At 66.4% G+C, this 55174-nt stretch carries 52 protein-coding genes and 1 tRNA gene (2 of these 53 running past the window's edge); 29 read left to right on the forward strand and 24 right to left on the reverse strand.

Features of this window, described 5'->3' with window-relative positions; all coding sequences use genetic code 11:
* Both ACSQ22_RS19960 and ACSQ22_RS19965 read left to right on the forward strand, forming a co-directional pair.
* Positions 1-629 carry the 3' portion of a lysophospholipid acyltransferase family protein gene (locus ACSQ22_RS19960; protein WP_436131330.1) on the forward strand. Its footprint begins 109 nt before the window's first position, so only the last 629 of its 738 coding nucleotides appear in the window; its start codon lies beyond the left edge, outside the window; its stop codon occupies positions 627-629.
* A gap of 181 nt (positions 630-810) precedes the next feature.
* Positions 811-2043: a Yip1 family protein gene (locus ACSQ22_RS19965; protein ID WP_436131331.1), complete on the forward strand. Its 1233-nt coding sequence runs from the start codon at positions 811-813 to the stop codon at positions 2041-2043.
* Positions 2044-2128: 85 nt separating this feature from the next.
* Here ACSQ22_RS19965 and ACSQ22_RS19970 read toward each other — a convergent pair whose 3' ends face one another.
* Positions 2129-3208, reverse strand: a complete 1080-nt coding sequence (locus ACSQ22_RS19970; protein WP_218301749.1) for an ABC transporter ATP-binding protein — start codon at positions 3206-3208, stop codon at positions 2129-2131.
* A gap of 118 nt (positions 3209-3326) precedes the next feature.
* Here ACSQ22_RS19970 and ACSQ22_RS19975 point away from each other — a divergent pair, with 118 nt between their 5' ends.
* Positions 3327-4955, forward strand: coding sequence for an ABC transporter permease (locus tag ACSQ22_RS19975; protein ID WP_436131332.1), 1629 nt, complete (start codon positions 3327-3329; stop codon positions 4953-4955).
* A gap of 82 nt (positions 4956-5037) precedes the next feature.
* On the opposite strand, the gene ACSQ22_RS19980 is transcribed toward ACSQ22_RS19975, so the two are convergent.
* The 6 genes from ACSQ22_RS19980 to ACSQ22_RS20005 all read right to left on the reverse strand — a co-directional run bounded on the left by ACSQ22_RS19980 (position 5038) and on the right by ACSQ22_RS20005 (position 12468).
* Entirely contained in the window at positions 5038-5355 is a 318-nt protein-coding gene (locus tag ACSQ22_RS19980; protein WP_055402051.1) for a hypothetical protein, read from the reverse strand.
* 111 nt (positions 5356-5466) lie between these two features.
* Entirely contained in the window at positions 5467-7077 is a 1611-nt protein-coding gene (locus tag ACSQ22_RS19985; protein ID WP_436131333.1) for a PepSY domain-containing protein, read from the reverse strand.
* A 19-nt stretch (positions 7078-7096) separates the two neighbouring features.
* Entirely contained in the window at positions 7097-9313 is a 2217-nt protein-coding gene (locus ACSQ22_RS19990) for a TonB-dependent receptor (protein ID WP_436131334.1), read from the reverse strand.
* Between the two features lie 130 nt (positions 9314-9443).
* Positions 9444-9806, reverse strand: a complete 363-nt coding sequence (locus ACSQ22_RS19995; RefSeq protein ID WP_436131335.1) for a DUF2946 family protein — start codon at positions 9804-9806, stop codon at positions 9444-9446.
* A 165-nt stretch (positions 9807-9971) separates the two neighbouring features.
* Entirely contained in the window at positions 9972-11411 is a 1440-nt protein-coding gene (locus ACSQ22_RS20000; protein ID WP_436131336.1) for an aldehyde dehydrogenase family protein, read from the reverse strand.
* Between the two features lie 328 nt (positions 11412-11739).
* Positions 11740-12468 (reverse strand): FadR/GntR family transcriptional regulator, encoded by a 729-nt coding sequence (locus ACSQ22_RS20005; protein WP_121505524.1) that lies wholly within the window; start codon positions 12466-12468, stop codon positions 11740-11742.
* A 127-nt stretch (positions 12469-12595) separates the two neighbouring features.
* Between ACSQ22_RS20005 and ACSQ22_RS20010 the strand changes: the two genes are divergently transcribed.
* The 8 genes from ACSQ22_RS20010 (at position 12596) to ACSQ22_RS20045 (ending at position 21588) form a co-directional block, all read left to right on the forward strand.
* Entirely contained in the window at positions 12596-13414 is an 819-nt protein-coding gene (locus ACSQ22_RS20010; protein WP_436131337.1) for an NAD-dependent epimerase/dehydratase family protein, read from the forward strand.
* Between the two features lie 64 nt (positions 13415-13478).
* The gene (locus tag ACSQ22_RS20015; RefSeq protein WP_436131338.1) at positions 13479-14468 is read left to right on the forward strand and encodes a TRAP transporter substrate-binding protein; all 990 of its coding nucleotides are present in this window, start codon (positions 13479-13481) and stop codon (positions 14466-14468) included.
* 80 nt (positions 14469-14548) lie between these two features.
* Entirely contained in the window at positions 14549-15067 is a 519-nt protein-coding gene (locus tag ACSQ22_RS20020; RefSeq protein ID WP_176886896.1) for a TRAP transporter small permease, read from the forward strand.
* Positions 15068-15069: 2 nt separating this feature from the next.
* Positions 15070-16353: a TRAP transporter large permease gene (locus tag ACSQ22_RS20025; protein ID WP_176886894.1), complete on the forward strand. Its 1284-nt coding sequence runs from the start codon at positions 15070-15072 to the stop codon at positions 16351-16353.
* Positions 16354-16520: 167 nt separating this feature from the next.
* A complete protein-coding gene (locus ACSQ22_RS20030; RefSeq protein ID WP_436131339.1) occupies positions 16521-17552 on the forward strand; it encodes a lactonase family protein in 1032 nt (343 codons plus the stop codon).
* Positions 17553-17593: 41 nt separating this feature from the next.
* On the forward strand, positions 17594-19171 hold the full coding sequence (gene garD, locus ACSQ22_RS20035; RefSeq protein WP_436131340.1) for a galactarate dehydratase: 1578 nt from the start codon (positions 17594-17596) through the stop codon (positions 19169-19171).
* Between the two features lie 286 nt (positions 19172-19457).
* Positions 19458-20393, forward strand: coding sequence for a DMT family transporter (locus ACSQ22_RS20040; protein WP_436131341.1), 936 nt, complete (start codon positions 19458-19460; stop codon positions 20391-20393).
* 10 nt (positions 20394-20403) lie between these two features.
* The gene (locus ACSQ22_RS20045) at positions 20404-21588 is read left to right on the forward strand and encodes an aldose epimerase family protein (protein ID WP_436131342.1); all 1185 of its coding nucleotides are present in this window, start codon (positions 20404-20406) and stop codon (positions 21586-21588) included.
* A 119-nt stretch (positions 21589-21707) separates the two neighbouring features.
* Here ACSQ22_RS20045 and ACSQ22_RS20050 read toward each other — a convergent pair whose 3' ends face one another.
* Entirely contained in the window at positions 21708-22643 is a 936-nt protein-coding gene (locus tag ACSQ22_RS20050) for a LysR family transcriptional regulator (protein WP_436131343.1), read from the reverse strand.
* A gap of 128 nt (positions 22644-22771) precedes the next feature.
* Here ACSQ22_RS20050 and ACSQ22_RS20055 point away from each other — a divergent pair, with 128 nt between their 5' ends.
* The 6 genes from ACSQ22_RS20055 (at position 22772) to ACSQ22_RS20080 (ending at position 29365) form a co-directional block, all read left to right on the forward strand.
* Entirely contained in the window at positions 22772-23557 is a 786-nt protein-coding gene (locus tag ACSQ22_RS20055; RefSeq protein ID WP_436131344.1) for an SDR family NAD(P)-dependent oxidoreductase, read from the forward strand.
* 285 nt (positions 23558-23842) lie between these two features.
* On the forward strand, positions 23843-25363 hold the full coding sequence (locus ACSQ22_RS20060) for a DegQ family serine endoprotease (RefSeq protein WP_436131345.1): 1521 nt from the start codon (positions 23843-23845) through the stop codon (positions 25361-25363).
* A gap of 339 nt (positions 25364-25702) precedes the next feature.
* The gene (locus tag ACSQ22_RS20065; protein ID WP_436131346.1) at positions 25703-26362 is read left to right on the forward strand and encodes a response regulator transcription factor; all 660 of its coding nucleotides are present in this window, start codon (positions 25703-25705) and stop codon (positions 26360-26362) included.
* Positions 26359-27711, forward strand: coding sequence for an ATP-binding protein (locus ACSQ22_RS20070; protein ID WP_436131347.1), 1353 nt, complete (start codon positions 26359-26361; stop codon positions 27709-27711). Before ACSQ22_RS20065 ends, ACSQ22_RS20070 begins: the two co-directional genes overlap by 4 nt.
* A 241-nt stretch (positions 27712-27952) precedes the next feature.
* Positions 27953-28945: a 2-dehydropantoate 2-reductase gene (locus tag ACSQ22_RS20075; protein WP_436131348.1), complete on the forward strand. Its 993-nt coding sequence runs from the start codon at positions 27953-27955 to the stop codon at positions 28943-28945.
* 117 nt (positions 28946-29062) lie between these two features.
* Positions 29063-29365, forward strand: coding sequence for a hypothetical protein (locus ACSQ22_RS20080; protein WP_436131349.1), 303 nt, complete (start codon positions 29063-29065; stop codon positions 29363-29365).
* A 32-nt stretch (positions 29366-29397) separates the two neighbouring features.
* Here ACSQ22_RS20080 and ACSQ22_RS20085 read toward each other — a convergent pair whose 3' ends face one another.
* Positions 29398-29931, reverse strand: coding sequence for an Lrp/AsnC family transcriptional regulator (locus ACSQ22_RS20085; RefSeq protein WP_436131350.1), 534 nt, complete (start codon positions 29929-29931; stop codon positions 29398-29400).
* A gap of 89 nt (positions 29932-30020) precedes the next feature.
* Here ACSQ22_RS20085 and ACSQ22_RS20090 point away from each other — a divergent pair, with 89 nt between their 5' ends.
* Together ACSQ22_RS20090 and ACSQ22_RS20095 are read left to right on the forward strand one after the other, a co-directional pair.
* Positions 30021-30911: an EamA family transporter gene (locus ACSQ22_RS20090; protein ID WP_436131351.1), complete on the forward strand. Its 891-nt coding sequence runs from the start codon at positions 30021-30023 to the stop codon at positions 30909-30911.
* Positions 30912-31054: 143 nt separating this feature from the next.
* Positions 31055-31276, forward strand: coding sequence for a hypothetical protein (locus ACSQ22_RS20095; protein ID WP_431150536.1), 222 nt, complete (start codon positions 31055-31057; stop codon positions 31274-31276).
* Between the two features lie 38 nt (positions 31277-31314).
* Here ACSQ22_RS20095 and ACSQ22_RS20100 read toward each other — a convergent pair whose 3' ends face one another.
* A complete protein-coding gene (locus tag ACSQ22_RS20100) occupies positions 31315-32136 on the reverse strand; it encodes a hypothetical protein (protein ID WP_436131352.1) in 822 nt (273 codons plus the stop codon).
* A gap of 180 nt (positions 32137-32316) precedes the next feature.
* Here ACSQ22_RS20100 and ACSQ22_RS20105 point away from each other — a divergent pair, with 180 nt between their 5' ends.
* Entirely contained in the window at positions 32317-32694 is a 378-nt protein-coding gene (locus tag ACSQ22_RS20105; RefSeq protein ID WP_121420981.1) for a hypothetical protein, read from the forward strand.
* A 130-nt stretch (positions 32695-32824) separates the two neighbouring features.
* On the opposite strand, the gene ACSQ22_RS20110 is transcribed toward ACSQ22_RS20105, so the two are convergent.
* The 7 genes from ACSQ22_RS20110 to ACSQ22_RS20140 form a co-directional block, all read right to left on the reverse strand.
* Positions 32825-32899 (reverse strand) — tRNA-Arg (locus ACSQ22_RS20110).
* Positions 32900-32954: 55 nt separating this feature from the next.
* Positions 32955-37388, reverse strand: a complete 4434-nt coding sequence (locus tag ACSQ22_RS20115; protein ID WP_436131353.1) for a translocation/assembly module TamB domain-containing protein — start codon at positions 37386-37388, stop codon at positions 32955-32957.
* Positions 37389-37402: 14 nt separating this feature from the next.
* Complete coding sequence (locus ACSQ22_RS20120) at positions 37403-39358, reverse strand: autotransporter assembly complex protein TamA (RefSeq protein WP_436131354.1); 1956 nt, start codon at positions 39356-39358, stop codon at positions 37403-37405.
* 133 nt (positions 39359-39491) lie between these two features.
* Complete coding sequence (locus ACSQ22_RS20125; RefSeq protein WP_121420979.1) at positions 39492-40679, reverse strand: vWA domain-containing protein; 1188 nt, start codon at positions 40677-40679, stop codon at positions 39492-39494.
* A gap of 18 nt (positions 40680-40697) precedes the next feature.
* A complete protein-coding gene (locus tag ACSQ22_RS20130; protein ID WP_436131355.1) occupies positions 40698-41300 on the reverse strand; it encodes a GNAT family N-acetyltransferase in 603 nt (200 codons plus the stop codon).
* Between the two features lie 16 nt (positions 41301-41316).
* A complete protein-coding gene (locus tag ACSQ22_RS20135; protein ID WP_436131356.1) occupies positions 41317-41553 on the reverse strand; it encodes a hypothetical protein in 237 nt (78 codons plus the stop codon).
* Between the two features lie 10 nt (positions 41554-41563).
* On the reverse strand, positions 41564-42418 hold the full coding sequence (locus ACSQ22_RS20140) for an AAA family ATPase (RefSeq protein ID WP_055401588.1): 855 nt from the start codon (positions 42416-42418) through the stop codon (positions 41564-41566).
* Between the two features lie 106 nt (positions 42419-42524).
* Here ACSQ22_RS20140 and ACSQ22_RS20145 point away from each other — a divergent pair, with 106 nt between their 5' ends.
* Positions 42525-43187, forward strand: coding sequence for a c-type cytochrome (locus tag ACSQ22_RS20145; protein ID WP_218301864.1), 663 nt, complete (start codon positions 42525-42527; stop codon positions 43185-43187).
* 60 nt (positions 43188-43247) lie between these two features.
* Here the strand turns inward: ACSQ22_RS20145 and ACSQ22_RS20150 are convergent, their stop codons facing one another.
* Positions 43248-43703 carry a DUF3429 domain-containing protein gene (locus ACSQ22_RS20150; protein WP_252635808.1) on the reverse strand — a complete coding sequence of 152 codons (456 nt, stop codon included), beginning with the start codon at positions 43701-43703 and terminating at the stop codon, positions 43248-43250.
* 240 nt (positions 43704-43943) lie between these two features.
* Between ACSQ22_RS20150 and ACSQ22_RS20155 the strand changes: the two genes are divergently transcribed.
* Positions 43944-45206, forward strand: a complete 1263-nt coding sequence (locus ACSQ22_RS20155) for a putative Na+/H+ antiporter (protein ID WP_055398597.1) — start codon at positions 43944-43946, stop codon at positions 45204-45206.
* 26 nt (positions 45207-45232) lie between these two features.
* Here the strand turns inward: ACSQ22_RS20155 and ACSQ22_RS20160 are convergent, their stop codons facing one another.
* Positions 45233-45667 carry a DUF1841 family protein gene (locus ACSQ22_RS20160; protein WP_010459392.1) on the reverse strand — a complete coding sequence of 145 codons (435 nt, stop codon included), beginning with the start codon at positions 45665-45667 and terminating at the stop codon, positions 45233-45235.
* Positions 45668-45867: 200 nt separating this feature from the next.
* Here ACSQ22_RS20160 and ACSQ22_RS20165 point away from each other — a divergent pair, with 200 nt between their 5' ends.
* Complete coding sequence (locus ACSQ22_RS20165) at positions 45868-46089, forward strand: hypothetical protein (protein ID WP_176886849.1); 222 nt, start codon at positions 45868-45870, stop codon at positions 46087-46089.
* A gap of 139 nt (positions 46090-46228) precedes the next feature.
* On the opposite strand, the gene ACSQ22_RS20170 is transcribed toward ACSQ22_RS20165, so the two are convergent.
* Positions 46229-47029 carry an IclR family transcriptional regulator domain-containing protein gene (locus ACSQ22_RS20170; protein ID WP_426305005.1) on the reverse strand — a complete coding sequence of 267 codons (801 nt, stop codon included), beginning with the start codon at positions 47027-47029 and terminating at the stop codon, positions 46229-46231.
* A gap of 91 nt (positions 47030-47120) precedes the next feature.
* Between ACSQ22_RS20170 and ACSQ22_RS20175 the strand changes: the two genes are divergently transcribed.
* The 5 genes from ACSQ22_RS20175 (at position 47121) to ACSQ22_RS20195 (ending at position 51657) form a co-directional block, all read left to right on the forward strand.
* Entirely contained in the window at positions 47121-47822 is a 702-nt protein-coding gene (locus tag ACSQ22_RS20175) for a 3-oxoacid CoA-transferase subunit A (RefSeq protein WP_436131357.1), read from the forward strand.
* A 29-nt stretch (positions 47823-47851) separates the two neighbouring features.
* On the forward strand, positions 47852-48502 hold the full coding sequence (locus ACSQ22_RS20180) for a 3-oxoacid CoA-transferase subunit B (RefSeq protein WP_121420973.1): 651 nt from the start codon (positions 47852-47854) through the stop codon (positions 48500-48502).
* Between the two features lie 35 nt (positions 48503-48537).
* A complete protein-coding gene (pcaF, locus tag ACSQ22_RS20185) occupies positions 48538-49752 on the forward strand; it encodes a 3-oxoadipyl-CoA thiolase (protein ID WP_121420972.1) in 1215 nt (404 codons plus the stop codon).
* Positions 49753-49757: 5 nt separating this feature from the next.
* Complete coding sequence (locus ACSQ22_RS20190) at positions 49758-50489, forward strand: SDR family NAD(P)-dependent oxidoreductase (protein WP_436131364.1); 732 nt, start codon at positions 49758-49760, stop codon at positions 50487-50489.
* 163 nt (positions 50490-50652) lie between these two features.
* Positions 50653-51657 (forward strand): Bug family tripartite tricarboxylate transporter substrate binding protein, encoded by a 1005-nt coding sequence (locus ACSQ22_RS20195; RefSeq protein WP_055398564.1) that lies wholly within the window; start codon positions 50653-50655, stop codon positions 51655-51657.
* 99 nt (positions 51658-51756) lie between these two features.
* On the opposite strand, the gene ACSQ22_RS20200 is transcribed toward ACSQ22_RS20195, so the two are convergent.
* Complete coding sequence (locus ACSQ22_RS20200; protein ID WP_436131358.1) at positions 51757-52359, reverse strand: short chain dehydrogenase; 603 nt, start codon at positions 52357-52359, stop codon at positions 51757-51759.
* A gap of 132 nt (positions 52360-52491) precedes the next feature.
* Between ACSQ22_RS20200 and ACSQ22_RS20205 the strand changes: the two genes are divergently transcribed.
* Complete coding sequence (locus tag ACSQ22_RS20205) at positions 52492-53379, forward strand: LysR substrate-binding domain-containing protein (RefSeq protein ID WP_436131359.1); 888 nt, start codon at positions 52492-52494, stop codon at positions 53377-53379.
* 46 nt (positions 53380-53425) lie between these two features.
* Here ACSQ22_RS20205 and ACSQ22_RS20210 read toward each other — a convergent pair whose 3' ends face one another.
* The 3 genes from ACSQ22_RS20210 to ACSQ22_RS20220 all read right to left on the reverse strand — a co-directional run.
* Entirely contained in the window at positions 53426-53869 is a 444-nt protein-coding gene (locus ACSQ22_RS20210) for a PaaI family thioesterase (protein ID WP_055398567.1), read from the reverse strand.
* The gene (locus tag ACSQ22_RS20215) at positions 53866-54558 is read right to left on the reverse strand and encodes a transglutaminase-like domain-containing protein (protein ID WP_228896420.1); all 693 of its coding nucleotides are present in this window, start codon (positions 54556-54558) and stop codon (positions 53866-53868) included. Before ACSQ22_RS20215 ends, ACSQ22_RS20210 begins: the two co-directional genes overlap by 4 nt.
* Before the next feature lie 105 nt (positions 54559-54663).
* Positions 54664-55174 carry the 3' portion of a trimeric intracellular cation channel family protein gene (locus ACSQ22_RS20220; RefSeq protein ID WP_055398569.1) on the reverse strand. The gene runs 134 nt beyond the window's last position, so the window shows 511 of its 645 coding nt (coding positions 135-645); its start codon lies beyond the right edge, outside the window — the gene reads right to left on this strand; it ends in the stop codon at positions 54664-54666.

Genomic DNA, 55174 nt, shown 5'->3' on the forward strand with positions numbered 1-55174 from the left:
ATGCCCGGGTGCAGGTGTGGTCGCTGCAACTGCTGGCGCACCTTGGCATCAGCCTGCGCATCTTGGGTCAGCCCCCGCTCACCGGCCCGGTGATGCTGGTGGCCAACCACATCTCGTGGCTTGATATCCCGGTGATGCACGCGGCGCGGCATTGCCGCTTTGTCTCCAAGTCCGACGTACAGGGCTGGCCGCTGATCGGTACCCTGGCCACGGCCGCAGGCACGCTCTACATCGAGCGCAGCTCGCGCCGTGATGCGCTGCGCATGGTCCGGTCGATGCAGGAGGCGCTGGAGCGGGGTGAGGTGCTGGCCGTGTTCCCTGAGGGAACCACGGGCGATGGGCGCGAGATGCTGCCTTTTCACGCCAATTTGCTGCAAGCCGCTGTGGTGGCGCAGGCTCCGGTGCAGCCCGTGGGCCTGCGTTTTGCCGACAAGGCCACGGGTGTCACCAGTTTTGCGCCCAGCTACATCGGCGACGAAACCCTGGTGGGCTCCATCTGGCGCACGCTGTGCGCCCCGCCCATCGAGGCTGTGGTGCATTACGGCCCCCCCGAGCTGGCGGGCGAGCGCGACCGCCGTACCTGGACGCAGCACCTGCACGATACGGTTGATCAGTTGCGCAAAGCCTGAGCTGGCGCTCTGGGGGCAGGGGTGGTTTCCGTGGGCAAAAGCGTGCATATTCCACGTTTGCAGCCGCGCGGTCTGCACATCCGATCTCTATTGCACGCAATTTCTCGTATCGTCCGCGTCTTTCGCCTGCAAGCGCTTGCAAATGCGTGGGCAGGCTCACCCACACTGCCGGGAGGGCACCATGAACCTGATTGAGCGCGCCAAGAGCATTCTTCTGCAACCCAAGGACACCTGGGTCACCATTGAGGCCGAGAGCACCGACGCCGCCACTCTGTACACCCGCTACGCCATGATTTTGGCCGCCATTCCGGCAGTCTGCGGTTTCATTGGCATGTCGCTGATCGGTTTTGGGGGCTTTGGCGTCACCATCCGCGTGCCCTTTGTCTCGGGGCTGGTGAACATGGTGGTGTCGTATGTGCTCAGCCTCGTGGGCATCTTCGTGCTCGGGCTCATCATCGATGCGCTGGCCTCCACCTTTGGCGGCCAGAAAAACTCCATCCAGGCCCTGAAGGTGGCGGTGTATGCCAGCACGGCGGCCATGCTGGGCGGGGTGTTCAGCCTGCTGCCTGCACTATCCATGCTGGGCCTGCTGGCGGCTTTGTACTCCATCTACCTGCTCTACACCGGCCTGCCGGTGCTCATGAAAAACGCCCCCGACAAGTCGGTGGTCTACACCGTGGTGGTCATCATCGCGGCCATTGTGATGGGGGTGGTCATCGGCGCCGTCAGTGCGCTCTTTCTGCCCCGTGGCGGAGCGATGTTTGGCGGGGCCGACGCGCCCGCCATCACGATGAATACGCCGGGCGGCAAGGTGTCCATCGACACCGCCGGCCTGGAGGCCGCAGGCAAGAAGATGGAAGAGGCCGCCCACAAGATGGAAGAAGCGCAAAAGAGCCAGGACCCCGCCGCCATTGCCGCTGCTGCTGGTGATGCCGCCAAGGCCGCCGCAGGTGCGCTGGGGGGTGGCCAGGCCATTGCGGCGCAGTCGCTCAAGGCGGCACTGCCCGAGAAGCTCGCTGGCCTGCCGCGCACGGGCTTTGATGTGCAGGACGGTGCCGCCCTGGGCCTGCCCATCAGCCAGGCCAGTGCGCAGTACGGCAGCGATGACAAGCAGGTGCGCCTGGAGATCGTGGACATCGGCGGCCTGGGGCAGATGGCGGTCATGGCCATGGGCATGGCCCAGGGCGAAAAAGAAGACCAAACTAGCGCCGAGAAGACCTGGCAGGAGGGTGGCCGCACCCTGCACCAGCGCTATGAAAAGGACGGCAGCCATGCCGAGTTCAAGACCATCCTGAAAAATGGCCTGGTGGTCAGCATTGAGGGCGACAACATGGGCGTGAAGGATCTGCGGGGCTTCATGTCGCAGGTGGATCTCAATGCCCTGGAAAGCCTGCAGCGCAAGGGCAAATCCTGAAGGCTGCAGTGCGCCGTGGCGCAATGTGGCATCAAAAATAATAGCAACCAGCGCTTTATGGATAAGCGCTAGAGCCTATTTGGGCTTAGATGGTGGTTCCCCGTTCGCGGGGGAACGTCACCACATGGTCCACCTGGGCGCGGATGCCTATCCACTCGCCCAAGGCGTGGTCATGGTGGCTGGGCACATGCGCCAGCACCGTGTGGCCGCTGGCCAGGCGCAGCGTGTACAGAAACTCCGAACCCCGGAACGACTTGCGCACGATCTGCGCCTGCACGGGGGCATGGTCGTCGTGCACGATGTCATCCGCACGCAGCAGCACATCACATTCGCCACCGGGGTAGCTGCTGGGCAGGGGGCATTCTTCCAGGTCGGTCAGCTCGCCCAGCGGCGTCTGCGCCACCACGTTGTTGCCGCGCTGCAGCAGCGTGGCCGGGGCGAACACGCCGTGGCCAATGAAGTCGGCCACAAACCGTGTGGCGGGGCGGTGGTACAGCGTGTACGCATCGTCCCACTGGTGCAGATGGCCTTCGTGCATCACGCCGATCACGTCGCCAATGGCAAAGGCCTCGAACTGGTCATGCGTCACAAACAGGGCCGTGGCGCCAGCGGCTTTCAGAATGCCGCGCACCTCGTGGGCCAGGCGCTCGCGCAGGTCCACGTCCAGGTTCGAAAAAGGCTCGTCCAGCAGCATAAGCTGCGGGCGTGGTGCCAAAGCCCGAGCCAGGGCCACGCGCTGCTGCTGCCCGCCAGAAAGCTCGTGCGGAAAGCGGTTCTCGCTGCCCTCCAGCCCCACCAGCTGCAGCACCTCGGCCACGCGCGCGGCCTGCTCGGCACGGGGCAACTGGTGGATGCCAAACGCCACGTTGCGGCCTACCGACAGGTGCGGGAACAGCGCGTAGTCCTGGAACACCATGCCAATGCGCCGCAGCTCAGGCGGCACGCTGAGCGTGGCGCTGCTGACCACACTTTTGGTCAGGCGGATCTCGCCGCCCGTCACGGGCTCCAGCCCTGCCACAGCGCGCAGCAGTGTCGTTTTGCCGCAGCCAGAGGGGCCGATCAGCACACCGATATCGCCTGCATGCAGGCCCAGCGTGACGCCTTCCACCGCCGCGTTGGGGCGGCCTGCGTAGCGCACTTCGAGTTGGGAGACCTCTAGAAACATCGCTTGATTCTAGGCGGGCAGGGACGAATGCTTAAAATTCGCATTTGCATTCCTGATCGTTGCCCGGCCTGAGCCTGCCAGCGGGTGTGCGCTTTCTTACTTTGCCGAGCCACTCGCCTTGCGCCGCACGCCTTTTTCTGCCCTTCGCACCATCCCTTTGATCCTGTTCGCGGGGTTTCTGGCGCTGCCCGTGCTGGCCGTGCTCGCATCGTGGTTGCCCGTGGGGCAGGGCGATGCGCAGGCAGGCGCCATCCTGCGCGAGATGGCGGCCACCGTGTTGCCCGGCTATGTGTGGACGACCTTGTGGCTGAGCGTGCTGGTGGCCCTGGGCGCGGCCATTGTGGGCACAGGCACGGCAGCAGCGGTGACGCTGTTTGATTTCCCGGGCCGCCGCACCTTCGAGTGGCTGCTGCTGCTGCCCCTGGCCATGCCTGCGTATGTCACTGCGTATGCCTACACCGACTTTCTGCAGTTCAGCGGCCCGCTGCAGGTGGGCCTGCGCAACACCTTTGGCCTGGAAGGCCGCCTGCTGCCCGAGGTGCGCAGCCTGGGCGGCGCGGTGTGGGTGTTCATCTTTTCGCTGTACCCGTATGTGTACCTGCTGGCGCGCACGGCGCTGGGCGAGCGTGCCGCGCACCTCATGGAGGCCGCGCGCCTGCTGGGCGCTCCGCTGTCGCGCCGCATCCGCGCCGTGGCGCTGCCTCTGGCACGCCCGGCAGTCGCTGCAGGCGTTGCGCTGGTGCTGATGGAAACGCTGGCTGACTTTGGCGTGGCCAGCTACTTCGGCATCCAGACCTTCACCACCGGCATCTACAAGGCCTGGCTGTCGATGGACAACCGCCTGGCCGCCGCGCAGCTGGCCACCATGCTGCTGGTGGTGGTGACGGCGCTGCTGCACCTGGAACATCGCGCGCAAAAGCGCATGCGTTTCGCCACGGGCGGCGGGCGCGCAGGCTCGGCCGAGGCACAGCCCCTGGCGCTGCGCGGCGCACGCCGCTTGGCCGCCTGGGTGGTGTGCGCGGTGCCGGTGGTGATGGGCTTTGTCGCCCCGGTCCTCTTCATGCTGCGCCCGCTGGCGGCCGACTGGTCGGTGCTGCCGTGGGAGCGTTTCATGGAATGGGCCTGGCACAGCGTGCGCTTGGGATGCATCACCGCTGCGCTGGCCGTGATGATTGCGCTGGCCCTGGCGTTTGCCGTGCGCCGCCAGCCTGATGCGATCACGCGCGGCGTGGTGCAACTGGCCAGCGTGGGCTACGCCGTGCCAGGTGCCGTCATCGTGGTGGGCCTGCTGCTGCCCGTGGGCTGGCTGCAGGCGGCCATGCCGCAGTGGGGGGTGGGTGCGCTGGTCACGGCCACGGCGTTGGGCATCGTATGGGCGTACCTGGTGCGGTTCTGCGCGGTGGCGCTGCAGTCCATTCAGAGCGGTTACGCGCGAATTCCCCCCAGTCTGGATGACTCTGCCCGCATGCTGGGCATGGGCAGCGTGGGCCTGATGGCGCGCGTGCATGGGCCGCTGCTCAAGCGGTCTACCGCTGCTGCCGCGCTGCTGGTGTTTGTGGACGTGATGAAGGAGCTGCCCGCCACCATGGTGCTGCGCCCCTTCAACAGCGACACCCTGGCCGTGGTGGCCTACCAGCTGGCGCGCGATGAGCGGCTGGGTGAGGCGGCGTTGCCGTCCCTGGCGCTGGTGGCCGTGGGGTTGGTGCCGGTGATCTTGCTGAGCCGGACGCTACGCAGCCGGGGGTGACCTGCGCTGAGGCAACCCGCTCCCGTCCAACAAAAAGCCGCCCGAGGGCGGCTGGCAGTGCGCTGCGGTGAGCGGACTCTTTTCATTCGCTCCAGTCCGAGTGCTTTTCGCACAGCTTGTTGGTTTCCTTGCCCTTGCGGGTTTCAGCGAACTTCACGAGGTTGCCCTTGAAATCTTCGGGCGTTTCGTTCCACATGCAGGTGCACCAGGCCTGGGCCTTGGTTTGGCCCTTGATGGGGCTGGGCTCGTTGCCACCCTCGTAAACGGTGGCAGAGTAGCTCAGGCACTGCCGGTATTGCGCGTCGCCTGCAGGTGGGCGGTTGTAGTCGGTGGCGGCCCAGGCCGAAGTGCCAGCGGCCAGCAGGAGGGCGGCGCCAGTGATGGTGCGGATCAGTTGCATGGGGAAAATCTCTGCGAGGGATGGAGCCCCCGCACGCCCGGGATGGACGTGCGGTGGGTGAAGCCCAGTGTAGTTGTTTGAAACAAAAGGTATCAAGCAAAAAATGACTGCTCAGCCACCTGTCGTAGGCAAGACACGGGCGCGCCTGCGGCGGCCCTGTCCGGCAAGCTGCGACGCTGGGCCCGCTACGAATGCGAACTTGGTGCCCAGCCGCCGCAATCCAATGACAACCCCCGTTGCGCTCAGCACCGCACCACCCAGGCTCAGCACAATGAGAACGATGTCCCACAGCGGGCGCCGCTCCAGCAGCGGCAGCCAGTCCCAGCTGTGCAGCATGGAGAACAGCCAGCGGCTGGTACGGCGATAGCTGTCGGTGCGGCCGAGTACGGCGCCGGTGTGGGGGTCGATGTGGATCCAGGTGGCATGGGGGTCGTCAAACACCAGGCGCAGCGCGGGCAGGGGCTTGTCGCCTCCGCCCGTCATGGTGTGGGTGGCGCGATCGTAGTAGTGCAGGTCGTAGGCGGTCAGCGTTTCGGTGCGCACCACGGCGTGGGGCAGCAGGCGCGCTGCGGCCTCGGCCACCGCGCCTGGGGGCCACTGGTGGGGTGCGGCAGTGGTCGCGTCGAGCAGCGCGGGGGCGCCGGTCGGGCTGTACGCAAGTACCAGCGGGTGGCCCGCGCTTTGCACCCAGCGCAGCTCCCGCGTGTTCGGTGAACCGCCTGACAGCAAAGCCTGCACGGTGGCGGCTTGCGGGGGCAACACCAGCGGGCCGCCGTTCATGGCCTGCTGGCGCAGTGGCGCGGCGCCGCTGTCAAAAATCTTCCACGGGTTCATGGACATGAGGCCGCTGAAGATCCAGGTGAATGTGATCAGCGCAAACACCAGCCCGAACACATGGTGCCAGCGCATCATGAAGCCCCGGTACGGCGTGCGCGAACCGGTCTTGTACCGGCCCTGGAAGCGCCAGCGCAGCACGCCCACCACGGTGCCCGTCAGCGTGAGCACGATGCCCGCAATAGAAAGCCAGTTGACGATGTCTGTCCAGTAGCCGTTGAAGACATTGCCCCGGAAGGGGTAGAGCCAGTGGATCCAGGCGCCTGCGTAGTTCCAGGCGCGCTCCTGCAGCGGCGCATCGCGCACCACCTCGCCCGTGGTGCCTGACACATAGACCACGGTGCTCGCGCTGTCGCCCAGGTGCAGGCGGTGCAGGGGGCGGTGCGCGTCGAGCGCACGCGAGTGGGTGAAGGCGTCTTCGTCGATCGTGCCCAGGTGTGCGATCCGTGCGCCGGGCTCCTGCGCGAAGGCGCGAGCCGAAGCGAGGGCGTGCTCGGCGTCTACGCGCTGCAACCGTTCGCCTGTGAGGGCGTCGATGACCGCAGGCGCTGGCGCCCTGCCCGGGCGTGGTACGGCGTCTCCGGCAGGGGCGGCGGGAACCACCATGTACACCGCGCGCGCGCCGCTGGCCACGGCGAGCCTCAGGTCCTGCAGCGGGCCTGTCAGGCCTGCGTGCGCCAAGGCGTCAGCGGGCTCCAGCAGAGGCTCTGTGCCCAGCGTTGCGCTGCGCAGCGGCGGCAGGTGAGCCAGGCGCTCGGCCTGTGTGAGCTTGGGGTAGCCCACGTACATCATCACCACGCCCGAGATGAACCACATGGCGAAGAAGGCGCACAGCAGCACGCCCAGCCAACGGTGGACGAGGTAGAGCCAGCGTTTGGCGTGTGGCATGTCTGGTGCTCCGCCTGCGTCAGAACGCGGTGTGCAGCGTCACGTCCAGCGTGCGCGGTGCGCCCAGGTAGACCTGGTCGCGCGTCTCTGCCGCGTAGATGCGGTCGGTGGCGTTGCGCACCCGACCGGTGAGGGTGGTCGTCTTGTTGACCTTCCAGGCCAGGCCCAGGTCCAGCAGCGTGTACGACGGCCAGAACTTGGTGTTGGCTGCGTTGCCGTACACCTTGCCCACATGGCGCACGCCAACGCTGGCCGTGACGGTGGGCGTGATCGCGTACGAGGCCCACAGGTTGGCCACCTGCTGCGGCACCAGTTGCGGCACGTTGCCCGCGCGCGAGACACCGCCCTGCACAAAGGTTTCGTACCGCGCGCGGGTCAGCGCCAGGTTGCCCTGCAACTGCCATTGCGGCGTGGGCCGAATGCCAGCCGACAGTTCGATGCCCTTGGACGACTGCTCGCCCACCAGCACTGTGAAGTTGGGGTTGGATGGGTCTTGCGATGCGATGTTCTTGCGGCGGATGTCAAACGCCGCCACCGTGGCGCTGCCCTTGCCGTCCCAGAAGTCGAACTTGCTGCCCACCTCGACCTGGCGGCCCGTGGTCAGCTCGCTGTTGTTGCGCACATCGGCGAACGAGGCCGAGGCCAGCGAGCCCGAGGGTGGGTCGGCCGCGTTGGAGGCCTGCGCATACAGGTTGGCGCCGGGCGCAATGTCCCACACCACGCCCAGGCGGCCGGTGGTGGGGCTGTAGCTGCGGCTGAAAGTGGCGGGCGATGTGGCCGTCACCGCACGGCGGTTCACCAGGTTGAGGTCGATGCGCTCGTGCCGCAGTGCGGTGATGAGGTTCACCCCGGATGCCACCAGGGTGCGGTTTTCCAGGTACAGCGCCGTGTTGGTGATCTTGTTGTCCTTGTCAGGGTTCAGGACGGGCGACATGCCGGGAATGTCGAAGAAATTCTCGGTGGAAAAGTTGTAGGGATTGACTGTGCTCACGGTGACCGAGGGGCCGAACGGGAAGCGCGTCTGCTTGTTCACGCTCACATCGAGGCCAAAAGCCCAGTCGCTCTTACGGCCTGCGAGCTGGCCCTGGTAGGTGCCCTCCAGCCGGTCGCCCACCAGCGTCTGGTCATGGCGCTGCAGGTAGGGTGCCGTGCGCGTGACGGCCGTGTTGCTCGCGTTGAAGGTGTAGATCTCGACATTGCGGTAGTCGCGCAGGGCGTCGTACACGTAGAACGTGTTCTTGAGCTGCAGAGCGTCCGACACGCGCCACTGCGCCACCGAGCGCAGCCACTGCACGCGGTGCTCGTACATGCCGTCGGCGCTGTTGTAGTTCTTGAAGCGCGTGGCAGGGTCGATGGTCAGCGCGCCCACGGCGGGGTTGAGCACCGGCGTGCCCCAGTAGGGGCGGTCCACATGGTCCTTCTGGTATTCGTAGGCCAGCATGTGGCTGAAGCCGCCGCCCAGGTCCGACAGCAGCGAGGTCGCGAGCTGGGTGGACTGGGTCTTGGTGCCCTCGGTCCAGCTGCCCGCGTTGCGGTGGTTGAGGTCGATGCGCGCGTAGTGCGCTGGGCCTGCGCCGCCATTGCCGCCCGCGATGCGGCGGTTCAGGCCGACGGACGCTTCCTTCATGTCGTAGGAGCCCAGACGCAACTGGCCTTCGGCGAAGTCGCTGCGCTCGGCCGTCTTGGTGATGTAGTTGATGGAGCCACCCACACCGCCCGAGCCGTACAGAAAACTCGACGCGCCGCCGATGGCCTCGACGCGGTCGTAGATCCAGCTATCGACCGCGCGCGTGGCGCTGCCGTATTGCGGGTTGATGCCGTTGTAGAGCTGCGCCACCGAGTTGCTGGTGAAGCCCCGGTAGTGCGCGGACATGGAGCCCGGCGCGTTGTGCGCCACCACGCCCGGCACGGCGCGCAGGATTTCCTGCGTGTCCTGTGCGCCGCGTGCGTCGATTGTGGTGCGGTCCACCACGGTGACGGAGGCCGGGTTCTCGCGCGCCGTCAGGCCCAGGCGGCTGGCGGTGTCCACGGGGGTGTCCAGACTCAGTTTGCCGTTGGGGGATGCGGCGGCATCGACCACATCCACGGCCTTCAATGTGGGTGCGGTGGTGGTCTGTGCGTGGGCTGCCATCGAGGCCAGCGCGCAGGTGGCGAGCACACCCATGCACAGAGGGGAAAGCGGGAAGAAGGCTGCGCGTGCACCGGGCACAGCGCGGCGCGAAAAAGAACGGGACATGAAAATGCTCTCGAAGCGACAGTGCAGCCGGGCAAGCTCCAAAGCCCAGGCTGGCGCCGTCTTGAAACCAACGAAGAAAGGCTGCGCAGCACCCGCCCACCAGGTGCCGGGCGCTGCGAGGGGCGTCAGTTCAAGAGCGTGTGGGCGGCCCGCGCGCCGGCAGCGGGGCGGCGGTGGCGGCCGCAATGCGGGCAGCCTCGACGGGCTGCAGCGCATGGGCCAGGGGGTGGGGTGGCAGCACGGCGGCTACCGGGGTGGGGGGCGGCGCGCTGGGAGTGGCGCACAAGGGACAGTCCATGCCCATGGCGCCCATCTCCACCGTGCCATCGTCGGTCTGCACCAGCAGCTTGATGGCGCCGGTGCCCGAGCAGATCACTTCGAAGGATTGCGGGTTCACCAGCGGCGATGCAATCGCCACCCCCATCGACGCCACGAACCATGCCAGCACCCACAGGCGCAGCGCGGCAAAGGTTGTTCGTGGGAGGGCGGTCATGGGGCGCGATGATACTGCGGCCACACAGCGGTGCGGGGCGGTTTGCTATAAATGTTATAGCGTTACTCGCTTTCTGCATCGGCGCCAGGGCCGGATTTTTTGGCAATTTGACGCAGGGCAAGCACCGTGGCTGCTGGCGCCGCCGCGTCGGCGGCGGCGCCAGGTTCAGGCCTGGGTGTAGGCCGTCTTGACCGTGGTGTAGAACTCGGCCGCATACCGGCCTTGCTCGCGCGGGCCGTAGCTGCTGCTCTTGCGGCCGCCAAACGGCACGTGGTAGTCCACGCCCGCCGTGGGCAGGTTCACCATCACCATGCCGGCTTGCGCATGGCGCTTGAAGTGCGTGGCGTGCTTGAGGCTGGTGGTGGCGATGCCGCTGGCCAGGCCAAAGGGCGTGTCGTTGGCCAGGGCCAGCGCTTCCTCGTAGTTCTTGGCGCGCAACACGCTGACCACGGGGCCGAAGATCTCTTCGCGGTTGATGCGCATGCCGGGCGTGGTCTCGGTGAACAGGGCGGGGCGCAGGTAGTAGCCGGGCGCGCCGTCGGCGTTCTTCTCCAGGGCTTCGCCGCCGTAGGTGAGCTTGGCGCCTTCCTGCTGGCCGATGCCGATGTATTCCAGGTCTTGTGCGAGTTGGCGGTCGTCCACCACGGGGCCGATGTCGGTGCCGGCCTTGCGGGCGTCATCCACCTTCAGGGTCTTCATCTTTTCGACCATGGTGGCCACGAAGCGGTCATGGATGCCTTCGGTCACGATCACGCGGCTGCTGGCGGTGCAGCGTTGGCCGGTGGAGAAAAAGCCGCTGTTGATGGCCGCGCCCACGGCCACATTCAGGTCGGCGTCGTCTAGCACCACAAACGGGTTCTTGCCGCCCATCTCCAGCTGCACCTTGGCACCGCGCGGCACGCAGGCGGCGGCCACACGCTGGCCCGTGCCGACGGAGCCGGTAAAGCTCACGCCCGCAATGCGCTCGTCTTCCAGCAGCACGGCGCCCACCTCCGAGCCCCGGCCCATCACCAGGTTGAACACACCGGCAGGCAGCCCTGCGCGGTGCAGGATGTCTGCCAGCGCCCAGGCGGAGCCGGGCACCACCTCGGCGGGCTTGAACACCACGCAGTTGCCGTAGGCCAATGCGGGCGCGATCTTCCAGGCGGGGATGGCGATGGGGAAGTTCCACGGCGTGATGATGCCGATGGTGCCCAGAGGCTCGCGCGTGATCTCGATGCCCACGCCGGGGCGTACGGAGGGGATCAGCTCGCCGCCGGGGCGCAGGGCCTCGCCAGCAAAGAACTTGAAGATGGCCGCGGCGCGGCCGACTTCGCCAATGGCTTCGGGCAGGGTCTTGCCTTCCTCGCGGGCCAGCAGGTCGCCCAGCTCGGCCTTGCGCGCGATGATTTCGTTGCCCACGGCGTCCAGGATGTCAAAGCGCTGCTGGGGCGTGGACACGCTCCATGCGGGGAACGCCGCGTGGGCTGCCGACACGGCCTCCAGCGCCTGCTCGCGGCTCGCCACGGCGTAGTCGCCGATCACATCGCGCGTGTCGGACGGGTTGGTGTTCTGGTAGGTGCGAACGCCGTCAGTCCAGGCGCCGCCAATCAGGTTTGCATGCATGGTGGTGGTGTGGTGGTGAAGAAGAGGGTGTTGAGAAAAAAAGGGGCGGTTGCATGCCGAGTGCGCAGCTTGCGCAGCGCAAACTGACGCTGCACCCAGGAAGGATGTCTTTCAATGTGCGCTGAGGGCTTTACGGCAGACAACTCCTGGTGGTTTGAAAGGCGCCGCAGTCCCGACCGCGCGAAAGCATTGCAACATTTTGTTGTATGTCATCGTACAACATAAGAAGTCCTCTCGGTTGTCGGGTAACTACTGATGGGACAACCGGGCGTCTCACCTTGGCCATGATTCCCCAGGGTTCATGAAGGAGTGACTCGGCTGGGGTGATTCAGCCCGCTTCGGCCTGCGCGCGCCGCCGACGTTCGCGGCTGTTGGCCAGGTGGGTGCGCATGGCGGCCCGTGCACCGTCGGGATCCTGGCCCACGATGGCGTCGTAGATGCTTTCATGTTCGCCGTTGACACGGCGCAGGTACTGGCGCCGCTCGTCATTGGCCGAATCCATGGCGGCCAGGCGGGCGCGCGGGATGATCATGCTGCCCAGCGTGCCCATCAGTTCGGCGAAGTGGCTGTTCTGCGTGGCACGTGCGATTTCCAGGTGGAACTGGAAGTCCGCCGCCACCGCGTCGCGGCCCGCATCCACGGCGGCTGCCACGGCGTCCAGCGCCTCGCGCATGGCTTTCAGGTTGGCCTCGGTGCGGCGTTGCGCGGCCAGCGCGGCGGCTTCAGTTTCTACCCCAATGCGCAGCTCCAGTACGGCAATCACGTCACGCAGGGTGCTGAACTGGTCGGGGGTGATCTTGAAGCCGGGCGCCTGCCCCAGCCCCAGCACAAAGGTGCCGATGCCGTGCCGCGTTTCCACCAGGCCAGAGGCTTGCAGCTTGGAAATCGCCTCGCGCACCACGGTGCGGCTCACGCTGAACTCGGCCATGATGGCGGCCTCGGTGGGCAGCTTGTCGCCCAGGGCCAGGCGGCCGTCGCGGATGCGGTCTCCCAGGGATTCGACAAGCTCCAGGGCCAGTGTGCGGGGCTTGCGGCGAAGCGGGGTATCGGTGGTCATTTCTTGGTGTTATCCCTATGGGGCGCCGGGGGCAGAAGCGGTACATTGCTTTTCGTTGTACGACAACTGATGACGTTCAACGGAATCTGTTGCCACTGTACCAAGAACCTCTGCCTTTGTAACCGCCATGCCTTGCCATCCGACGCCTATTCGTTTCCAACGCCTGCTATTGACCGGAGCTGCCGGAGGCCTGGGCCAGGAATTGCGTGCACGCCTGAAAGCCTACTGCGCCACCTTGCGGTTGTCTGATATCGCGAACCTGGGCGACGAAGGCGCAGGGGAGGAGCTGCGCCCCGCACGCCTCGAAGACGCGGGCGCCGTGCTCAGCTTGCTGGAGGGCGTTGATGCCGTGGTGCACCTCGGGGGCGTCTCCACCGAGCAGCCCTGGGAGCCCATCCTGCAGGCCAATATCGTGGGTGTCTACAACCTGTATGAAGCGGCGCGCAAGCAAGGCGTCAAGCGGGTGGTGTTTGCCAGCTCCAACCACGTCACCGGTTTTTATCGCCAGGACGAAGTGGTGGGCCCCAACGACCCGGCCCGGCCTGACGGCCTGTACGGCGTGTCCAAAGCCTTTGGCGAAGATTTGTCGCGCTTCTACTTTGACCGCTATGGCATTGAAACCGTGTGCCTGCGCATTGGCTCATCGTTCCCCGAGCCGCGCAACCGCCGCATGCTGGCCACCTGGATGAGCTACGACGACCTGGAGCGCCTGGTTGTTGCCAGCCTCACGGCGCCAGTGGTAGGCCACACCATCATCTACGGCATGGGCGACAACACCACCACTTGGTGGGACAACACCCTGGCGCGCCACATCGGCTACCGCCCGCAGGACAGCTCCGAGCCCTTCCGCGCCAAGGTGGAGGCGGCCGACCCGCACCCCGACTTGAGCGACCCCGCCGTCATCTACCAGGGCGGTCCGTTCGTGCGCACCGGTCCTTTCGAATGACCCTTGGCGCCGGGATTCCCGTCCATTCCGCATCACTCAAAAACCATTCCACCGGAGACAAACCATGACCTTTCGCCGTTCCCTGCTGACAGCCTGCGCCACCGCCGTGGCCGCAATGGCCTTTCTTCCCGTTGCCGCCCAGGCCCAGTCCATGGTGCTGAAGGCGGCCGACGTGCATCCCGCTGGCTACCCCAATGTGGTGGCGGTGGAGAACATGGGCAAGAAGCTTGACGCCGCCACCAATGGCCGCCTGAAGATCCAGACCTTCCCCGGTGGCGTGCTGGGCGGCGAGAAGGAAATGATCGAGCAGACGCAGTTCGGCGCCATCAACATCCTGCGCACCTCGCTCGGCCCGGTGGGCACGGTGGTGCCTGAGGTGAATGTGTTCAACATGCCCTTCGTGTTCCGCAGCCAGGACCATATGCGTGCGGTGATCGACGGCGCCATTGGCGATGAACTGCTGGCCAAGATCAGCGCGTCGCCCGCCAAGCTGGTGGCCATTGGCTGGATGGATGGCGGGTCGCGCAGCCTGTACACCAAGAAGCCCGTACGCACGCCGGCGGACCTCAAGGGCCAGAAGGTGCGCATGATGGGCAACCCCCTGTTCGTGGACACCATGAATGCCATGGGCGGCAACGGCATCTCGATGGGTTATGGCGAAGTGTTCACCGCCCTGCAGACCGGCGTGGTGGATGGCGCTGAAAACAATGCGCCCAGCTTCTTCACCAGCAACCACTACAGCACGGGTGCCAAGTTCTACACGCAGACCAACCACCTGATCATTCCCGAACTGCTGGTGGTCTCCAAGGTCACGTGGGACAAGCTCTCCAAGGACGACCAGGCCCTGCTCAAGAAGTTTGGCCGCGAAGCGCAGCTGGAGCAGCGCGCCCTGTGGGACAAGAGCGTGGAGGACTACACCGCCAAGCTCAAGGCAGCCGGTGTGGAGTTCATCAACGTGGACACCAAGGCCTTCTATGACGCCACTGCCCCCGTGCGTGCCAAGTACGGCGCCAACTATGCAGACCTGATGAAACGCATTGAGGCGGTGAAGTAAGCACTGGGTTTGCGTCTTGCGTGGGCGAACTCCTGGTGGGTTGCCTGCGCCTTTTTTCTTTGTCTTTCAGACCTGCTTGTATGGACCACCCCTTTTTGCGCTGGATGGACCGGCTCTACCTGGCCACCATCTGGGCGGCCGGCACGGCCATCTTCTTCATGTCGCTGATCATCCCGTGGGGCGTGTTCAGCCGCTATGTGATGGGCACGGGCTCGCAGTGGCCCGAGCCCATCGCCATCCTGCTCATGATGGTGTTCACCTTCATCGGCGCTGCGGCGGCCTACCGTGCGGGCGGGCACATCGCCGTCAACATGCTCACCGAAAAATTGCCCGCCCCGTTGCAGCGGCTGCTGGCGGTGCTGGTGGATCTGCTCATGCTGGTCATCTGCGGCTTTGTGGCCTGGTATGGCACCAACCTGTGCATTGAAACCTGGGGCCAGGGCATTGCCGAGCTGCCCTGGTTGCCCGTGGGCGCCACCTATGCGTCGCTGCCCATCGGCGCGGCCGTCACGCTGCTGTTCGTGCTGGAGAAGATGGTCTTCGGACCGCAGAACCACCGGCGCATCGTGCGCTTTGAAGAACTGACGGAAGGCGCCTGATCATGGATACCTTGGTACTGCTGGGCACGTTCTTCGTGCTCATGATGATCGGTGTGCCGATCGCCTATTCGTTGGGCCTCTCGGCCCTGGTCGGTGCGTTGTGGATTGACCTTCCGCTCGATGCCGTGATGATCCAGGTGGCTTCGGGCGTTAACAAGTTCTCGCTGCTGGCTATTCCGTTCTTCGTGCTGGCTGGCGCCATCATGGCCGAGGGGGGGATGGCCCGGCGCCTGGTGGCGTTTGCGGGCGTGCTGGTGGGCTTTATCCGGGGCGGGCTGTCGCTGGTCAATATTCTGGCATCCACCTTCTTTGGCGCCATCTCGGGCTCGTCGGTGGCTGATACGGCGTCCATCGGCTCGGTGCTGATCCCCGAGATGGAAAAGAAGGGTTACCCGCGCCCCTTTGCCACGGCAGTCACCGTAAGCGGTTCGGTGCAGGCCATCCTGATTCCGCCCAGCCACAACGCGGTGTTGTACTCGTTGGCGGCCGGGGGCACGGTGTCGATTGCCGCGCTGTTCATGGCCGGCGTGCTGCCGGGGCTGCTCATGGGCCTCACGCTCGCGGCGTTGTGCCTGTTCACCGCGCACCGGGAAGGCTACCCCAAGGGCGAGGTCATCCCGCTCAAGCAGGCGCTCAAGATCTGTGTGGAGGCGCTGTGGGGCCTGATGACCATGGTCATCATCCTGGGCGGCATCCTGTCGGGCGTGTTCACGGCCAACGAGTCGGCGTCGATTGCGGTGGTCTGGGCGTTCTTCGTGACCATGTTCATCTACCGCGACTACAAGTGGCGCGACCTGCCCAAGCTGGTGCACCGCACGGTCAAGACAGTCACGGTGGTGATGATCCTCATCGGCTTTGCGGCGGCCTTCGGTTACCTGATGACGATGATGATGATCCCGATGAAGGTCACAGCCTTCCTCACCAGCCTGTCGGACAACAAGTACGTCATCCTCGCCATGATCAACATCATGCTGCTGCTGCTGGGCTGCCTGATGGACATGTCCCCGCTCATCCTGATCCTCACGCCCATCCTGCTGCCCGTGGTCAAGCTGTTGGGTGTGGACCCGGTGCACTTCGGCATGATCATGATGGTCAACCTGGGCATAGGCCTCATCACGCCGCCCGTGGGCACGGTGCTGTTCACCGGCGCTGCCGTGGCCAAGCTGCCGCTCGGTGTGGTTACCAAGGCCATGATGCCGTTCTTTGTGGCGCTGTTTGTGGTGCTGCTAATGGTGACCTACGTGCCAGCCATCTCGCTGTGGCTGCCCCGAGCGATGGGACTGTGAAGAAATGAAGCACCCCCTGAGTCGCCTTCGGCGCCTTCCCCCTCAAGGGGGACGACGCCCTCACTGCGGGGCGGCCCTTGCTCGGCGCCTCTGGCCTGGTCCCTGCTCGTTCCATCGGCCGAGGGTAGTGGGCCGCTCCGTGGTGCACTGAAATGGTTACACACACGATGGCTACCGATACCCTGGTATTTGTCTCCTGCGCTGACAGCGGTGAGTTGCATGTGCTCCGTCTGGCGTCGGACTCGGGGCAGCTGTGCACCGAGCAGGTCCTGGCGCTGGGCGGGCAGCTCATGCCCATGGCGCTCAGCCCGAACGGCACTCGCCTGTATGTGGCGCGCCGCAGCGACCCGCTGGCCGTGGTCACCCTGGCGGTGGATGCGCGCGCGGGTTGCGCCGAGGTGTTGAGCGAGGCCGCGTTGCCCGCCAGCATGGCACACCTGGCCACCGATAACACGGGGCGCTGGCTGCTGAGTGCTTCCTACGGTGCGGACCTGGTCGCGGTGCAGGCCATCGCTGCCGACGGGGTGGTCGCTGCGGGGCGTGGTGCAACCACGTACGCCACCGGTCGCCACGCCCACAGTGCGCTGGCCAGCCCCGGCAACCGCTTCGTGCTGGCCGCCTCACTGGGGGGCGGGCAATTGCACCGTTACCGATTCGACGCCGCCACGGGCGCGCTGCAACCCACCGACCCTGCCGTGTTCGCCCTGCCAGCAGGCACAGGTCCTCGGCACCTGCGCTTCAACGCGCGGGGCGACCGCATCTACCTGCTGGGTGAGCTGGATGCCTGCGTGCATGTGCTGGGCTGGGACGAAGCCAGCGGCGGCCTGGAGCTGCTGCAAAGCCTGCCCACATTGCCACCAGGCTTTACAGGCCCGGCCTGGGGCGCCGACCTGCACCTGAGCGCTGATGGCCGCTGGCTGTACACCAGCGAACGCAACAGCCACACCCTGGCCGGGTTTGCCGTCGATGCGGTCACCGGCCAGCTGGCCCCCATCGACCACTGGTCTACGCAACTGCAGCCCCGGGGCTTTGCCATCACTCCGGACGGGCGCCACCTGATTGCCGCAGGCCAGATCAGCCACCGTGTGGGTGTGCACTTGATCGCGCCTGGCAGCGGTGCCCTGACCCAGGTGGCCGAGCACGATGTGGGGCTCAACCCGAACTGGATTACCGTGCTGCCCATGCAGCCTGATGCCTGATGCCTGATGAGATTGCATAAATTGACGAGACCGCGCCACCGATGAACCGACCCGCCCTCACCATCCGCATGCACCCGGATGACAACGTCGCCATCGTCGCCAACGACGGAGGCCTTCCTGCCGGCACGGTGCTGCCGCCCGGCGTGCCAGGCGCAGGCATCACATTGCGTGACAAGGTGCCCCAGGGCCACAAGGTGGCGCTGCAGGACATGGCCGAGGGCGATGTGGTGCGCCGCTACAACGTGCCCATCGGCTATGCGCTCAAGGCCATCCCGGCGGGAAGCTGGGTGCACGAGCGCCTGCTGCAGATGCCCTCGGCCCGCGCGCTCGAAGGCCTGCCCATGGCCACGGTGAAGCCTCCGGTGCTGGAGCCTTTGACCGGCTACACCTTCGAGGGCTACCGCAACGCCGACGGCTCGGTGGGCACGCGCAACATCCTGGCCATCACCACCACCGTGCAGTGCGTGGCGGGCGTGGTGGCCCTGGCGGTGCGCCGCATCAAGGACGAACTGCTGTCGTTGTATCCGCAGGTTGACGACGTGATCGGCCTGGAGCACACCTACGGCTGCGGCGTGGCCATTGACGCGCCCGACGCCATCATCCCCATCCGCACCCTGCGCAACATCAGCCTCAACCCCAACTTTGGGGGCGAGGTCATGGTGGTGAGTCTCGGCTGCGAAAAGCTGCAGCCCGACCGCCTGCTGCCTCCGGGCAGCTTCCCCATCACTGATGAGCGTGATGCAGCCCTGGGCCCCGAGACGGTGTGCCTGCAGGCCGACGAGCATGTGGGCTTCATGTCCATGCTCGACCACATCGTGCAAAGCGCGCGTCCGCACCTCGAACGCCTCAACGCCCGCCGCCGCGAGACCATTCCCGCCAGTGAACTCGTGCTGGGCGTGCAGTGTGGCGGCAGCGACGCGTTCTCGGGCGTCACCGCCAACCCGGCCGTGGGCTTTTGCGCCGACCTGCTGGTGCGTGCGGGCGCTACCGTGATGTTCAGCGAGAACACCGAGGTGCGCGACGCCGTGGAGCAGCTCACCAGCCGCGCCGCCACGCCCGAAGTGGCCAACGCTATCGTGCGCGAGCTGGGATGGTACGACCAGTACCTCGATCGGGGTCGTGTGGACCGCGCGGCCAACACCACGCCGGGCAACAAGGCGGGGGGCCTGTCCAACATCGCCGAGAAGGCCATGGGCTCCATCATCAAGAGCGGCACCGCGCCTATTGCGCACGTGCTGGCTCCGGGCGAAAAACTGCGCCGCGACCAGCGCGGCCTGGTGTACGCCGCCACGCCCGCCAGCGACTTCATCTGCGGCACGCTGCAGCTGGCTGCGGGCATGAACCTGCATGTGTTCACCACCGGCCGGGGCACACCCTATGGCCTGGCCGAATGCCCGGTGGTCAAGGTGGCCACGCGCAGCGACCTGGCGCGCCGTTGGCATGACCTGATGGACATCAACGCCGGAAAGATTGCGGACGGTGAAGCCACCATCGAAGAGCTGGGCTGGGAGATGTTCCACCTGCTGCTCGACGTGGCGAGTGGCCGCAAAAAAACCTGGGCCGAGCAGTGGAAGCTGCACAACGCGCTGGTGCTGTTCAATCCCGCACCGGTGACCTGAAGTGACACCCCCTGAGTCGCTTCGCGCCTTCCCCCTCTCTCTACGCGCTGCGCGCTACGGGAGGGGGACGCAGCCAGCGCACACAAGCAAAGCGCCGCATCCGCGGCGGGGCGGCCCTTGCGCGGCTGCCCGTGCCTGGGCTGCGCCCTTCGCATGCGTTGGCGGTGGCGCGTAGCGCAACGGATCACTGAAACGGTGGCCTTGCAGGCTGCGTCCTGGGGCTGCAAACCTCCCCCTCACAGCCCGTCTTTGCACGGGCTGTGTCACTAGAGAAAGACGAACTGACATGGGGCACACCCGATTTTCCGACCGCACGGTCGTGGTGGCGCTGGCGCTGCTGTGCTGCCTTCTCTGGGGCAGCTCCTACCCCGCCATCAAGACCGGCTACGCCTGGTTCGGCATCGCCCGCAATGACATTCCCACGCAGCTGGTTTTCGCAGGCTGGCGCTTTCTGGGCGCGGGGCTGATCCTGCTGGCCTGGGCCGTGGCCACGCGCAAGGCGATCTGGGGGCTGGAGCCCGGGGCCGGGCGCCAGCTGGTGGTGCTGGGCATGGCGCAGACCACGCTGCAATACGTGTTCTTCTACGTGGGTCTCGCGCACACCACGGGGGTCAAGGGCTCCATCATGAACGCCACGGGTACGTTCTTCAGCGTGCTGCTGGCGCACTGGGTCTATCACAACGACCGGCTGAGCCATGCCAAGCTGTGGGGCTGCGTGGTGGGCTTTTCGGGCGTGATGGTGGTCAACCTTGGGCGCGGCACGCTGGACCTGGACTTCACCCTGCTGGGCGAAGGTTTTGTGGTGATCGCCGCCTTTGTGCTCGCTGCGGCCAGCATCTATGGCAAGCAGGTGTCGCAGCGCATGGATTCGGTGGTGATGACGGGCTGGCAACTGGGGCTTGGCGGCGTGGCGTTGCTGGCCATTGGCTGGGGCCTGGGCGGCTCGCTCACGGGCTTTACCTGGGGCGCCACCGCGCTGCTGGTGTACCTGGCGCTGCTGTCCTCGGCCGCGTTTTCACTGTGGAGCATTTTGCTCAAGCACAACCGCGTGAGCCAGGTCACGGTGTTCAACTTCACGGTGCCGATCTTCGGCGCGGCGCTGTCAGCACTGTTCCTGGGCGAGGCGCTGCTGGAGTGGAAGAACCTGCTGGCCCTGGTGCTGGTGTGTGGGGGCATCTGGCTGGTCACGCGCGATGCTCCCGCCGCATCCGCCACCAAATAGACTCGCAGCCATGGCCTATTCCCTTTCACGCAAAGCGTTTCAGCAAGAGCTTCACGGCCAGCCGACTGACCTCTTCACCCTGCGCGGTGCTGGTGGCCTGCAGGTGGCCGTCAGCAACTACGGCGCACGGCTGGTGCAAGTGGCGGTGCCCGACGGGCAGGGCGGCCTCGTCGACGTGGCGCTGGGCTACGACAGCCTGCAGGGCTACCTGGACGGACAACTCTCCATGGGCGCCCTCATAGGCCGCTGGGCTGGGCGGTTGCGCAGTGGTTTGTTGACTCTGCCCGATGGCGCACAGCGGCAGCTGCCCACCAACAGCGGCCCCCACCACCACCATGGCGGGCCCAAGGGTAGCCGCTTTCAGGTGTTTGCGGTGGATGACGTGCAGGCCGATGCGCTCACCCTGAGCCACACCTTTCGCACCGAGGACGACGGCGTGCCCGGCACGCTCCGTCTGCAGCTGCGCGTGCACATCACCGCCGACAACGCGCTGCACATGGCGTGGACGGGCGAAGCGCTGGACGCCCCCACGCTGCTCAACATCACCGGGCATGCGTTCTTCAACCTGGCGGGCGCTGGCAGCACCCACGGCCACACCCTGCAAGTGCCCGCCAGCCGCTATGTACCGCTGGCGGCAGATGTGTGTCCTAGCGGGTTGGTGCAGCCTGTAGATGCCACGCCTTTCGACCTTCGCGAAGCCCGCAGCGTGGGTGCCGCCGTGGCGGAGCCCAGCGAACAGCTGTCGCTGGCGGGTGGGCTGGACCACTACCTGGTGCTGGATGACCATGTGTGGGACGAAGAGGGCGCGGTGCGGACGCCACCGGTGTCACCCGTCACGCCCTCGCAAGGCCTGCGTCTTGCGGCGCTGCTGAGCGAGCCCCTCACTGGTCGCACCATGGAGGTATGGAGTACCGCGCCCGGGGTGCAGGTTTACGCAGGCCACGGCCTCAAGGCTGATCCGGTGCGCGACCTGGGGCGGGGCGCAGAGCAGGGCGTCTGGCTATGGCAGCCGGGCGACGGCATCTGCCTGGAGCCCATGGAGTATCCCGATGCGCCCAACCAGCCAGGGTTTCCGGTGCGTTGGCTGGCGCCGGGCGACGTGGTGCAGGGGGCCATCGTGTACCGCTTCACCGGGTTAGGCTGGGCGGGACTTGGTGAGGGTTGCGATGACACTGTTCATGTGATTTTTAAGTGATTTTGGCCTCTAGCGCTTATCCAGTAAGCGCTAGTAGCTATTCAATTAATAGCTGTCGATTCGGTCTCAATCCACTGCAAACCATTGACTGCGCGTAGTCGAAGCGCCGCGTGAAACCTTCATGCGGCGGCAGGTGCGCCATGGGCCTCGCTCTGCAGATGCGCCTGCACCACGGCGGCCAGCCAGTCCATCACCACCCGACCGCGCTGGGGCAGGTGGCGCCGGTGGGGGTAGATCAGCGTCACCGGCATGGGCGGGGCAGGGTGGTGCGGTAGCACCTCCACCAGCAGTCCCCGGTCGATCAGCTCGCGCACGCCCAGCAAAGGCGCCTGGATCAGGCCCAGCCCTGCTGCGCAGGCGCCCAGGTAGGCCTCGGCGCTGTTGACGGTGACACGCCCAGCCATGGGGTGAAACTGCGGGCTGCCGTCGTCGCCCATCGTTTCAAATCCGGCGGACTTGGTGCCCAGCGTGCTCACGTAGTGCACCAGGTCATGCTGCGCCAGGTCGGCCAGTGATTGGGGCGTGCCCTTGCGCGCCAGGTAGCCCGGGCTGGCGCAGCTGGCCACGCGCACCAGGCCCAGGGGGCGGGCCACCAGCCCGGGTTCTGCCACCGGGCCCACGCGGATCACGCAGTCAAAACCCTCGCGCACCAGGTCCACGCGGCGGTCGGTGCTGCTCAGCTCCACCTCCAGCAGCGGGTGGCGGGCCAGCAGATCAGGCAGCGCAGGCAGCACCAGCTGGCGGGCAATGCCGGTGGACATGTCAATGCGCACGCGCCCGCGCAGCGCAGTGCCGTCGGGCTGCTGGAACATGGCCTGCAACTCGTCCACGTCATCCAGCAGATCCTTGCAGCGCTCGTAAAAGGCCTGCCCGTCTTGCGTCAGCTGCACGCGCCGCGTGGTGCGGTGCAGCAGGCGCGTGCCCAGGTGGGCCTCCAGCTGCTGCACGGCCAGAGAGGCGCTGGCTTTGGGCAGGCCCAGCACCTGCGCAGCCTGGGTAAAGCTGCTCAGCTCGGCCACACGGGCAAAGATCTGCATGCGGTCTAAAGGGTTCATTGTTCTTCGTGGATGGATAATGAATCATATTTTGCATGGTTTATCTTTGATTGGGACTCCAATAAAGTTCATCTCCAGCCCCGGTCACGCGGTGTGACCGGGCTTCAGACACTGCAAAGGACCCTGCCATGACAAGCGCTTCATCCCTTTCTTCAGCCCCCACCCCCGTCGTTTTGATCACCGGCGGCAGCCGCGGCCTGGGCCGCAGCGCAGCGCTGGCCGCTGCACACAGCGGCATCGACGTGGTGCTGACCTACCGCCATCAGGCCGCCGAAGCCCAGGCAGTGGTGGCCGACATCGAAAAGCTGGGCCGCCGTGCTGTGGCTTTGCCACTGGATGTGGGCGATGTAGCCAGCTTCGCAGCCTTCGCTGCGCAGCTGCAGCAAACCCTGCGCAGCCACTGGCAGCGCGAGCGGTTTGACTTTCTGGTCAACAACGCGGGCATGGGCGTGCATGCGCCCATCACCGAAACCACCGAAGCGCAGTTCGATGCGCTGGTCAACGTGCACCTGAAGGGCGTGTTTTTCCTCACGCAGCGCCTGCTGCCGCTGATGAACGATGGCGGCCGCATCTTGAACCTGTCGTCGGGCCTGGCCCGCTTCGCCTTGCCCGGCTACGCCGCCTACGCGGCCATGAAGGGCGCCATCGAGGTGCTGAGCCGCTACTTGGCCAAAGAACTCGGCCCGCGTGGCATCACCGTGAACGTGGTGGCCCCGGGCGCCATCGAGACTGACTTTGGCGGCGGCGCGGTGCGCGACAATGCGCAGCTCAACGCCTTTGTGGCCGCGCAGACGGCTCTGGGCCGCGTGGGTGTGCCGGACGACATCGGCCCGCTGGTCGCTTCGCTGCTGCAACCGGCCACACGCTGGGTGAACGCCCAGCGTATCGAGGCGTCGGGCGGCATGTTCCTGTGAAGCAGAGAACACCCCCCTGAGTCGCTTCGCGCCTTCCCCCCGCTCTCGCATCGCTCCGCGATGCGGGCAGGGGGACGCCACCCGTGCGGCGGGGCGGCCCTTGCACGGTGGCACTGGCGTGGGGCCGTGCGATATCAAAGACTGAGGTAGTTGCCGGGCCGTAGAAAACCAGGATGCGGCACCGATACCCGCGGGTTCATGGCTTACCGACTCCGCCTAAGTTTCGTCTAAGTGTCCGTGCCCACACTGCCTTCCATCGCAACCCTGATTGAAAAGGCAGACACCATGAACAACACGCTTGCATCCACTCCCCGCCGCCTGATCCTGGCCCTGGTGGCCGCGGGCGCTCTGGGCGCCACCGGCGCCGGCCTCATCAGCGGGCACCAGGCCCGCGCGGTCACACCCTCCACGCCCATCGTGGCGCAGACGGCCATGGCCCCGGGCGGTGCGCTGCCCAGCTTTGCGCAGATCACCGCGCAGAACGGCCCGGCCGTGGTCAACATCAGCGTCACGGGCAGCACCAAGACGGCGATGGCCAACGATGACGACGATGACGAGCAACCCGCTGCCCGCCAGGGCCGTGGCCCGCAGATCGACCCAAACGATCCGTTTTACGAATTCTTTCGCCAGTTCGGTTTCCCCGGCGCGGGCCCGCAAGGCCAGCCCAACGTACCCACCCATGGCCAGGGCTCGGGCTTCATCGTCAGCCCTGATGGCCTGGTGCTGACCAATGCCCACGTGGTCAAGGGCGCGAGCGAAGTGGTCGTCAAGCTCACTGACCGGCGCGAGTTCCGCGCCAAGGTGCTGGGCGCCGACCCCAAGACCGACGTGGCCGTGCTCAAGATCGACGCCAAGGATCTGCCCACCGTGCGCCTGGGCAGCACGCGCGACCTGCAGGTGGGCGAATGGGTGCTGGCCATCGGCTCGCCCTTTGGCTTTGAAAACAGCGTGACGGCGGGCGTGGTCAGCGCCAAGGGCCGCTCGCTGCCCGACGACAGCCTGGTGCCCTTCATCCAGACCGATGTGGCGGTGAACCCCGGCAACTCTGGCGGGCCGTTGTTCAACGCGCGCGGCGAGGTGGTGGGCATCAACTCGCAGATCTACAGCCGCTCGGGCGGCTACCAGGGCGTGTCGTTCTCCATCCCCATCGAGCTGGCCGCCAAGATCAAGGACCAGATTGTGGCCACCGGCAAGGTGCGCCACGCCCAGCTGGGCGTGGCCGTGCAGGAGGTGAACCAGGCGTTTGCTGAATCCTTCCAGCTGGACAAGCCCGAGGGCGCCTTGATCGCCAGCGTCAGCAAGGGCAGCCCGGCCGAGAAGGCAGGCCTGCAGGCGGGCGACGTGATTCGCCAGGTGAACGGCCAGCCCATCGTGGCCTCGGGCGACCTGCCCGCCTGGGTGGGCCAGGCGCAGCCGGGGCAGCAGGCCAAGCTGTCGGTGTGGCGCCAGGGCAAGCCCTTGGAGCTGACCGCCACGCTGGGCGATGCCAGCGACAAAGCGACCAAGCAGGCGCGCAACGACGATGCCGTGGGCAAGGGCCAACTGGGCCTGTCGCTGCGCCCGCTCGACCCTGAGGAGCGCCGAGAGGTAGGCGTGGCCGAGGGCCTGGTGATCGAACAGGCGCGCGGCCCCGCTGCGGCAGCCGGTGTGCAGCCGGGCGATGTGCTGCTGGCCATTAACGGCGCACCCGCCAAGAACATCGAGCAGGTGCGCGCTGCGATGGCCAAGGCCACCGCAGGCAAGTCGGTGGCGCTGCTGATCGAGCGCGATGGCAACAAGATCTTTGTGCCGGTGCGTTTGGGTTAAGCGGCCCCAAAAGCTCTCCTGGCGTCGTTGTTCCGTCTTGCCGTACTTTCGGTACTGTCTGCGACGAAACGCGTAGGAGGCTGTCGGACTTGGAAATCGTCGGCTGCAAATTGGCCGCAGCGGTCCATTTTTTACCGTCTTTTTGCCCCATAGCTCGGCTATGGGGCTGCAAATCCGGCAAAAACTGTCCTCGCTGGGGCCAATTTTCGCTTCGACGCTCCAAGTCCGACAGCCTCCTAGCCAGAACCGCTGCGCTGAGCTTTGTGGTCCGCTGTGATGCGATGCCTGCACGGGCCACTTCCGTGGCCCGATTGATTTCATTGGCTATGCTTGCCCACCATGCGCCTGCTCCTCGTTGAAGACGACTCCATGATCGGCGAAGCCGTGCAAGACCTGCTGCGCGCCGAACACTACGCCGTGGACTGGGCGCGTGACGGCGACGCCGCCGACACGGCATTGCGCACCCAGCCCTATGACCTCGTGCTGCTGGACCTGGGTCTGCCCAAGCGCGACGGCCTGGCCGTGCTGCGCGACCTGCGGGCGCGCAAGAACCGCACCCCGGTGCTGGTGGCCACCGCACGTGATGCCGTGGCCCAGCGCATCGAGGGGCTCGACGCGGGGGCGGACGACTACGTGCTCAAGCCCTACGACCTTGATGAACTGTTGGCCCGCATTCGCGCCCTTTTGCGCCGTGCGGCTGGGCGGGCTGAGCCGGTGTACGAACACAAGGGCGTGTGCATCAACCCCGCCACGCGCGAGGCCACAGTGCAGGGCGCGCCTGTCGTACTGTCGGCGCGCGAATGGGCGGTGCTGGAGCCGCTGATCGCACGGCCCGGCATGGTGCTGTCGCGCCAGCAGCTGGAAGACAAGCTCTACGGCTGGGGCGACGAGGTGAGCAGCAACGCGGTGGAGGTGTACATCCACGGCCTGCGCAAAAAGCTGGGGGCCGAGGTGCTTTTGAACGTGCGCGGTGTTGGCTATCTCGTTCCCAAGCTATGACAGACAAGCTCGTCCAAGCCCTGCGTGGCCTGCTCCCTCGCTCGCTGCGCATGCGGCTGCTGGTGTTCTTGCTGGCCGCCATCGTGCTGGCCGGCGCAGTGCAGGGCGCGCTGGCGTATCGCGGAGCGCTGGCCGAGGCCGATGCGCTGTTCGACTACCACATGCAGCAAACCGCACTGGCCTTGCGCTCGGGCCTGCCGGTGGATGCGCAAGGGCTGGGCCCGGGCCTGGACCCCGAGGACGAAAACCACGAATTCATCGTGCAGGTCTGGACCAACGAAGGCCTGCGCATTTTTGAATCGGCCGTGGGCGCAGCCCTGCCGCAGATTGCCGTGCTGGGTTTTACCGATGTGCAGGCGCGCGGCGGCACCTACCGTGTTTTCTCGATGCAGACGCGCTCGCAGGTGATCCAGGTGGCGCAGAACATGGCCGCGCGGCGCGACATGGCCCGCAGCCTGGCGCTGCGCACGCTGGCGCCGCTGGCCATCATGGCGCCGCTGCTGGTGCTGGCCGTGTGGTGGGGTGTGAGCCGATCGCTGGCCCCGGTGGAGCGCGTGCGCCGCCAGCTGGCGCAGCGCCAGGGAGATGACCTCTCGCCCGTGAGTGATGCGCAACTGCCCGACGAAGTGCAGCCGCTGGTCAGTGAGCTCAACCTGCTCTTCGAGCGCGTGCAGCGCGCCTTTGACGCACAGGAGCATTTTGTGGCCGATGCCGCGCACGAACTGCGATCGCCCCTGGCCGCACTGCGCCTGCAGCTGCAGGGCCTGCAGCGCGCGGGCGATGATGCCGCGCGTGCCGTCGCCATCGAACGCCTGTCGGCTGGCATCGACCGCGCCACGCGCCTGGTGGAGCAATTGCTCACCCTGGCCCGGCAAGAGGCCAGCACCTCCACCACCGAACCCGTGGACCTGCGCGCCGTGGCGCAGCTGGCCCTGGCCGACGTGGCCCCCGCCGCGCAGGCGCGCAGCATGGATGTAGGCCTGCTCAACTCCGACGCTGCCACCGTGCCCGTGACCGTGCGTGGTAATGCCGAAGCCCTGCGCATGCTGGCGCGCAACCTGCTGGACAACGCCATCAAGTACACCCCGACCGGCGGCCGGGTGGACCTGCAGGTGCGCAGCGAGGGTGATGCCGCCGTGCTCACGGTGGAAGACAGCGGCCCCGGCATCGCCCCCGAGCACCGCGAGCGCGTGATGCAGCGTTTTGTGCGCGAAACCTCGGAAGGTGCCCCCGGCAGCGGCCTGGGCCTGGCCATCGTGCAGGCCATTGCGCAGGGCCATGGCGCCACGGTGCAACTGGGTGCTTCGCCGCGTCTGGGGGGGCTGCTGGTGACGGTGCGGTTTGGCTGAGGGCTGCTGCTGGAAGACCCGTTGGGCGCAGGTGCTGTTTGTTGATGGTGCTTCTATTTTGATAGCTATTGGCGCTTGATGAACAAGCGCCAGGGGCCAAAAACGCTCAAAATATGCATGCTGCAGGTGTCTGCAGATACCGTCGCCTCTGCGCCAGGCCCTGTAGGCGTGTCGCCGCACAATGCGCAGGCGCCGCCTCCATCGCGGCGCACCGTCTTCCGTTGATCCAGAAAGCATCCGCATGCACTTCATCGTTCTCGGCGCAGGCGCCATTGGTTGCTATGTGGGGGGGCGCCTTGCGGCCCATGGCCAGTCGGTCTGCCTGGTGGGCCGCCCGCATGCGATGGAGCCCATCGCCTTGAACGGCCTGAAGGTGACCGATCTCGACGGCTTTGACCGCACCGTGCCGGTATCTGCACTGCAACTGGCCCACACGCTGGCCGACGCGGCGCCGGGCCCGGACAGCATCATCCTGCTGTGCGTCAAAAGCGGCGCCACCGAATCCGCTGCGCGCGAACTGGCCGACGCCTGTGCGCCGGGAACGCCCGTCATCTCGCTGCAAAACGGCGTGGACAACGTGGCCCGCGTCACAGCTCGGGCGCCAGGCCTCAGTGTTCTGGCGGGCATGGTGCCTTACAACGTGGTGCTGCGCGGCGCCCAGGTGCACCGTGCTACTGCGGGCCATTTGCAACTGCAGCGTGATGCCGTCACCGAACGCATCGCGCCGGTCTTCAACGCTGCAGGCCTGGCCACCGTGTTGCCTGCCGACATCCGTGCGGTGCAGTGGGGCAAGCTGCTGCTCAACCTCAACAACCCGGTCAATGCGCTGTCCGACCTGCCTCTGCGGCAAGAGCTGCTCGACCGCGACTGCCGCCGCGTCTTCGCTGCCCTGCAAACTGAGGCGCTGCGTGTGATGGCGCGTGCAGGCATCAAACCCGCCCAGGTCACCGCCGTGTCGCCCACGCTGCTGCCCCATGTGCTGCGCCTGCCCAACTGGCTCTTCACACGCCTGGCAAAACGCATGCTGCAGATCGACGCCAAGGCCCGCTCGTCGATGTGGGACGACCTGGAAGCCGGGCGTGTGACCGAGATTGATGCACTCAGCGGGGCTGTGGTGAGGCTGGCGGCTCAGCAGGGCATGGAGGCGCCGCTGAATGCGCGCATGTGCGAGCTGCTGGGCGGCCCGCGCCAGCGCCTCACGGGCGCGCAGATGCGCCGGTTACTAACCCTGTGATTTCGTCATCGGTTTGGCAACAGCCTGAGGCGATTCAGTTACGACGTATGGGTCCGTCAAATTGATGAAGTGACGTGACAATTGAGTCATCGTCTTTTCCTTAACGAGACTCCAATCATGTTGACCAAGAAGCAGAAATTTTTCATCGCTGCATGTGCTGCCGTGCTGCTGCACGTATTGTTTTTTTCATACAGTTTCGATGAACCTCTTTTGACCGACCCTCTGCAAATTTTCTCTATCGGCCCGGTTCGCATGTCTTACGCTGAAGCTCCGCTCTATCTGTTTCAAGGAGCTTTCATTCCTCAGCTTTTGGGCCTCGTCACTCCCCTCCTAGTCTTGGTAGTCGTGGGCTTTATGTTCTACAACGACCTACGTGCAACCCCGCTTGCTGCCAAGCAAGATCGAGGCAGCAGCTCGTAGATCGGTTCCTCAGCGTAGTTTGACATTTGGGCCTAGCCTTCCTGTCGGGCTCTGCGTGCTGGGCCGATCTGCGGATACTGTGGGGTGGGCACGTTGTCCAGCGGCACGCGCAGCCCGGTCTTGAGGCTAGCCAGCGCCACCGAGGTCCGAAAGCGCTTGATGTTGTTATCCCCCTCAAACAGCCGCTGCGTCAGCGCCTCATAGTCGGCCATCGACGCCACGTTCACCACCAGCAGATAGTCCGCCTCGCCCGTCACGCTGTAGCACTGCTGCACGGCGTCCTCGGCAGCAATGCGCGCACGCAGCGGGGCGGTGCGGTCGGGGCGCTCGTTTTCCAGGTGCACCTCCAGCACGATGGTCAGCGGCTTGCCCACCTTCACCGGGTCCAGCACCGCCACGTTGGCGCGGATCACTCCGCTGTCTTTCAGCCGCTGGATGCGCCGCTGCACAGCGGGGGCCGACAGGTTGACGGCCTGCGCAATCGCGCGCTGGGGCGTGGTGTTGTCGGTCTGCAGAATGTCCAGGATGGCGAGGTCAAAGCGGTCGAGTGCTGGGGTGGCGGGCATGGGGCGCCTCGTGGTGGTGAGCGAAAGTTGCGCGCGGGCCCTGAAAATCGAGCAAAAAGCACGCATGGGTCACACTATATTTTCAACCCATGAGCGCTTCCCTTCTGCACCGTTTTTTCCCCTTTCTGGCCGTTCTGGGCTCCGTCACCGCGTTGGGCATTGGTACCTCCTGGGCCAAGCACTGGCTGTTTCCGGTGGTGGGCGCGCAGGGCACCACCGCCGTGCGCGTGGGCTTTTCGGCGTTGCTGGTGCTGTTGCTGTGGCGGCCGTGGCGCTGGCATCTGTCGCGGGCCGATGCGGGTGCCGTCATGTTGTACGGCGCGGCGCTGGGGGGCATGAACCTTATGTTCTACATGTCGCTGCGCACCCTGCCATTTGGGCTGGCGGTGGCCATCGAGTTCTCAGGGCCGCTGGCGGTGGCGATCTGGTCTTCGCGGCGCGCTGTGGATTTTGTGTGGGTGGCGCTGGCCATGGCCGGGTTGGGCATGCTGTTGCCGCTGGGTTTGAACGGCAGCACGCTGGACCCCGTGGGAGTTTTGTATGCCCTGGGCGCGGCGGTGTTCTGGGCGCTGTACATCGTGTTCGGCAAGCGCGCCGGGCACCTGCACGCCGGGCACACGGTGTCGCTGGGCCTCCTGGTGGCGGCGCTGGTGGTGGTGCCGGTGGGCGTGGTACATGCGGGCGCTGCGCTGCTGTCGCCCACCGTGCTGCTCATCGGGGTGGCGGTGGCGGCGGTGTCCAGCGCCATTCCGATCTCGCTCGAAATGATGGCCTTGAAGCGCCTGCCCAAGGAGGCCTTCGGCATCATGATCAGCATGGAGCCTGCGGTGGCTGCCGTGCTGGCCTTGCTGCTGCTGAGCGAGCACCTGAGCGCCATCCAGTGGCTGGCCATTGGCTGCATCGTGGCGGCGTCCATGGGCAGTGCGATGACGGCTGGTCAGCCCTCTGGCGCCGACCGCGCAGCGCCTCAGGCGGCCTGAGGGCGACCGGCGCCATCGCGCATCGCCTGGGCATATCCAGACCTCCGGGATGGCCGTCCCGCTGACACCCGGCCGTCGGCAAAGGATGACACGCACAGAGCGCGCTCCGTGGCCAGAATGGGTCTATCTCACAGGAGCCGCCCATGATGCGCACTTCGCCGTTGCCACATTCCAAGGTCTCTGAGGCTGAACGCAAGGTCAGCGCGATCCTGGCCGACCTGGAAGAAGCGACCCATTCAGAGGTCAAAGACATCGCTTTGGAAGACGTGGTGGAAACCGACGCCGCTAGCGGCCAGCCTGCCGTGCACCAGAGCGTCGACATCACCGTACAGCCGCGCGCGCAGCGCAAGTGGCTCACCAAATAACGCAATAGCCCGACGCCCTTGGCTGGGCTGCCAGCCGGTCAACCGGCGGTAGGTCGGCCGCCTTGGCGCAGCTGCAACACCCGTGCAATGAGGTTGGCATACCCTTCGTCTGCCTGCGCCAGCAGCGGTAAACCTGTCTCGCGCACGGCATGGTCCACCGCGTCGGTCCATGCGGGCGTACCGGGCGCCGCCTGTGCTCTGGCCATGGCACCCAGCACCAGTTCTTGCCCCCAGAAGTACACCTGGTCGGCGTGCACGTTGGCCTGCATGCGCTGCACCTCCGCCAAGGTTTGTGGCTCCGCCAGGTACAGCCAGATGTCTGCATACAGGAAGTCAACGGGCGTGCCCTGGGGGTGCCACTGCAGCGCGTCGGCCTGCACCAGCTCTACCTTGCGCGCTGCGGACTCCGGCAGCCCCTCCAGCACGCGGCAACGGCCAAACAGCTCCAGCACATCCCCATCCCGCTCCACCACGGTCACGCGCTCCACCGTGGGTTGTAGCGCGATGTTGGCCGCCACCCAGCCCATGCCCAGGCCCATCACGACCGTGTGGCCCCGCGCATGGCGGCAGGCCAGTTCCTGGCTTTCCACTTCCATCGGCGACAACGACATCCAGGTTTCCCACCCGCCCGCAGCGCTCTGGCGCATCAGCACTGTCGAGCCCGGGGTGACACACGGGCCGCTGTGGTAGCCACGGTCCAGCCCCACGCCTGTGCGCCTCATCTGCCAGGGCCCCACGGCTCCATCGGGGTACTGCGGCATGTGCCAGTGCGGAGCAAAAACGGGAATCCCCAGCGCCTGCGCCAGTGCGCTGGCGGAGGGCTGTGGGGCAAAGGGGAGGATGGAAGGGGATGCCGACATAGGCTGATCTTAGGTGGGGAACTAGCGTATTGACTTGAGAAAGTGCGCATCTGCCGGGGGCACTGGGCATTGTCCGACAGCCTCACGGTCTGCAGGATGGCGCACACGGCGCTGAGTGGACCCTAAAAGAGAGGGAGACGAAACCGTTTTGTTTTGTCACCCACTTCCCAGGAGACGCACATGCATCCATCCACGCTCCCTCATCCGGCCACCCCACCGGTGGATGAAGACCTGGCCGACCAAGCCCGCCCCGGCTACGGCATCCCGTCGCAAGACCCGCGACCTGGCGCCCAGACCGCCCTGGAGCCCGAAGACGCAGAGCGCGAGGCCCATTCCGTGCTGGTGGGCGGCGGCATGATGGCGGGCGCGGCTGCCGGTGCGGCCGTGGGCGTTGCAGTCGCCGGCCCGGTGGGCGTGGTCGTCGGAGGCACCTTGGGCGGCATTGCGGGTGCGCTGGGCGGCGCAGCAGCGGGTACGGCGGTCAATACCGAAGAGGCTGGTGAGGCAACTAAGGCTACTTCCGACAGCGGCGTGCGCGGAGACGGTTCAAGAAGCTGAGGGCGGCGGGCCTTCGTGTGGCTACAGACTCCACCGCACACACTGCGAGGAGCCTGCCGTGAAAATGCTTCTATTTTGATAGCTTTCAGCGCTTATCTATCAAGCGATAGAAGCCATTTCGCTATGAATTTGGTCCCCTCGACAGGAATCGAACCTGTATCTAGCGCTTAGGAGGCACTCGTTCTATCCATTGAACTACGAGGAGGCAAGACAGCCGCGCATTGTAGTGGGCACGCGCACGCTGTCTGGCGTGCGCAGCCTCAGTCGTACTTCACCGTGTAGATGATGTCCACCGCGCTCTTCTCGCCCGTTTGCCCGCGCAGCGTGAGGCTGCGGGTAAGGTCGTAAAAGATGTACAGCGTGCCCAGCGTGCCCGACAAGCTGCGTTCGTAGGTCACATACAAATCCTTGGACAGGCGTTTGCCGAAGGTGAGGGCGGCGGCGCTGGCGTCTTCGCCTGTGGTGGCGCTGCGAAAGCCGATTTCGTCCAGGCCGATGCGGCTGGCGATGTTGGCGCTGGTGTTGCCGCCACCCTTGCGGCCCAGCAGGGCCAGGGCGGCCTGCTGCATCACGGCGGCTTCGGCGCCGCCGGCGGAGGCGTTGCGGCCCAGGACCACCCACGAGAGTTTTTCGGCATCGGGCAACTCGGGGTCGGAATACAGCTTGACGCGCGGCGCCTGGGCGCTGCCGGTGACCTGCACCCCAGCGCGCACGCTGATGTTGGGCCGCAGCGCCAGGATGTCGAGCGAGGGGTTGTTGTAGGGGCCGTTGAAGCGGATGAGCCCCGTCTCCACGTCCAGCATCTGGCCCCAGGCGCGGTAGCGGCCTTCGTCGGTGCGCACTTCGCCGGTCACGCGCGGTGGGGCGCCGGGCACGGCGCTGCTGCGGATGTCCACCTCGCCCGTGAGCCGTGTGGTGATGCCCTGGCCGCTCAGGGCAAAGTCGCGCCCCAGGTTCAGGGTGATCGCGATGTCGGGGGGCTTGGCGGTTTCGGCCTGGGCCGCTACCTGGTTGGCCTTGGCGGCGGCCTGGGCCTTGGCCTGGTCTTCGCGGTCCTTGGCGGCAGAGCGCACGACCACGTCCGAGCCCAGCGTGGGCGCGGTTTCGTCGGGCAGGATGATGGTGGCGCGGTCGGTGGTGAGCTTGCCGCGCAGGCTGATCTGGCCTTGCTGAAGCTGTGCTTGCAGCTGGCCCGACACGCTGATCTGCCGGTCGGCCCGCACCAGCACCTGTAGCGCCTTGGCCTCGGCCTGCAGTGACATGGTGATGCCTGACAGGCCCGTGGCTGCGGTTGCGGTGGCGCTGTCGCCCCAGCTCACGCGGCCAGTAGCGGTGAGCATGCCGCCGTCTTGCGGTGCGTAAGTGCGGTTGCCGCTGAAGCCCGCAATGCGCGCACCGCTGCCGCGCCCGCCCTGCAGGCGGAACTCGGTGATATTGAGCTGGTTGCCTTGCAGCGTGGCGCGCAGGCGGCCGCCCTGCAGGTCTACACCATCGACCACCGAGCGCACGGCCATGTCATCAGCCCCCAGCGTGCCGGCCCAGCGCGGCGCATTGCGGGTACCTGACAAGGTGGCGCTGGCGTCCAGCGTGCCGCGCACGCGCCAGCCGGGAGGGGCCAGGGCCGACCACACGCCCACGTCGGGCAGGCGCGCGCGCAGGGTGCCAGCCAGGGGGGAATCGGGCGTCCAGGTGAAGGGCGAGGAGGGGCTGGCGCCCGCAGCGGCGGAGGCGCCGGGCGCTCCGGGTGTGAGACGGGTGCTGATGTTGGCCTGCACCTCGCCCGCCCGGTCGCTCGCCCAGGCGAGTTGGGCGCGCAGGGCCTCGCCTTCGATCTCGACGGTAACTTCGGCCTGGCGCACACCGGCGGCGGTGCCTGCCCCTGCACCGGATGCAGTGCCTGGTGCCGAGGGGCTTGCCGAGGCCTCGGTGGCGATCACCGCCGCAGCGCCTGCGCCAGTGCCCTGGCCGCTGCTTTGCACGGCGGTGATGGCGGTGGCGTCGCCCGCCAGGATGCGCAGGTCGCCACTGGCGCGGCGCAGGCTGGCGCTGGCGCGCAGGGGGCCTTGGGTGTTGTCCACGTTCCATTGCCCGTCCAGCACGATGCTGGTGGCCAGCCCCATGCGGGCCAGCAGCGGCTGGGCAGGGCGGCCTGCGGCGGCCGGGGTGTTGCCCAGGCCCAGCGCGTCGACCCAGGCCATGGGCAGGCCCTGCACGGTGCCCTGGGATTGCAATTGCACAGGGTTCGCGCCGGTGACCACGTGCAGGGGCTGCCACCGCAGCACGGCGGTGCCGGGCAGGGGGCCGGTCAGGCGGGCCTGGCCTGCAGTGGCCAACACGGTGTAGCCCGCTGTTGGCGAGCGTGTACCGGTGGTGGCGCGTGCGGTGATAGATACGGGCTCGGCCAGTTGCAGCGTCCAGGGGCCGGGGCGTGCGGTGTCTTGTGCCACCAGCCGCAGTTCGCTGATCTGCACCTGCGCCCCTTGCGTGGGTGTGGTCAGCCCGCCCGTGGCGCGGGTTTGCAGGGCCAGCCGCTGCATCTGCTGGGGCTGGGATGCATTCAGCCGGGCTTCGCCATCCAGCGTGAGCGTGGCCTGCGCCAGGGTGCCCGAGAGGCCGGCCTGCACAGCGCGCAGTTGCACGGCGGTGGCACCGCCGCCCTCGTCTTTACTGGGAGGCAGTGACAGGTCCAGCAGCGGGGTGGAGAGCTCGGCTTGCAGCTCGAAGGTGGCTTTGTCCGATGGCGGCGTGTTGCCCGCACGGCTGGCGTTGGGGGATGTGCTGTCGCTGGTGGTTGCGGTGGCGGCTTGCAGTTGCCGGGCCGCTGTCTGCCAGCCACCTTTCCATCGCGCGTTCAGCTGCGCGGCGCCTTTGGCGGTGGCGCCCTGCAAGGCTTCTTGCAAACGGGTGCCCACCAGCGGCAGGCTGGCCAGCCAGCGTTGGGTTTGGTCCACGTCGGTCCATTGGACCTGCAGGTCGCCCGTACCCGCCTGGGGCGCCAGGCTGCCTTGGGCGCGCGCTGTGGCGCCGGGCACGGTCAGCGCAATCTGGCCCTGGCCCGACAGATCGCCGGGGCCCACACGCAGGTTGGTGGCTTCAATGCGGGCCTGCAGGGCGTCCAGCAGCAGGCGATCCAGCTGCAAGGTGCCGCCGGGCTGGGTGGGTGACGGGGGTTGCCAGCTACCTTGGGTGGTCAGCGTGTTGATGCGCAGCAAGGCGGGGCGGTTGGTGGGGGTTTTGCCGGAGGCGGCGGTGCCGGTGGCGCGGATATCTGCCGTAAAGCGCACCACGTCGCCCTGCATCTGCGCGCCCACGCGGCCCGCCAGCGGGGTGGCTGCCCAGGCGGTGTGCAGGGCGTCTGGGCGCAGGTTGCGCAGTTCAGCCTGGCCCTCCAGCGCGCCGGTGGTGGGGGTGTAGTTGCCCTGCAGGGTGACTGCGCCGGTGCCTGTATTCACAGTGGCGCCGGGCACCGTCCAGCGGATGCCGTCGTAGCTGGCATCGGCCTGCAGGGCGGTGATGGGCAGGCGGGCCTGGTCCCACGGGCCTGCTAGTTCGTTGCGCAACTGTGCGTTGACGGTCCAGCCAGTGGGCGCAGTCGCCGCACCTGCGCTGGGCCCGGTAGGCCCGGCGGGCCCTGCCTGCACGGTGCCATGCAGCTGGGTGGCCGGGGCTTGCGGCCACAGCGCTGCCAGATCGACGGCGCGCAGCGTGGCTTGGGCCGATTGCAGGGGCTGCGGGGACCAGGGTGCCAGCGTGGCCTGCAGGTCGGCCTGCATGGGTTCTGCGGCGGGTGGTGGCGGTGCTGCTGGTTTGGCGGTGGGTGGTTTGGCAGGGGCAGGGGGTGGCTGCGTGGGCCCGGCCTGGGCGGCGGTGGGGCTGATGCGCGCCTGCAGCTGTAGCTGCGCTGCCGCTGTGGCCAGCGTGCCTTGCAGGGTAGCGTGTGCACCCACCTGCAGGGCGGTGGTGCCGCCGGGCACGGCGGCGCTCACCGTGCCGTCCACGGTGGCGTTCAGCGCCATGGGGGCCTGGGCCTGCAGCGTCAGCCGCGCGGTGTATTGACCCTGGGCCAGCGCCACGCTGGCGATGTTCAGGCGGTGCTCGCGCCCGTCAAAGCGGTAGTCGCCGGCCAGGCCCTGGGCCTCCACGGCCGGGGCACCCGCCCATTGGATCTGGTCTACGCGGAACGGCACGCCGATCTGCAAGGGCAGCACTAGCTGTGTCAGGGGCGTGGGTGGCTCTGCACTGGGCTGGCTGCCCAGTGGCGTGATCTGCACGCGTGCGGCATGCACCTCGCCCAGCTCCAGGCGGCGTTGCAGCAACGGGGCCAGCTGCCAGCCCAGGCGGATGTCGGTCACCTCCACCGACAGGCTGGGGCTGCGCCAGCGCAGCCAGCCAATACGCCCCCCGCTGCGCAGTGATCCGGTGACCTCGCGGCTCTCCAGCTGCTGGTTGGCGGGCAGGTACTGCGCCGCGCGCGCCAGCGCCAGGGCCAGCGACGTGCTGCTGCCTGCCCACCACCACACGGCGGCTGCGGCGGCGATCAGCAGCGCAATCACTGCCACCAACAGCCAGCCCAGTGCACGCAGCACACGGCGGCCACGGCGCGGCGAAGGGCCCGGGCCACCCGGGTGGCTGGGCGACGCCCCTGCGCTGAAGTCAGAGGAGCGTGCGCGGGGTGTCGGGGAGTGGGGGGGCATGGGTGCAGCGCTCATCAGAAGCTGAACCCCAGCCGCAGGTGCAGCCGCACCTCCTTGGTTTTCACGCCATAGGCCAGGTCGGCCTGCAGCGGCCCCACTGGGCTGCGCCAGCGCACGCCAGCGCCAATGCCCACGCGCGGGTCCAGGTCGCCCAGGCGGTCGGCCACGGCGCCAGCATCCACGAACAGCGTGCTCTCCCAGTCGGTCATGGCGCCCTGGTAGACGATGGGGCGCTGCCATTCGACGCTGCCCACGGCCAGGTAGCGGCCGCCGTAGAGCTGGCCGTTGTCGGTGCGGGCGCCGATGCTGCGGTAGCCGTAGCCACGCACCGTGGTGTCGCCCCCGGTCAGGAAGAGTTGGGTGACAGGGATCTGCGCGCCATCGCGCGCCAGCACGGTCCCGCCCTCTGCGCGCAAGGCCACGCGGGCACTGCGGCCCACGCCAGCGGCGTCCTGCACGCGGCCTGCGGGGATGAACGACTGCCAGCGCACCAGGGTGCGCACAAACGGGTCGCGCTCAGGCCGCAGCGTGGTGCCCAGCCCCACCTCCACGGCGATCCCACGGCCGCGCGTGGGGGCGGTGGCGCTGTTGAAGTAGCGGCCCGTCCAGCCGTAGTTCACGCTCAGGGCCGTGCTGGTGTCGGAGGGCGACTGCACGTTGGCGGCAAGCCCCTGGCTGTTGGCGTAGTCGTACTGCAGGAAGTAGTTGCGGTCGATGTTCTTGGTGCTTTTGCTGCGGCCGTAGCGCACGCGCCCGCTGTTGACGTCGTAGTCGCCCGTCGCCTCGCGCTGCAGCTGGGCGCCTGCAAACCAGCGCCAGCCGTTGTTGTTGGGCAGGTCGGTCCATTCGCTGCTGGCGTGTTTGGTCTCGCGGTCCAGCGAGAGCTTGCTCACCGCGCGCCAACCGATGACGGGCAACTGGTTGTGGATGTGCTCCAGCGACAGGCGCGCGCCGCTGTCCGTCGAGAAGCCGGGGCCGAACACCAGCTTTTGCGTCGGTGCCTCACGCACCTGGGCCACCACGGGCGCGGCCTGCGGGTCAGTGCCCTCGGTGTCGAGCGTGAGGAACACCGAATCGTAGTAACCGCTGCTGGCCAGCCGCAGCTGGGCGTCGAGCAGTTCGGCCTCGTCATACACCGCGCCTGTGGGCAGGCGTGCCAGGCGCCGGGCGCCGTCGGGGTCGTAGCGCTGGCTGCCCTCTACCCGCAGCGGCCCAAAGCGGTAGGGCGGGCCGGGCTCGTAGGTCACGCTGAGCTTTGCCGCGTGTTGGTCGGCATCGATCTCGGCCCGGCTGCTGGCGATGCGGGCGGTGGGGTGCCGGCGCGCCTGCAGCTGGCGCAGGCCGTCGTTCTTGGCCGAATCCCAGGCAGACTGGGTGAACGGCTGGCCCGGCTGCAGGGACCAGTTGCGCTGCACGCGCTGCTGCTGGCGGATGCTGGCGCTGGTACCGGTTTCTTCTGTTGGTTGCTCCGCGCTGGAGCTGTCCGTACCGCCCGTGTTGCCAGTGAAGTCGATGTCCGCGCTGGCAATGCGGGTCTGCGGGCCGGGCTGCACCGTGACCACCACCGTGCGCGGGGCAGCCTTGCTGTCGGGCGTTTCGGTCAGCTCCACCGTGATGGTGGGTGCAAAGTAGCCCATCGTGCCCAACAGTTCGCGGGCGTTGGCATCGGCTGCGCCCAGCAGGCGCTGCAGCTCGTTGGCGTGGAGATCGGGCAGGTGGCGGAAGCGCTGCAGTTCCAGGTGGCGCTCCAGCGTCTCGCGCACGTTGGCGGGGGCGTTGACCTGAACGGCGAAAGAGGGCGTGCCCGATTCGGCAATGGCAGGGGTGGGCGCCGAGCCTGTGCTCTCGCTATCCTCACCGCGCGGCAGCAGGCTGCAGCCCTGCAGGCACAGCGCGCTGAAAAGCAGCAACGCCGACCATGGGGCCGGCGTTGAGAAAAGGGCAGTGGGGCGCAGGACGCGAAAAGGCACGGCAGGAGAAGGTGGTTTGGGTGGTTGGGGCTGGCTGCAAAACCGGCCCACCGCCACTATGCACCCAAAATCAGCCCCGTCGTGTCAGACAGTTCCGCGCGATGGGCTCCAAAGCGCTGGGGCCCCATCCCGCCTACTTCGACAGCAGCCGCATGGTCTCTTCCAGCCCCTTGAGCGACAGCGGGTACATGCGGTTGCTCACCAGTTGTTGGATGATGCTGATGCTCTGGCGGTACTGCCATACGCCCTGGGGCTCGGGGTTGATCCACGCAAACTTGGGGAAGGCGTGCGTGAGGCGCTGAATCCACTCGGCGCCCGCTTCCTCGTTGTTGTATTCCACACTGCCGCCAGGCTGCAGGATTTCGTAGGGGCTCATGGTCGCGTCGCCCACAAAGATCAGCTTGTAGTCCTTGTTGTACTTGCGGATGATGTCCAGGGTCGGAAACTTCTCGGCGAAGCGGCGGCGGTTGTTCTTCCACATGAAGTCGTACACGCAGTTGTGGAAGTAATAGAACTCCAGGTGCTTGAACTCGCTCTTGACCGCGCTGAAGAGTTCTTCCACCCGCTGGATGTGCTCGTCCATCGTGCCACCCACGTCCATCAGCAGCAGCACCTTCACGTTGTTGTGCCGCTCGGGCACCATCTTGATGTCCAGGTAACCCGCGTTGGCGGCCGTGCTGCGGATGGTGTCGGGCAGGTCCAGCTCCAGCTCATGCCCTTCGCGCGCAAACTTGCGCAGGCGGCGCAGGGCCACCTTGATGTTGCGCGTGCCCAGCTCCTGCTGGTCGTCGTAGTCCTTGTAGGCGCGCTGCTCCCACACCTTCACGGCGCTCTTGTTCTTGCCCGCGCCGCCAATGCGCACGCCCTGCGGGTTGTAGCCGCCGTGGCCGAACGGGCTGGTGCCGCCCGTGCCGATCCACTTGCTGCCGCCCTCGTGGCGCTCCTTTTGTTCTTCGAGGCGCTTCTTGAGCGTCTCCATCAGCTCGTCCCAGCCCATCTTCTCGATGGCGGCCTTTTGCTCGGGCGTGAGCTCGTTTTCCAGGATCTTGCGCAGCCAATCGGCCGGGATCTCCTTGGTGAAGTCGGCCACCATCTCCACGCCCTTGAAGTAGGCGCCGAAGGCCCGGTCGAACTTGTCGTAGTGCTTCTCGTCCTTGACCAGCGTGAGGCGCGAGAGGTTGTAGAAGTCGTCCAGGCTCCATGCGTCATCCGACTTGGGGCCCACCACACCGGCCTGCAGGGCTTCGAGCAGGGTGAGGTATTCCTTGACCGACACGGGCAACTTGGCCGAGCGCAGGGTGTAGAAGAAGTCGATCAGCATGATTTTGGCCTTCAGCGCTTATTTGGTAAGCGTTCGACGCTCTAAAAGGTATAGCAACTGCGCCTTGGCCTCAGGCCACTCGCCTGCGCGCATGCTGTACATCACCGTGTCGCGAATGGTGCCGTCGCGGCGCAGCGCGTGGCCGCGCAGCACGCCGTCCTTCTTGGCGCCCAGGCGCTCGATGGCGCGTTGCGACGCAAAGTTGTAGTTGTCGGTGCGCCAACCCACCACATGGCAGCCCAGCGTGTCGAAGGCGTGGCCCATCATCAAGAGCTTGGCGGTGGTGTTGACGTGGGTGCGCTGCACACTTTGGCAGTACCAGGTCCAGCCGATCTCCACGCGTTTCACAGCGGGCACGATGTCGTGGTAGCTGGTGGAGCCGAGCACCTTGCCCGTCGCGTCATCCACCACCGCAAAGGCAAAGCGGTTCCCGTCTTCGCGCATCTTCAAGGCGGCTTCGATGTACGCGCGGGTGTCCTGGGGCTCGGGTACCGAGGTGATGCGCAGCTTCCACAGCTCGCCATCGGCCGCAGCGGCGGCCAAGCCGTGTTCGTGGGAGAGCGCCAGGGGCTCCAGGCGGATGCCTCGGTCGCGCAGGGTGACTGGTTCTACAAAAGCCATGGGTCTTTTCTCTTCGTCAATCCTTGGAGGGCTTGTTGCGCCGACTGGTCTGCCAGCGCCGCGCAGCGTGCAGGCCCAGGCCGCCGCCCAGTCCCACCAGGGCAATGCCCACCAGGGCCGGGGTGCCGTAGCCTGGCGCAAAGATGTCCATGCCCAGCCACTGGCCCAGCCAGAAACCAGCGAGTGCGCCGCCAACAAAACCAATGGCGTCGGCAATGCCGTCTGCCAGCGAAGGGGGAGGGTGTTGGGACATTGCCGGGGAGTCAGCGGTTGCGCTGATTCATGAACACCAGCTTTTCGAACAGGCTCACGTCCTGTTCATTCTTGAGCAGCGCCCCCACCAGCGGGGGTACCGCCACCTTGTTGTCGGCGCTTTGCAAGGCGGTGAGCGGAATGTCTTCAGCCACCAGCAGCTTGAGCCAGTCGATCAGTTCGCTGGTCGATGGCTTCTTCTTGAGGCCCGGCAGGTTGCGCACGTCATAGAACGTCTTCATCGCCACGCTGAGCAGCTCGCTCTTGAGCGTGGGGAAGTGCACGTTGATGATCTGCCGCATGGTGTCGGCCTCGGGGAACTTGATGAAGTGGAAGAAGCAGCGGCGCAGGAAGGCGTCGGGCAGCTCCTTTTCGTTGTTCGACGTGATGAACACCAGCGGGCGGTGCTTGGCCTTGATGAGTTCGCGCGTTTCGTAGCAGTAGAACTCCATGCGGTCGATTTCGCGCAGCAGGTCGTTCGGGAATTCAATGTCGGCCTTGTCGATCTCGTCGATCAGCAGTGCCACGGGCCGGTCGGCCGTGAAGGCTTGCCACAGCACGCCCTGGATGATGTAGTTGCGGATGTTCTTCACGCGCTCTGCGCTGTCGCCGTCGTTGAGCTGGCTGTCCCGCAAGCGACTCACGGCGTCATATTCATACAGGCCCTGCTGGGCCTTGGTGGTGGACTTGATGTGCCACTGCAACAGCGGCATGTCCAGCGCCTGGGCCACTTCCTCGGCCAGCATCGTCTTGCCCGTGCCGGGCTCGCCCTTGATCAGCAGCGGCCGTTGCAGCGTGATGGCGGCATTGACGGCGAGCATCAGGTCCTGGGTGGCGACGTAGTTCTGGGAGCCTTGGAATTTCATGGGGGAAAACACCGGATCGTTGATGAATGGGCTTGACAGGGCGCTGGCTATAATCGGCGGCTGATCAGAGCCCAGAGCTGAACTTCCACGAGATTGTGCGCGCAAAATGAACAAAACGCTGACCACGCTATTTGCCCTGGCTGTCGCTTCCGTGACCGCCTTGTCCCATGCCCAGGAAGCCAAAGGCGACGTGGAAGCCGGCAAGCAAAAGATTGCCATGTGCATTGGCTGCCACGGCATTGTTGGCTACCAGGCCAGCTTTCCTGAGATCCACAAGGTGCCCATGATCTCGGGCCAAAGCGCCAAGTACATTGCGGCAGCGCTGGTCGCCTACCAGAAGGGCGAGCGCAAGCACCCCACCATGCGCGGCATTGCCGAGTCGTTGTCCGAGAAGGACATCGCAGACGTGTCGGCCTACTACGAACAGCACGGCAAGACGGGGGCCGAGCTGCCCGCCAAGCCCGGCCGCGAACCCAGTGTGCAGGTGGCCGAGCTGCTGAAGAAGGGCGCCTGCGTGTCATGCCATGGCGACAACTTCGCCAAGCCCATTGATCCCTCGTACCCCAAGATCGCCGGCCAGCATGCCGACTACCTCTTCGTGGCCCTCAAGTCCTACAAGGTCGAGAAGAACGCCAATGTGGGCCGTGGTAACGCCATCATGGGCGGTGTGGCCAAGCAATTCACCAACGCTGAGCTGAAGGCGCTGTCCAACTACATCAGCGGCCTCGACGGCGATCTGCACACGGTGCCCCAGTCGCGTTTCCGTTAAGCGACACCACCGTTGATAAAAAGCCCGCTTCGGCGGGCTTTTTGCTGGGCCATCGAATCGTCAGCGGCTGGCGGCCATGGCGCCAACGGCCAGGCACACGCAGGCCGTCGTTGTCAGGCGCCAGCGCAGCGGCAGGTACCACGCCGGCAGCGATGTGCGTGCGGCCAGCCGATGGTCTTGCACCAGGTGCGCCACAAAGCCTGTCACCAGCAGCGCTGCCCCTCCCGCTGGGGGTAACAGCGTCGCAGGCCAGGCCATCAGCGATGGCACCACACTCCACACAAAGCAGCGTGTGCGCTCGGCGGTGCTGAGGCCGCTCAGCGCCATGGCGAAGCCCCAGTGCAGCGCTCCCACAAAGCTCAGAATCACCGCGCCATAGGCCAGTAGCGCCGCGCTCCACCAGGGCGTGCTGGGTGCCCACAGGCCCCCAGCCGCCAGTGCCACAAACGGCAGCAGGCCACCATAGCCCAGCCAGGCCACGGGACCAGGGATCGGCGCAGGGGGCGGTGAAGACAAGGGTTGTGCGGATGGGTGACTGTGCATTGTGCCTCCGGGTACGGTGCCCGCATTGTCTGGAAAGCGCGACTCCCGAGTGCGATGCATGGTTGTGTGTATGCCGTGAGCGGCGTTCCAAGCGCGCTGCGCCTGCACGGAGCCGCCGTTGTGCAACGGTAAAATGGAAGCTGGGTGTCGGCGCCATGGTGGCCCGGCAGGTTCATGCGCTGGTCGGGCCGCCACGCGGTTTTTCTGCGACCCATGAACTCATCTCCCACCCTGATCCAGGTGATCGGTGCCGTCCTGTTCGGCCTGGCCATCCTCCACACCTTCTCCACCAAGTATTTCGAACGCCTGGCGCATACGCAGCCCAAGCATGCGGGCATCTGGCATTTGCTGGGCGAGGTCGAGGTGGTCTTCGGCTTCTGGGCGCTGGTGCTCATGCTGTTCATGTTCTCCATCAGCGGCAAGCAGGAGGCCACGGCCTACCTGGACTCGCGCAATTTCACCGAACCGCTGTTTGTGTTCGCGATCATGGTGATTGCGGCTACACGGCCGATTCTTCAGATGGCTGGCTCCGCGGTGCGGGTGTTGGCAAGGTGCATGCCTTTTCAGCGCGGTGTGGCGATGTACTTTGTGGTGTTGTCCGCCGTTCCGCTGCTGGGCTCCTTCATCACCGAGCCTGCTGCGATGACGCTGGCGGCACTGATGCTGCGTGACATCCTGTTTTCGCAGCCTTTGTCGAACAAGCTCAAGTATTCGACCATTGGCGTGCTGTTCGTCAACATCTCGATCGGCGGCACCCTCACGCCGTTCGCTGCGCCGCCGGTGCTCATGGTGGCGGCGCAGTGGAACTGGGACCTGTGGTTCATGGTGTCCAACTTTGGCTGGAAGGCGGCCGTCGCAGTGGTGGTCAACGCCGGTATCGCCACGCTGCTGTTTCGCCAACAGGTGGGGCACATGGGACGCAAGATCACGACGGACGAGGCGCCCGTGCCTGTGTCCGTGATGCTGGTGCATCTGGTATTCCTGGGGCTTGTCGTGCTGTTTGCGCACCACCCAGCAGTCTTCATGGGCCTGTTCCTGTTTTTCATGGGGTTCACCACGGCCTACCAGCGCCACCAAAACCCGCTGATCCTGCGGGAGGCCTTGCTGGTGGCTTTCTTCCTGGCCGGGCTGGTGGTGCTGGGTGGTTTGCAGCAGTGGTGGCTGCAACCGGTGCTCATGAAGATGGATGCCAACGCCGTGTTCTTTGGTGCTGCGGCGCTCACGGCCTTCACAGACAACGCTGCACTGACCTACCTGGGCTCTTTGGTCGAAGGCCTGAGCGACGAGTTCAAGGTCGCGTTGGTGGCGGGTGCAGTAACGGGTGGGGGGCTGACTGTGATTGCCAATGCACCCAACCCCGCAGGCGCGGCAATCCTGAAAGAGAAGTTCGCTGACAACGCCATCCACCCCTTGGGGCTGCTGCTGGGTGCCTTGCCACCTACCATGGTGGCGGTGCTGGCGTTCAAGTTGTTGTGACCGGCCAGCGGATGTAGCGTGGGTGGTCAGTCCCGTGTGGCGCGCCGCTGCACGCAGGCGATGTAGGCGTCGCCATCGGGCGGACGGCCTGCGCGCTGGCTCTCCCACAGCATCTCGCCCAAGCAGTCCATGGCGGCATGGTGCGCGTCGTGCAAGGAGTCGAGCCGTGCTGTCAGCAGTTCCACCGCCTGGCGGATGCCGCGCGGCTGGTCGATGCTGCACTGCTCGCTGATGGACAGGTGCATCGAGAGGTGCAGGAAGGGATTGGTCTGCCCCGGTGTTTCGTCGTAGTTGCGGGCCACGGCCGCATCGGCGTCGGACAGGTCGGCGTGGTACTCGGGGTGCTCGGCGATCCACAGGCTGGCCAGCGTCTCGATGGCTTCCATGGGGGCGCCGCTCTGGGTCTTGGCGTGCACACCGCACAGAAAGCGGCGCACATCGGCTTGGGAGGGGCTGAACATGGGGCGTGAGGGTAGCACGCAGGGCAAGAGCCCGGAGCGCACAGGGGAAGGCTGTTCGGATCGCGCCCGCCTGCTACATCGCGCCGGGGCGGCGTCCTACGCTGGCCCTGCGCTGGCGCACCTACATTGGGCTGGCGCAAAGGTCGGGAGCCGGGTCCACTTTGTCGCAGTCCTCCAAACCCGGCATCGGGAGAAGTTTCATGAATGCAATGCGAATCGTTGGTGTGTTGTTGTTGGTGGTGGGGCTGGCTGGGTTTTTGACCGGCGGCTTCAGTTTTACCAAGGACACCACCCAAGCCAAGCTGGGCCCGCTGGAGCTCACCGTGAAGGAAAAAGAATCCGTCAATATCCCCCAGTGGATGAGCCTGGGTGCGATGGTACTGGGCGGCGTGGTGCTGGTGCTGGGATTTCGCAAGAACTGATTTCCCTGTCATGGCGAGCGACTGGGGTTACGACTACGGTTCTTGCCCTCTCCAACTAAGACGGGAGTCGGTGCTTTAGCACGGGCTGCTCGTTGCGAGGGTGATCACCGGCTCTTCTCGGTGTGCCTTCCTCCCTTCATCATCCCCTCGGTGCGCCCATCATCCGCGAGATGGTCCGGGCCGCGCTCAGCAGTGCAGGCAGCAGCGTCTCCTGCATCACCGCCGCACTCGTGCGATTGGCCTGGCCGCTGATGTTGAGCGCCGCCACCGTCTGCCCCGTGCGGTTGGTCAACGGCGCAGCAATCGATATCAAACCCTCTTCCAGTTCCTGGTTCACCAGGCACCAGCCCTGCTGCCGCGCCTGGCGGATGTGGGCCAGCAGCGCATCCACATCGGTGGTGGTGTGTTCGGTAAAACGCTGCATCGAGTGGCCCTGCAGCCGGGCCTGCAGTTCGTCGTCCGGCAACCCGGCCAGCAGCATGCGGCCCATGGACGTCCAGCACGCAGGCAGGCGCGAGCCCACGCCCAGCGTGGTGCGCATGATCTTGTGCGTGGGCACGCGCAGCACATAGACGATGTCCAGGCCGTCGAGCACGGCGGCCGATGACGACTCGCGCACCTCTTCCACCAGGTCTTCCATCACCGGCTCGGCCAGGTTCCAGATGGGCAGCGAAGACAGGTACGCAAACCCCAGGTCCAGGATGCGCGGGCTCAAACGAAACAGCTTGCCATCCGTCTCCACATAGCCCAGCGTCTGCAGCGTGAGCAGGATGCGGCGCGCGCCGGCGCGCGTCAGGCCGGTCTGTGCGGCAACTTCACTCAAGGTTTGCTGCGGCGTGGCCGCGCTGAACGAGCGGATCACCTCCAGCCCGCGCGCGAACGACTGCACATAGCTGTCGCTCGGTTTGGGGTCTTTGGCTTCAGGGGTTTGGGAATTCATACGTATGCCAACTATAATTCTTTAAGCGAACATTTGTTCTATATGCGAACAAACTTCAAAGAGACAACAGAGAAACCAAGAAAGCGTTGCAATGATCAACAAACTGGCGGACTCGGAGGCCCAGGCCCTTGCGGGGGTGAAGGATGGTGCCACGGTGTTGATAGGCGGGTTCGGCACGGCCGGCATTCCGGGCGAGCTGATCGATGGCCTCATTGCCCAGGGCGCGCGGGACCTCACGGTGGTCAACAACAACGCAGGCAATGCCGACCAGGGCTTGGCCGCGCTGCTCAAGGCAGGGCAGGTGCGCAAGATCATCTGCAGTTTTCCGCGCCAGGTCGACAGCTACGTGTTCGACGAGCTGTACCGCAATGGCAAGCTGGAGCTGGAACTGGTGCCCCAGGGCAATCTGGCCGAGCGCCTGCGCGCTGCGGGCGCGGGCATCGGCGCCTTTTTCTGCCCCACGGCCTATGGCACCGAATTGGCTGCAGGCAAGGAAACGCGCGAGATCAACGGCAAACACTACGTGCTCGAATACCCCATCCACGGCGATGTGGCCCTGATCAAGGCCGAGAAGGGCGACCGCTGGGGCAACCTTACCTACCGCATGTCGGCGCGCAACTTTGGCCCCGTGATGGCCACGGCCGCCAAGACCACGATTGCCACCGTGCACGAGGTGGTGGAACTTGGCGCGCTCGACCCCGAGGCCATCGTCACCCCTGGCATCTACGTGAGCCATGTGGTCAAGATCGACCGCACGGCCACGCAGGCGGGTGGTTTCAAGAAATCGGCATGAAATCGGCACCTACCGCACAAGGATAAAGCGTGAGCAGCTATCAAAAGCGTAGTAAAGAAGAACTGGCGAAGCGCGTGGCGCAAGACATCCACGACGGCGCCTACGTCAACCTGGGCATCGGCCAGCCGACCCTGGTGGCCAACCACATCCCGGCAGGCCGCGAGGTCATCCTGCAAAGCGAAAACGGCATCCTGGGCATGGGCCCGGCGCCCGCTGCGGGGCTGGAGGACTATGACCTGATCAACGCGGGCAAGCAGCCCGTCACGCTGCTGCCCGGCGGCGCGTACTTTCACCACGCCGACAGCTTCGCGATGATGCGCGGCGGGCACCTCGACATCTGTGTGCTGGGCGCCTTCCAGGTCAGCGCCACGGGCGACCTGGCCAACTGGAGCACGGGCGAGCCCGGCGCCATCCCCGCCGTGGGCGGGGCCATGGACCTGGCCATCGGCGCCAAGCAGACCTGGGTGATGATGGACCTGCTGACCAAGCAGGGCGCGAGCAAGATCGTGACGCAATGCACCTACCCGCTCACCGGTGTCGCGTGCGTGAAGCGCATCTACACCGATCTGTGCACACTGGCCTGCACACCCACCGGGCTGCAGCTCATCGACACCGCGCCCGGCCTGCGGTTGCCTGAGCTGGAGCAACTGGTGGGCCTGCCCATCCGCCCCGCCGCCTGACCGAATCCAACCCCCAGAAACGAGGAGACAAAACCATGAGCCAAGCTCAACGCCAAGCCTTCATCTGCGACGCCATCCGCACCCCCTTCGGGCGCTACGGCGGCGCGCTCTCCAGCGTGCGCACCGACGACCTGGGCGCCATCCCCATCAAGGCGCTGATGGAGCGCAACCCCGGCGTGGACTGGGCCGCCGTCACCGACGTGCTCTATGGCTGCGCCAACCAGGCCGGTGAAGACAACCGCAACGTGGCCCACATGAGCAGCCTGCTGGCGGGCTTGCCGATCGACGTGCCCGGGGCCACCATCAACCGCCTGTGCGGCTCGGGCCTGGACGCCGTGGGCACCGCAGCGCGCGCCATCAAGGCGGGCGAGGCGGGCCTGATGATTGCAGGCGGCGTGGAGAGCATGAGCCGTGCGCCCTTCGTCATGCCCAAAGCAGAGTCGGCCTTCAGCCGCAGCAACGCGGTGTACGACACCACCATCGGCTGGCGCTTCATCAACAAGCTGATGAAAGAAAAGTACGGCGTCGACTCCATGCCCGAAACCGCCGAGAACGTGGCCACCGACTTCAAGATCGAGCGCGAAGCCCAGGACCAGATGGCGCTGCGCAGCCAGCTCAACGCCGTGGCCGCCATCCAGGCCGGGCATCTGGCGCGCGAGATCGTGCCGGTGCACATCCCGCAAAAGAAGGGCGACGCCATCATCGTGAGCCAGGACGAACACCCGCGTGAGACCAGCATCGAAGCGCTGGCCAAGCTCAAGGGCGTGGTGCGGGAGGGTGGCACGGTGACGGCGGGCAATGCTTCCGGCGTGAACGACGGCGCCTGCGCGCTGCTGCTGGCTGATGAAGCCAACGCCGCCAAATATGGCCTCAAGCCCCGCGCCCGCGTGGTGGGCATGGCCGTGGCCGGTGTGGCGCCGCGCATCATGGGCTTCGGCCCCACGCCCGCCACGCTGAAGGTGCTGGCGCAGACGGGCCTGACCATCGACCACATGGACGTGATCGAACTGAACGAAGCCTTTGCCGCGCAAGGCCTGGCCGTGCTGCGTGCCCTGGGCATCAAGGACGACGACGCCCGAGTGAACGCCTGGGGCGGCGCCATTGCGCTGGGCCACCCGCTGGGCGCCAGCGGCGCGCGCCTGGTCACCACTGCCATCAACCGCCTGCACGAACACGCCGGCCAGTACGCGCTGTGCACCATGTGCATCGGCGTGGGGCAGGGTATTGCCATCATCCTGGAGCGCGTGTGACCGCAATTGATAAAAGCACTCCCGTCACGGTCGTCACCGGCGCCAGCAACGGCATCGGCCGCGCCATCGCCGAGGCCGTTCTGGCCCAGGGCCACGCGGTGGTCAACCTGGACTATGTGCTGCCCAGCTGGAGCCACCCGCAACTCACCTCCTACCAGGGAGACCTGACCGACGAAGCATCGACTCGCGAACGCGCGGCCGAGATTGCGGCCAAGCACAACGTGACGGCGCTGGTGAACAACGCGGGCGCCACGCGCCCCGGCACCATCGACACTGCCACCACCGCGCAGCTCGACGACGTGGTGGGCCTGCACCTGCGCGCGCCCATGCTGCTGGTGCAAGCGTTCCTGCCCACGCTGCGCGCCAGCGGGCAGGGCCGCATCGTCAACATGTCGTCGCGCGCAGCGCTGGGCAAGGGCGAGCGCATCGTGTACTCCGCCACCAAGGCTGGAATGATCGGCATGACACGCACGCTCGCCATGGAGCTGGGGCGTGACGGCATCACCGTCAACGCCATCGGCCCCGGCCCGATTGCGACTGAACTCTTCCGACAGAGCAACCCTGAGGGTGCGCCGCAGACGCAGCGCATCCTGAACAGCATTGCCGTGGGCCGCATGGGCACGCCCGACGACGTGGCGCGCGCAGCGCTGTTCTTCCTCTCGCCCGACAACGGATTCGTGACCGGGCAGGTGCTGTACGTGTGCGGCGGCACCACGCTGGGAGTGGCGCCTGTTTAGCAACCTGAACTGATCTTCCCTGCCGCTCCGCGAGGGGCGCACCCCCGTTCTCGCCCGGAGGCTTCGGCGCCCGGTTGAGGCCATGGCGCGGCCAGACGCGGACCAACGCAGCACTGGTGGCACCGACCCATTCATTCATCCACCTTCTTGAAGGAGACAAACCATGACCCGTTCCATCCACACCACCCGCCGCTTCGCGCTGTCGGCCGCTGCCTGCGCCGCTATCGCAGGGGCTGGCCTGCTGGGCAGCAGCGCTGCGCTGGCCCAGACCTACCCCAGCAAGCCCGTCACCATCGTCGTGCCCTTTGCCGCAGGCGGCACCACCGACATCCTGGCGCGCATCATCGGCCAGGCGCTGACCACCGAACTCGGCCAGTCCGTCATCGTCGACAACCGCGCAGGCGCGGGCGGCAACATTGGCGGCTCCATGGCTGCCAAGGCCCCGGCGGACGGCTACACGCTGTTCATGGGCACGGTGGGCACGCACGCCATCAATGCCAGCTTGTACAAGAAGATGCCGTTTGACCCCGTGAAGGACTTCGCGCCGCTGACCCGCGTGGCCAATGTGCCGAACCTGCTGGTGGCCAACCCCGCCCAGCCGTTCAAGACGGTGCCCGAGTTGATTGCCTACGCCAAGGCCAACCCCGGCAAGCTCAACTTCGGTTCGTCGGGCAGCGGCAGCTCCATCCATCTGTCGGGCGAGCTGTTCAAGAGCCTGGCCAAGGTGGACATGGTGCACGTGCCCTACAAGGGCAGCGCACCCGCTGTCACCGACCTGCTGGGCAACCAGATCGGCATCATGTTCGACAACATGCCCTCGGCCATCCAGCATGTTCGCAGCGGCAAACTGGTGCCCATTGCCGTGACCACCGCCAAGCGTTCACCCGAGCTGCCCAACGTGCCCACCATCGCCGAAGCGGGTGTGGCGGGCTACGAAGCCACGTCGTGGTTCGGCATGTTTGCCCCCGCAGGCACGCCCGCGCCAGTGCTGGCCAAGCTGAACACCGCGTTGGTCAAGGTGCTGAACCAGGCCGATGTGAAGAAGAAGATCAATGACCAGGGCGCGGAAGCCATGAGCGAAACGCCCGCGCAGTTCGCCGCCTTCATCCAGGCCGAGTCGGTGAAGTGGGGCAAGGTGGTGAAGGAGTCGGGCGCAAGTCTCGACTGATCTGCACTATCGATCACTGCAGCTACCCAATTGATAGCTGCTGCCGCCTGTTCGACGGGCGGCAGCAGCTGTTTTTCTTTCAAATCCAGGTGGTCTGGCTCACTGAACCCGGTACACCCGCCCCGTCTGCGCCCCTTCCACGCTGCGCTGGTAGCCGCGCGCGGCGCGCTCGGCAGACACCGTGTCGAACCCCGGGAAGAACGGCCCGTACACGCCCACGGATTCGGTGAGGATGGTGGGGCTCACGGCGTTGATGCGCAGGCCGCGCGGCAGCTCACTGGCGGCAGCGGCCACAAAGCCCTCGATGGCCGCGTTCACCGCCGTGGCATTGGCGCCGTTGCGGATGGGCTCGATCGAGAGGATGCCCGCCGTCAGCGTGATGGAGCCGCCATCGTTCAAATACTTCTGACCGACCAGCGCCAGTTGCACCTGGCCCAGCAGTTTGTCTTGCAGGCCCAGGTTGAATTGCTCGGCTGTCATCTCGGCCAGCGGGCCAAAGTGCAGGTTGCCTGCGCTGCTGACGATGGCATCGACTTTGCCCACCGCCTCGAAAAGCTTTGCGACCGCACCTGGCTGCGAAAAGTCCGCACGGTGCGTGCCGCTGGTGCGGCCCACGGTGATCACGTCGTGGCGTGCGCCCAGGTTGGCCAGCACGGCCTGGCCGATGGTGCCGCTGGCGCCGATGAGAAGGATCTTGGACATGGTGTTTTCCTTGGGTGTCAAAAAGGGTTGATGAGGAACTGACAGCCCGATTCTTTTGCTAATCAATCGGAGCATAAAGTACCTGCAAGTTATGCTTGTGCTAACCATTGATTAGGAATTGAGGGAGTTGCCGTGGACAAGCTGCGCAATATGGAAGTCATGGTGGCCGTGGTGGAGGCCGGCAGCTTTGCCGCTGCCGCGCGCCAGCTGCAGATCTCCGCCGTGATGGTGGGCAAGCACATCCAGCAGCTGGAGACCCACCTGGGCGCGCGCCTGTTCCAGCGCAGCACGCGCCAGAACAGCCTGACCGAGGTGGGCGCCGCGTTCTACGACGACAGCAAACGCGTGCTGGAGCAGGTGCGCTGGGCCGAGTCCGCCGTGGAGCGCAGCCGCGCCGTGCCGCAGGGCCTGCTGCGAGTGAGCGCGCCCTTCACGCTGGGCAACCACGTGATCGCGCCGCTGGTGGCCGACTTTCTGCAGCGCCACGACCAGGTGCGTGTTGACCTGCAGCTCACCGACAGCGTGGTGGACCTGGCGGGCGAGGGCTTTGACGTGGCCGTGCGCATTGGCCAGGTGGTGAACGAGGGCCTGGTGGCGCGCCCGCTGCGCCCCTATCGCATGGTGATTGCCGCAGCACCCGCCTACCTGCAGCGCCACGGCACGCCCGAGTGCGCGGCCGACCTGGATAGCCACCAGTGCCTCAGCCACTCGGTGTGGCAGCGCCGCGTTGAATGGACGCTGCGCGACGGCGACACGGAGTTCTTCTGGCCTGAGAACGCCCGCCTGACTTGCAACCAGGGCGACGGCCTGCGCCAGGCCGCGTTGCGCGGGCTCGGCCTGATCATGCAACCCGAGGTGCTACTGGCCGACGACCTGGCCAGCGGCGCCTTGGTGCCCGTGATGCAGCCCTGCCTGCCCGCGCCGCGGCCCGTGCAGCTGGTCTATGCGCCCGACCGGAGGCAACTGCCCAAGCTGGCGCGGTTTGTGGAGTACGTCGTGGGTGCGTTGGGCATACCGTAACTGGCGCAACGCCAAAAGGGGCGCAGGCCTGTCGGGCTGTCGGCGTTTACTCCACCGCGTCGCTGGGCACCGCAGGCCCGATCTTGAACACCCCGCTCACCCGCGCACAGGGCTCGCCATCGGCCGTCACCAGTCCCTGAGCAAACACCAGCGAACGCGTGACGCGCAGCGGCTCGGCCTCGCCCTGCACCCAGGCGCCCAGCGGGGCGGGGGCCAGGTAGTCGATCTGCAGGCTGATGGTGGGCAGGAAGCGGTCGGCCACCTGGTCGCTTTTGCGGTGCACCGACAGCGGCAGCAGCATGTCGCAAAAGCTGGCCATCATGCCGCCGTGCAGGTTGTTCATGGGGTTCACATGGCGGCGCTCCACGCGGAAGCCGAACTGCACCACACTGCCTTCGTGGCGCAGGTAGAGCGGGCCGTTGTGCTGGATGAACGGGCCGCCAGACTGCAGCGGTGCAAAGCCCGGTGGGATCTCGGCGTGGCTGCTCATGCGCGGGCCTCCTTCGCCACATCCTGCGCAAAGCTGGCGCCCTCCAGGCTGCTGTGGGTGGCACCGTCCTCGGGCAGCCAGCCGCTGTACACCGTGCGAAAGTCCGCCACGATCTGCGCCAGCGGCATGTCGTCAAAGGCGCCGCGCTGGCGTACGTACTCCATGTGGCGCTGGCCGGTCTTGTCGAACGGGTGGTAGATCGAATCGTTCTCGCCATCGAACTCCAGCGGCAGCAGCCCAAAGCGCTCGCACAGCTCGATGTTGAACGCGGGCGTGGCCTTGCGCCAGGCGCCATCCAGCCAGATGTCGGTGTAGCCGTGCCAGATGAAAAGGTCGGTCTTCATCGTCTCGCGCATGCGCTCGGTGCTGAGGTGGTTGCGCACGTCGGCAAAGCCCATGCGCGCGGGGATGCCCGCCGCGCGGCATGCGGCGGTGAGGAGAGCGGCCTTGGGCACACACCAGCCGTGGCCGTTGGCCAGCACGGTGCTGGCCGCCATGCCCTGGGGCGAGAGGTCGATGCGGTAGGGGTCGTAGCGAAAGCCGTCACGCACGGCCAGGTACAGGGCCACGGCACGGTCACGGTCGGTGGTGCCGCGCGCGTGTTGGGCGGCAAAGGCCTGGATGGAAGGTGCGTCGCTGTCGATAAGGGCCGTGGCACGCAGGTGGGCGGGCGTGGGTGTGGTGGTCATTGTGGTGTGTCTCCTGCAGTCGGACGAAGGCCAGTGTGCGGGCCCCGGGCACCCGATGCTGTCACAGGCGCGCCAGCCCGGCGCGGCAGGGGCTCGATGCCCCCATCACACCCTCCAAGCGGGCAGCTCCCAGTTGCGCCACAACGCCAGCCCGCGCAGCCCGGCCGTGAGCAGCACGCAGGCCAACAGCGGTGCCCAGTCGGGCGCCTGCAGCTGGCGCAGCGCCACGTCAGCCCAGCCACCGGCAAACGCACACAGCGCATAGGGCCGATGGTCGCTGAAGGCCTGGGGCACCTCGTTGCACAACACATCGCGCAGCACCCCGCCAAACACGCCCGTGGTCACACCCATCATCACGCTGATGATGGGCGGCATGCCGATGGCGGTGGCAATGTCCACACCCACGGCGGCAAACAGGCCCAGGCCAATGGCGTCGGGCAGCAGCATGGCGCGCTCGGTGGGCTGAAAGTGCCGCTGGCGCATGAACAGCATGGCGCCGATGCACAGCGCCAGAATGCCCCATACGAATTCGGTGTGGCGGATCCAGAAGAAGGGCCGCTGGTCCAGCAGCAGGTCGCGCAGCGTGCCCCCGCCAAACGCGGCTACAAAGGCAACG

Source organism: Acidovorax sp. LjRoot38 (genome assembly GCF_964252975.1).
GTDB lineage: Bacteria > Pseudomonadota > Gammaproteobacteria > Burkholderiales > Burkholderiaceae_C > Acidovorax > Acidovorax facilis.

Excerpts from the sequence above, each read along its gene's own strand:
- ACSQ22_RS19985 (WP_436131333.1), bottom strand. The coding sequence starts at position 7,077 with ATGCCACACGCCAAACGCTGGCTCTACCTCGTCCACCGTTGGCTGGGC.
- ACSQ22_RS20065 (WP_436131346.1), top strand. The coding sequence starts at position 25,703 with ATGCGCCTGCTCCTCGTTGAAGACGACTCCATGATCGGCGAAGCCGTG.
- ACSQ22_RS20210 (WP_055398567.1), bottom strand. The coding sequence starts at position 53,869 with ATGAGCAGCCACGCCGAGATCCCACCGGGCTTTGCACCGCTGCAGTCT.
- ACSQ22_RS20195 (WP_055398564.1), top strand. The coding sequence starts at position 50,653 with ATGACCCGTTCCATCCACACCACCCGCCGCTTCGCGCTGTCGGCCGCT.
- ACSQ22_RS20050 (WP_436131343.1), bottom strand. The coding sequence starts at position 22,643 with ATGAACCCTTTAGACCGCATGCAGATCTTTGCCCGTGTGGCCGAGCTG.
- ACSQ22_RS20165 (WP_176886849.1), top strand. The coding sequence starts at position 45,868 with ATGAATGCAATGCGAATCGTTGGTGTGTTGTTGTTGGTGGTGGGGCTG.
- ACSQ22_RS20105 (WP_121420981.1), top strand. The coding sequence starts at position 32,317 with ATGCATCCATCCACGCTCCCTCATCCGGCCACCCCACCGGTGGATGAA.
- ACSQ22_RS19970 (WP_218301749.1), bottom strand. The coding sequence starts at position 3,208 with ATGTTTCTAGAGGTCTCCCAACTCGAAGTGCGCTACGCAGGCCGCCCC.
- ACSQ22_RS20095 (WP_431150536.1), top strand. The coding sequence starts at position 31,055 with ATGATGCGCACTTCGCCGTTGCCACATTCCAAGGTCTCTGAGGCTGAA.
- pcaF (WP_121420972.1), top strand. The coding sequence starts at position 48,538 with ATGAGCCAAGCTCAACGCCAAGCCTTCATCTGCGACGCCATCCGCACC.
- ACSQ22_RS20060 (WP_436131345.1), top strand. The coding sequence starts at position 23,843 with ATGAACAACACGCTTGCATCCACTCCCCGCCGCCTGATCCTGGCCCTG.
- ACSQ22_RS20085 (WP_436131350.1), bottom strand. The coding sequence starts at position 29,931 with ATGCCCGCCACCCCAGCACTCGACCGCTTTGACCTCGCCATCCTGGAC.
- ACSQ22_RS20100 (WP_436131352.1), bottom strand. The coding sequence starts at position 32,136 with ATGTCGGCATCCCCTTCCATCCTCCCCTTTGCCCCACAGCCCTCCGCC.
- ACSQ22_RS20125 (WP_121420979.1), bottom strand. The coding sequence starts at position 40,679 with ATGCTGATCGACTTCTTCTACACCCTGCGCTCGGCCAAGTTGCCCGTG.
- ACSQ22_RS20140 (WP_055401588.1), bottom strand. The coding sequence starts at position 42,418 with ATGAAATTCCAAGGCTCCCAGAACTACGTCGCCACCCAGGACCTGATG.
- ACSQ22_RS20005 (WP_121505524.1), bottom strand. The coding sequence starts at position 12,468 with ATGACCACCGATACCCCGCTTCGCCGCAAGCCCCGCACACTGGCCCTG.
- ACSQ22_RS19995 (WP_436131335.1), bottom strand. The coding sequence starts at position 9,806 with ATGACCGCCCTCCCACGAACAACCTTTGCCGCGCTGCGCCTGTGGGTG.
- ACSQ22_RS20145 (WP_218301864.1), top strand. The coding sequence starts at position 42,525 with ATGAACAAAACGCTGACCACGCTATTTGCCCTGGCTGTCGCTTCCGTG.
- ACSQ22_RS20055 (WP_436131344.1), top strand. The coding sequence starts at position 22,772 with ATGACAAGCGCTTCATCCCTTTCTTCAGCCCCCACCCCCGTCGTTTTG.
- ACSQ22_RS20080 (WP_436131349.1), top strand. The coding sequence starts at position 29,063 with ATGTTGACCAAGAAGCAGAAATTTTTCATCGCTGCATGTGCTGCCGTG.
- ACSQ22_RS20155 (WP_055398597.1), top strand. The coding sequence starts at position 43,944 with ATGAACTCATCTCCCACCCTGATCCAGGTGATCGGTGCCGTCCTGTTC.
- ACSQ22_RS20040 (WP_436131341.1), top strand. The coding sequence starts at position 19,458 with ATGGGGCACACCCGATTTTCCGACCGCACGGTCGTGGTGGCGCTGGCG.
- ACSQ22_RS20130 (WP_436131355.1), bottom strand. The coding sequence starts at position 41,300 with ATGGCTTTTGTAGAACCAGTCACCCTGCGCGACCGAGGCATCCGCCTG.
- ACSQ22_RS20200 (WP_436131358.1), bottom strand. The coding sequence starts at position 52,359 with ATGTCCAAGATCCTTCTCATCGGCGCCAGCGGCACCATCGGCCAGGCC.
- ACSQ22_RS20170 (WP_426305005.1), bottom strand. The coding sequence starts at position 47,029 with ATGAATTCCCAAACCCCTGAAGCCAAAGACCCCAAACCGAGCGACAGC.
- ACSQ22_RS20075 (WP_436131348.1), top strand. The coding sequence starts at position 27,953 with ATGCACTTCATCGTTCTCGGCGCAGGCGCCATTGGTTGCTATGTGGGG.
- ACSQ22_RS19980 (WP_055402051.1), bottom strand. The coding sequence starts at position 5,355 with ATGCAACTGATCCGCACCATCACTGGCGCCGCCCTCCTGCTGGCCGCT.
- ACSQ22_RS20090 (WP_436131351.1), top strand. The coding sequence starts at position 30,021 with ATGAGCGCTTCCCTTCTGCACCGTTTTTTCCCCTTTCTGGCCGTTCTG.
- ACSQ22_RS20115 (WP_436131353.1), bottom strand. The coding sequence starts at position 37,388 with ATGCCCCCCCACTCCCCGACACCCCGCGCACGCTCCTCTGACTTCAGC.
- garD (WP_436131340.1), top strand. The coding sequence starts at position 17,594 with ATGAACCGACCCGCCCTCACCATCCGCATGCACCCGGATGACAACGTC.
- ACSQ22_RS20010 (WP_436131337.1), top strand. The coding sequence starts at position 12,596 with ATGCCTTGCCATCCGACGCCTATTCGTTTCCAACGCCTGCTATTGACC.
- ACSQ22_RS20030 (WP_436131339.1), top strand. The coding sequence starts at position 16,521 with ATGGCTACCGATACCCTGGTATTTGTCTCCTGCGCTGACAGCGGTGAG.
- ACSQ22_RS20175 (WP_436131357.1), top strand. The coding sequence starts at position 47,121 with ATGATCAACAAACTGGCGGACTCGGAGGCCCAGGCCCTTGCGGGGGTG.
- ACSQ22_RS20215 (WP_228896420.1), bottom strand. The coding sequence starts at position 54,558 with ATGACCACCACACCCACGCCCGCCCACCTGCGTGCCACGGCCCTTATC.
- ACSQ22_RS20135 (WP_436131356.1), bottom strand. The coding sequence starts at position 41,553 with ATGTCCCAACACCCTCCCCCTTCGCTGGCAGACGGCATTGCCGACGCC.
- ACSQ22_RS20015 (WP_436131338.1), top strand. The coding sequence starts at position 13,479 with ATGACCTTTCGCCGTTCCCTGCTGACAGCCTGCGCCACCGCCGTGGCC.
- ACSQ22_RS20020 (WP_176886896.1), top strand. The coding sequence starts at position 14,549 with ATGGACCACCCCTTTTTGCGCTGGATGGACCGGCTCTACCTGGCCACC.
- ACSQ22_RS20070 (WP_436131347.1), top strand. The coding sequence starts at position 26,359 with ATGACAGACAAGCTCGTCCAAGCCCTGCGTGGCCTGCTCCCTCGCTCG.
- ACSQ22_RS20160 (WP_010459392.1), bottom strand. The coding sequence starts at position 45,667 with ATGTTCAGCCCCTCCCAAGCCGATGTGCGCCGCTTTCTGTGCGGTGTG.
- ACSQ22_RS20045 (WP_436131342.1), top strand. The coding sequence starts at position 20,404 with ATGGCCTATTCCCTTTCACGCAAAGCGTTTCAGCAAGAGCTTCACGGC.
- ACSQ22_RS19990 (WP_436131334.1), bottom strand. The coding sequence starts at position 9,313 with ATGTCCCGTTCTTTTTCGCGCCGCGCTGTGCCCGGTGCACGCGCAGCC.
- ACSQ22_RS20000 (WP_436131336.1), bottom strand. The coding sequence starts at position 11,411 with ATGCATGCAAACCTGATTGGCGGCGCCTGGACTGACGGCGTTCGCACC.
- ACSQ22_RS20025 (WP_176886894.1), top strand. The coding sequence starts at position 15,070 with ATGGATACCTTGGTACTGCTGGGCACGTTCTTCGTGCTCATGATGATC.
- ACSQ22_RS19965 (WP_436131331.1), top strand. The coding sequence starts at position 811 with ATGAACCTGATTGAGCGCGCCAAGAGCATTCTTCTGCAACCCAAGGAC.